The following is a 54,305-nucleotide window of genomic DNA, read 5'->3' as shown; positions in this document are numbered from 1 at the left end:
GTTCCGGCTGGAGGGCGACATGGCCCACGTGCCGCCCTGGCGGCCCGATGTGCTGGGCGAGGCCGATCTGGTGGAAGAGGTCGCGCGCGTTGCCTCTCTGACCAAGCTTGAAGGCAAACGCATGCCGCGCGTCCATGTGGGCGTGCCCACCGGCATCCTGACGCACATGCAAAAGCGCGAGGCCGCCGCGCGCCGCACCTGCGCGGCGCTGGGCTACAACGAATGCGTCACCTACTCTTTCATCGATCAGGCCAGCGCCGCGCTGTTCGGCGGGGGCGATGACGCGGCGGCGCTGGAAAACCCCATTTCCAGCGAGATGAGCCATATGCGCCCCGCGTTGTTGCCGGGCCTCTTGCAGGCCGCGGCGCGCAACCAGGCACGCGGGTTCATGGACCTGGCGCTTTTCGAGGTCGGTCCCGCCTTCCACGGGGCCGAGCCCGAAGAGCAGCACCTGCTGGCCTCGGGCCTTCTGGTCGGCCAGTCGGCCCCGCGCGACCCCTATGGCTCGCGCAGGCCAGTGGACCTTTACGACGTCAAGGCCGATTGCGAGGCGGTGCTGGCCGCCATCGGCGCGCCCGCCAAGGCGCAGATCCTGCGCGGCGCGCGCGAATGGTGGCATCCGGGCCGGCACGGCATGGTCTGCCTCGGGCCCAAGAAAGTGATGGCCGTCTTCGGCGAGCTGCACCCCAAGGTGCTGGCCAGGATGGACGTGAAGGGCCCCGCCATGGCCTTTACCGTATGGCTGGAAGAGCCGCCCTTGCCGCGCAGGAAGGCCGCCACGCGGCCCGCGCTGGGCGCGTCGGATTTCCAGCCGGTCGAGCGCGACTTTGCCTTCGTGCTGGATGCCCAGGTCGAGGCCGCCAACGTGGTCAACGCCGCCGCCGGCGCCGACAAGGCGCTGATCGAAGAGGTGCGCGTGTTCGACGAGTTCATCGGCGGCAGCCTCGGGGAGGGCAAGAAATCGCTGGCCATCACCGTGCGGATGCAGCCCGTCGACAAGACCCTGACCGAGGAAGAGATCGAGGCCGTGGGCAGGAAGATCGTCGAGAAGGTACAAAAGGCCACCGGCGGCACGCTGCGCGGCTGACAGGGGTGGTCCTGGCGGCGAGGCTGGGGGGCTCTGCCCCCCAGACCCCCCGGGATATTTCCGGCCAGAAGAAGCGGCCGCGGGGCGCAAGGGGGACGGCGGCCGGGGCTTGGCCCCGCGCCGGGGCGGCGGCATACTCTGCCCCGCGACGGGAAGACGGGAGACAGCGCGATGTTCGACAACCGCGAGGCCGCCGGGCGGCTGCTGGCTGAAAAGGTCGCCGCCGCCGAGCCGGAAAACCCGCTGGTGCTGGCCCTGCCCCGCGGCGGCGTGCCCGTCGCGCTGCCGGTGGCCAAGGCGCTGGGCGCGCCGCTGGACCTGGCGCTGGTGCGCAAGATCGGCATGCCCGGCAACCCCGAACTTGCCGCCGGCGCCGTGGTCGATGGCGGTGCCCGCGAGGTCGTTTTCAACGACGAGGTGCTGGGCTACGCGGGTCTGACGCAGGCCGATTTCGCCGGGGCCGTCGAGGAAAAGCTGAAAGAGATCGAGGCGCGGCGCGAAAGATACCTCGGCGGCCGCAGGCCCGAAAAGATCGCCGGGCGCACCGCCATCGTGGTGGATGACGGCATCGCCACCGGCGCCACCGTGCGGGCCGTTTTGCAGGCGTTGCGCAAGCGCGGCCCGCTGGAGATATGGCTGGCCGTGCCGGTCGGCCCGCAAGAGGTGATCTGGCAGATTCGGGGAATGACGGACCGGCTGATCTTCCTGTCTGCGCCGCGCGATTTCTACGCGGTCGGCGCCCATTACCGCGAATTCGGCCAGGTCAGTGACGAAGAAGTCGTGCAGATGATGCGCAGCTACCGAAACAGTGAAGGGAGCGAGACATGACGCTGAAGGTTTACCTTTCGGGCGAGATCCATACCGATTGGCGCGAGCAGATCGTCGAGGGCGCCACGGGGCTGGACGTGGCCTTCGACAGCCCCGTCACCGACCACGCCGCCAGCGACGATTGCGGCGTGGCGATCCTGGGCGCCGAAGACAACAAGTACTGGCACGACCACAAGGGCGCGATGGTCAACGCGATCCGCACCCGCAAGGGGATTGCAGATGCCGATGTCGTGGTGGTGCGCTTCGGCGAGAAATACAAGCAGTGGAACGCGGCCTTCGACGCGGGCTATGCGGCCGCGCTGGGCAAGTCGCTGATCGTGCTGCACGGGCCCGACCATGCCCACGCGCTGAAAGAGGTCGATGCCGCCGCGCTGGCCGTCGCCGAAGAGCCGCGCCAGGTGGTCGAGATCCTGCGCTACGTGCTGACCGGCGAACTGCCAGGCTAGGCCGGCCGCGGCGCGGCGGCCCGGCGCAGCCGGTCGTTGATCGCGCGCCCCAGCCCGTGATCGGGCACCGGGGCCACCGCGATGGCCTGGCCCGGCGCGGCGCGGGCGTCAAGCGCGCGCAGGTGGTGAAACAGGTTCGCCGCCGCCTCGACCAGATCGCCCGTGGCGGAAAGGTTCAGCGCGGCGCCCGCGCAGTCGGGGCCGAAGCCCAGCCAGAGCGCCCCCTCGGGATTTTCCGTCGCGTTCAGCCGCACGGCTGCGCCCGGCGCGTAATGCGAGGTCAGCTGACCCGGCGCGCTGGGCCGCTCATTGGCCGGCGGTGCCTCCAGCGGGCCGCCGAGGCAGGCCTCCAGCGCCTCGGCGGGCAGGCCCCCCGGGCGCAACAGCACCGGCTCGGGCTGAAATCCCACGATGGTCGATTCCACCCCTACCGGGCAGGCGCCCCCGTCCAGCACCGCCGCGATCAACCCCTCCAACCCGGCCAGCACATGCTCGGCGCGGGTCGGGCTGACCTGTCCCGACTGGTTGGCCGAGGGCGCGGCGACCGCCCCGCCGAACTCGGTCAGCAGGGCACGGGCGACCGGGTGGTCGGGCAGGCGCAGCGCCACGGTCGGCAGCTCTGCGGTGACCAGCGGCGAGACCGCCGCGCCCGCGCGAAGCGGCAGCACCAGCGTCAGCGCGCCGGGCCAGAAGGCGTCGGCCAGCCGCTCGGCCTCGGGCGGGAATTCGGCGATCGTGCGCGCGGTCTTCAGGTCGGGCACATGCACGATCAGCGGGTTGAAGCGCGGCCGTCCCTTGGCCTCGAAGATACGCGCAACCGCGGCATCGTTGGCCGCGTCGGCGCCCAGGCCGTAGACCGTCTCGGTCGGAAAGGCCACCAGCCGCCCCTCTCGCAGCAACTGCGCGGCCCGGACGAGGCCCGCGCCGTCGGGGATCAGGGTCTCGGTCTGCATGGCTGGGCTCCGCATGACGTGGCGTTTTGGCTTGAAGGGGCGTCGTGCTGGGTTAGGGTCTCGGCACGCTGTCTGGTGACATAGCCGCGCGGGGCCCCCGGCTCAAGACGCGGCCGAGTGGGAGGGAAACCATGTCGTATCGCGCTCAGGTAGGCGAGTTTGCCTTTCTGCTCGAAAATGTGGTGGGGCTCTCCGAGGTGACCGCCACCCCGCGCTTTGCCGAGGCCACGCCCGACATCGCCAACGCAATCCTGACCGAGGCCGGCCGGCTCTGCGAAGAGGTACTGGCCCCCTTGCAGCGGCCCGGCGACACCCATCCCGCGCGCCTGGAAAACGGCGTGGTTCGCACCAGCCCCGGCTTTGCCGACGGCTATCGGGCGATCGCCGAGGGCGGCTGGATCGGCATGGCCGCGCCCGCCGATTACGGCGGCATGGGCCTGCCCCAGACACTGGCCTCGGCGGTCGACGACATGATGAGCGGCGCCTGCCTGTCGCTGCAGCTCAGCCCTCTGCTGACCAAGGGCCAGATCGAGGCGCTGGAACACCATGCCAGCGACGAAATCAGGGCGCTCTACCTGCCCAAGCTGATCTCGGGCGAATGGTCGGGCACGATGAACCTGACCGAGCCGCAGGCGGGCAGCGACGTGGGCGCCCTGACCAGCACCGCCCGGCCCAACGGCGACGGCACCTACGCGGTGACGGGGCAGAAGATCTATATCAGCTGGGGCGATGCCGATTTCATCGAAAACATCTGCCACCTGGTGCTGGCACGCCTGCCCGACGCGCCGCCGGGCACCAAGGGGATCAGCCTGTTCCTGGTGCCTCGCAACATCCCCGATGCCGATGGCCGGCCCGGCGTCGCCAACAGCCTGCGGGTGGTCAGCCTCGAGCACAAGACCGGCCTGCACGGCAGCCCGACGGCGGTGATGGACTATGACGCCGCCACCGGCTGGCTGATCGGCGAGCCGCACAAGGGCATGGCCGCGATGTTCACGATGATGAACAATGCCCGCCTCGGCGTCGGGATACAGGGCATCGGCGTGGCCGAGGCCGCCTATCAGCAGGCGCTGGCCTACGCGACCGAGCGCCGGCAGGGCCGCACCCCGCTGGGCGACGGACGCGGGCCGATCGCCGATCATGCGGATGTACGGCGGATGCTGACCGCGATGAAGGCAGAGATATTTGGCGCCCGCGCCATCGCGCTGTCCTGCGCCGCGGCCATCGACATGGCCCGCGCCACCGGCACGGCCGATTGGGCGGCGCGCGCCGCGCTGCTGACGCCGATTGCCAAGGCCCACGGCACCGATGTCGGCATCGCCGTGGCCTCGGCCGGTATCCAGGTGCATGGCGGCATGGGCTACATCGAAGAGACCGGCGCCGCGCAATACCTGCGCGATGTACGCGTGACCGCGATCTACGAGGGCACCAACGGCATCCAGGCGATGGATCTGGTCGGGCGCAAGATGATGGACGGGGGCGAGGCCGCCGCAAGACTTCTCGACGAGATCGAGGATGCGGCCGAGACGGCGCGGGGCACGCTGCCCGATCTGGCCAACGCGGTCTGGGCCGCCGCCGAAAGCCTGCGCGAGGCCACCGAATGGATGGTGGCGCAGGAGGCGACGGACCGTTTCGCGGGCGCGGTGCCGTTTCTCGGCGCCTGGGCCCGGGTGCTTGGCGGCCATTATCATCTCAAGGCCGCGCTGGCCGAGGGCGGCGCGGGCCGGCGCACGGCGCTGGCGCGGGTTTTCGTCACCCGCCTGCTGCCCGAGCATCTCGCGCTGATCGCGCAGGCCAGGGCGGGGGCCCAGGCGCTCTATGCGCTCAGCGCCGAAGACCTGGTCGCTTGATGGACGGCAGCCGCGGTACCATCCACTACCCGTGGACCGTTGCGCCCGCGCCGGACAGCGCGGTGGAGGTGGCCGAGGGTGTTTTCTGGCTGCGCCTGCCGCTGCCGATGGCGCTGGACCATGTCAATGTCTACGCGCTCGACGACGGCGACGGCTGGACGCTGGTCGATACCGGCATCGCCTCGCGCCGGTCGCGGGCGCTTTGGCAGGCGCTCTTGGACGGGCCGCTTTCGGGCAAGCCCGTCACCCGGGTGATCGTCACCCATCACCACCCCGACCACATGGGGCTGGCCGGCTGGTTCCAGTCCGCGTACCGGGCCGAATTGTGGACCACCCGCACCGCCTGGCTTCTCGCCCGGATGCTGCAACTCGACGAGCAGGATCGCCCGACCGACGAGGCGATCGCCTTCTGGCGGGGGGCGGGAATGGACCCCGCGATGCTGGCCCGGCGCGTGTCTGAACGCCCGTTCAACTTTGCCGACACCGTGGCGCCAATGCCGCTCGGCTTTACCCGGATCGTCGAGGGCGACACGCTCCGCGCGGCGGGCCGCGACTGGGATGTCCGCCTCGGCCACGGCCACGCGCCCGACCATGTCACGCTGTGGAGCCGCGACTGCAACCTGGTGCTGGGGGGCGACCAGTTGTTGCCGTCGATCTCTCCCAACCTGGGCGTCTACCCGACCGAGCCAGAGGCCGACCCGGTGGCCGACTGGATGGAAAGCTGCGCGCGACTCGCCGACCATGCGCGCGAGGATCACCTCGTCCTGCCCGGCCACAAGCTGCCCTTTACCGGGCTGCCCACGCGCCTGCGCCAGTTGATCGACAACCATCACGGCGCGCTGGCCCGGCTGGAGGAACATCTGCGCGAGCCCCGCACCGCCTGCGACTGCTTCGTGCCGCTTTTCAAGCGCGAGATCGGTGAGGGCGAATACGGGCTGGCGCTGGTCGAGGCCGTGGGCCATGTCAACCACCTGACCCGCACAGGCCGCGCCCGGCGCTGGCGCCGCGACGACGGCGCCTGGCTCTTCCAGACCGAGGGCGCATAGCATGTCAAGGACGGACCCGCCCGCCGCCCGCGCCGTGCATATCGACCCGCAGGCGTCGGCCACGCCAGAGCAACAGCCGTTGCCCGACGCCGTCGCCCGCACCCCGGTCGACAACAAGAGCCCCGCCCGCTGGGCCTACGAGCGGCTGATCCTTTACATCCGCAATTTCGAAGAGCGGCTGGACAATGCCCACGAGGTGGCCGTGGGCTTTACCGGCGGCGATGCCGGCGTGCTGCGGATCGAGGGGATAGGCTATTTCGACCCGGACATCGTTACCTTCTATGGCAGCGATACGGGCGGCGCGCGCAGTCAGCTTGTCCAGCATGTCAGCCAGCTCAACGTGCTGTTGCGCGCGGTGCCCAAGCAGAGCGCGACCGACGCGCCCCGCCGCATCGGCTTTCGCCTGGCCGCCGAACTGGAAGAGGCGCCGGGCCCGGAAACCTGAACCGGCCGGTCGTGTCGGATCGACACGCCAGCGGCCCGGCCCACGCAATCCCGGCGTGACAGGCACGGCGAACTTGGCTAATTATTTGGGGCGAACAGCGAGAGGAAACCAGCCATGGCTGAACACCGCAGCGGATCTATGGATACCGACGATCACGAACGGACCTTTGCGGCTTTCGTGCGCTTCGTGGTGCGCGCGGTCGTCCTGATCATCGGAATTCTCATCTTCATGGCCATCGTCAACGGTTAACCCCGGTCGGCGCATCGCGCCTGCACCCCCAAGCAAGAGCCTCCGATGCGTCGAACTCTCCTGTGCCTCGCGCTGCCCGTCCTTCTGGCTGCCTGTGGCGGGGCGGAACCCGTCTGGGCCCCCGACGAGGCCGTTGAGCGGGCCGTCTATTCCCATGACGAACCGCCCTCGATCACCTTGTTCACGATGATCAACAACCGCTCCGGCGCGGGCGGGCATTCGGCGATGATGGTCAATGCCAGCCAGAGGGTGATTTTCGACCCGGCCGGCACCTGGTGGCACGGCAACGCGCCCGAACGTAACGACGTGCATCACGGCATCACGCCCCTGCGCCTGAAATTCTACAAGGACTACCATGCGCGTGAGACCTTTCACGTCGTGATGCAGACCAAGCAGGTTTCGCCCGATGTGGCCGAGCGGGCGTTGATGCTGGTGCAGAATTACGGCGCGGTGCCCAAGGCGATGTGCGGCCGCGCGACCAGCACGGTTCTGGCCGAGTTGCCGGGGTTCGAGACGGTGCCGAGCAGCATGTACCCCAAGCGTATCATGGCCGGCTTTGCAAAGTTGCCGGGTGTGACCACCGAAACGATCTTCGACGACGATTCGGACAACAACACCGCGGTTCTGGCGGCCCAGCAGATGCAAACGGGCGCGCCCCGGGGCGATGCGCCCCTAACCCAATAGCCAGAGCCCCGCGTAAAGCGTCGCCGCGCCCGAGCCGATGGCGAAGATCACGTTCTTCGTCACCCATCCCACGCCCAGCGTGACCAGCGCCGCCGCCATCCGGGCGGGGTCGGGCGCGCCGCCCGTGGCCGGCGGCCAGATCACCTGCGGCGCGATCAGCCCCGGCAGCACCGCCACCGGCGTGTAGCGCAGATAGCGCAGCGCCCAAGCGGGCAGGGGCCGCCGCCCGACCAGCCCGAGAAACGAAAACCGGATCAGAAAGGTGCCGAGCCCCAGCACCAGGATGATCAGCCAGATCTCTGCATGGCCCTGGGTCATGTGCGACGCCTCTCCTGCCATTTCTCGACCTGCGCGCCCGCCGTCATGGCCGCCGCCGCCGCGACCAGCAGCCCGCTGTTGGACGGCAGGCCCGACAGCGCGAGCGCGACGACGACCGACACCGCCGCGGCGGCGACATGGGCCAGCGTCCTCAGCGCCGGGGCGATCAAAGCGAGAAAAGTGATCGGCACGGCGAAGTCGAGCGCGAATTCCGGCGGGATCGACCGGCCCATCAGCGCGCCGGCCAGCGTGATCGCGTACCAGGCCGGGGCGATCAGTGCCATGGTCCCCATAAAATAGGCGACCTTCTCGCCGAGCGTCATGTCGGGATGCGTCTCGAACCGGGCGACGCTGATCGCGTAACTCTGGTCGACGGTCGCATAGGCCATGACCGCCCGTTGCCACAGCGGCGCGCCGCCCAGATGCGGCGTCAGCGCGGCCGAATACATCGCCATGCGCAGGTTGACCGCCAGCGCCGCGAGCAGCACCATCACCGTGGGCGCCTGGTCCAGCATCATCTGCACCGCGGTAAACTGTGCCGCCCCCGCGATGACCAGCACCGAAAAGCCCATCACCTCGGCCACGTTCAGCCCGGCCTCGGTGGCCACCACCCCGAAAAGCAAAGCGAAGGGCGCAACGACCAGAAGGAACGGCGCGCCGTGGCGCATGCCCGACCAAAACGCCGATTTCGCGGTAGAGGATGTCATTGCTCGACCCTGGACTGACGATTGCCCCCGCCTAGTGCGATGCGCGGGCGGATGCAATCGGCAAGAGAACGGCATGGCGGACGAGTGCGTTTGGCAAATGCGGGCGCTGGCCGGCCGCGCTGTTCGACACGGCGCGTGGTCTGCGCGTCGTCGACGAGGGCTGGAGTGCGGGCGCCGATCGCGGCGATGCGATGTGCCGAAGGCTTAGTCGAACATTCCCGTGACCCGGCCGAGCAGCATGAAGGCCCGCGCGGTGCGGGTTTCGGCCAGATGGCTGATGTCCTGGTCCGAGGCAGTCTTTTCGAACTCGGCAAAGCTGCGGTCGAACTGGCGCAGGAAATGGTGCGCGGCATCTCGAAAGATCGGATCCTGCCGCATGCGGCCCGCCGACAGCGCCAGGCACGAGCGGTCGCGCACACCGCCCAGCGCCGCGATGGCCGGCCCCCGCTCGCCCGCGGCGAACTTGCGCCAGATCTCGGGCCGGGCGCGGTCGGGCGCGAGATCGTCCATGTAGATGCCATCTTCGGATAGCAGCGTCAGCACGTCCTGCGCGGCCCGCACCAGCTTGGCGGTACGGTGATCCTGCAGCGCCAGCCGCAGCACGCGAAACCCCTCGGCGTCCTCCGCCGTTTCGGGAAAGTTCAGCGCGCGCACGAAGTCGGCCACCGACATCGCCGGGCCCAGCTCTTCGGCGGGGGTGCCGAGGGCGAGCGAGGGCTGGTCCTCTCGGCCATTGGCGGGATGCGCCGGGCGCAGCGGCGCGGCAGCCGGCGGCCGGGTTGTCGCAAAGGTGGCCATCGCGCTTTCGGCCTGTTTCTGCGCCGCCATCAGCTCGTCCAGCTTTTCCTCGACCGAGGGTTTCATGCCGGCCGACGCGGCGTGCTGTTGTTGCTGCTGGATATAGGCCTGGCGCATCGCGTCGATCGACGCCTGCAGCCTGGCGGATTCCTCGCGCATGATCTTTGCGCTTTTCGCCGCCGATGCGCCGATCCAGATCAACGCCACCGGCATCGCGACGGCCAAGAGCGTCATCACGAAGGTCAGCGGATCGAAGCTGAGCCCGCCGCCGAAGCGGGCAAAGGCGAAGAAGAGCCCCGAGGCGGCAAGCCACATCAGGCTGAGAACCAGCGCGATAATATCGGCCGGGCTGATCCCCTCCGCTGTCTGCTTGCGGCTGAAGATACCCAGCGCGATCGGATCGTCCTGCTTGTTCTCAGCCATGGCGTGCCCTGCCTAACGCCTCAGACATAGCGGATGGTCAGCACCTCGTAGCTGCGCTCTCCGCCCGGTGTCTTGACCTCGACGCTGTCGCCCTCGTCCTTGCCGATCAACGCGCGGGCCAGCGGGGATTTGACGTTCAAAAGGCCATTTTCGATATCTGCCTCGGCTTCCCCGACGATCTGGAACACCTTTTCCTCGTCGGTATCCTCGTCCACCAGGGTGACCGTCGCGCCGAACTTGATCGGCCCCGACAGCCGTGTCGGGTCGATCACGTCGGCCCGCGAAAGAAGGCTTTCGATTTCCTTGATCCGGCCCTCGATGAAGCTCTGCTTTTCGCGTGCGGCGTGGTACTCGGCGTTCTCGGACAGATCGCCGTGCTCGCGCGCCTCGGCGATCGCCTTGATCACCGCGGGCCGCTCTTCGGACTTGAGCTTCTTCAATTCTGTATCGAGCGCGGCATGGCCCGCGCGGGTCATCGGTATCTTTTCCATCGGTCTCTTCGGACAGTTTGCTGGGCGCCGCCCTGACCGGCCGCGCCTTCTTTGGTATCGCGGTTCACCTCACCCGAGGCGCGCGCGATTTGCAAGGGGGCATCGCGTGGCGCGAGCAGGGCCCCGCCGAGTGCTGCACAGCAGCGAAATGATGATGTGTCACGATTGACGCTGAGTGAAACGCTGCGATAACGGTTTGCAGAAATTTGGCAGCCAAGGCGGCCCCGGGGCCGTGCGAGGAAGGACAGCACATGGCCGAGATCGAACGGGAATCGATGGAATACGACGTGGTGATCGTTGGCGCGGGCCCGGCGGGCCTGTCGGCGGCGATCCGTCTGAAGGAACTCGATCCCGATCTTACGGTCGTGGTGCTTGAAAAGGGCTCTGAGGTGGGCGCGCATATCCTGTCGGGCGCGGTGCTGGACCCGGTCGGCCTGAACCAGCTCTTCCCCGACTGGAAAGAGCGCGGCGCGCCGGTCACCGTGCCGGTCAAGCGCGACAATTTCCTGTTTCTCGGGGCGTCGGGCCATCTGCGCTTTCCCACCTGGCTGATGCCGCCGCTGATGAGCAATCACGGCAAGTACATCGTGTCGATGGGCAATGTCTGCCGCTGGCTGGCCGAGCAGGCCGAGGCGCTGGAGGTGGAAATATTCCCCGGCATGGCGTGTTCCGAGGTCGTGTGGGCCGAGGACGGGTCGGTCAAGGGCGTGGTCGCGGGCGAATTCGGCCGGGCCCCCGACGGCACACCGGGCCCCAACTACGAGCCGGGGATGGAACTGCACGGCAAGTACGTCTTTTTCGCCGAGGGCGTGCGCGGGTCGCTGTCCAAACAGGTGATCGAGAAATTCGACCTCTCCGCCGGCCGCGATCCGCAGAAATACGGCCTCGGCATGAAAGAGGTGTGGGAGATCGACCCCAAGAACCACGAGGAGGGCACGGTCACCCACACGATGGGCTGGCCGCTGGGCAACAATGCCGGCGGCGGCTCGTTCATCTACCACGCCGAGAACAACCAGATCTTCATCGGCTTCGTGGTGCACCTGAACTACGAAAACCCGCATCTCTACCCCTACATGGAATTCCAGCGTTTCAAGCACCACCCGGAGGTCTCCAAGCTGCTGGAGGGCGGCAAGCGCGTCGCCTACGGCGCGCGGGCGATCTCGGAGGGCGGGTATCAGTCGATCCCCAAGGCGGCCTTTCCGGGCGGAGTATTGCTGGGCTGTTCGGCGGGTCTGGTGAACGTGCCGCGCATCAAGGGCAACCACAATGCGATGATGTCGGGCATCGAGGCCGCCAAGGCGGCGGTCGCCGCGATCAAGGAGGGCCGCTCGGGCGACGAGCTGGAGGCCTATGACGAGGCGCTGCATGCCGGCAAGATCGCCGAGGACCTCAAGCGCGTGAAGAACGTCAAACCGCTCTGGTCGAAATACGGCGCGGCGCTGGCCACCGCACTGGGCGGGTTCGACATGTGGATGGCCGATCTCTTCGGCTGGCATCCGCTTGGCACGCTGCACCATTCCAAGACCGATGCCGCGGGCACCGGCAAGGCTGCGGATTTCCCCAAGATCGACTATCCCAAACCCGACGGGGTGCTCAGCTTCGACCGGCTGACCAATGTCAGTTTCTCGATGACCAACCACGAGGAAAGCCAGCCCTGTCACCTGCAACTGGCCGACCCCGACATCCCCGTATCGGTCAACCTCCCCGACTATGCCGAGCCGGCGCAGCGTTACTGCCCGGCGGGCGTCTACGAGGTGGTCGAGGAAGACGGCAAGGCCCCGCGCTTCGTCATCAACTTCCAGAACTGCGTGCATTGCAAGACCTGCGATATCAAGGATCCCAGCCAGAACATCAACTGGGTGACGCCGCAGGGGGGCGACGGGCCGAACTACCCCAACATGTAACATCCGCGCGACGGCAAGGCGGTTTGCGGCCCGCGGGGCCGGGCGCGCATTGCCATGCCATGTTCGGGGCTCTACCTTCCCCGCAGATCATCCGGAGTTGCCTCTTGCCCGCCTTCCGACGACCGCGCCCCCTTGCCGCCCTTGCCCTGACCGCCGCCCTCGCGGCGGCGCTGCCGGTGAAGGCACAAGAGGCGGGGCTGGCCGGCGCCTATCTCGCCGCGCGCCAGGCCAGCATGACGAGCGATTACCGCGAGGCGGCCACCTACTACGCCCGCGCCCTTGCGGCCGATCCCGCCAACCCGCGGCTGATGGAGAACGCGCTGACCGCCTTTGTCGGGCTCGGCGATGTCGCGTCGGCCATCCCGGTGGCGCGGCGGCTGCAATCGGCGGGGCAGGACAACCAGATCGCGCATATGGTGCTGTTGGCCGACCAGGTCGAGCGCGGCGCCTTCGCCCAGGCGATCGACGATATCGAGGCCGGGCGCAGTGCCGGCCCGCTGCTCGACGGTCTGATGCTGGCCTGGGGCCATCTCGGCCTGGGGCGCATGTCCGAGGCGCTCGAGGCGTTCGACGCGGCGGCCGAGACAGACTGGCTGAAATCTTTCGGCCTCTACCACAAGGCGCTGGCACTTGCGATGGTCGGCGATTTCGAGGGCGCCGACGCGATTTTTTCGGGCGAGGCCGGCGGGCAGGTGCAGGCCACGCGGCGCGGCGTGATCGCCCATGCCGCCATCCTCAGCCAGCTTGAACGCAACGAGGACGCCATCGCCGCCATCGACGCGGTGTTCGGCCCCGATGCCGACCCCGGCATCGTCGATCTGCGCCGCCGGCTGGCCGAGGGCGAGACCCTGCGCTTCGACATGATCGAAACCCCGCGCGAGGGCGCGGCCGAGGTGTTCTATACGCTTGCCAGCGCGCTCAGCGGCGACGCGGTGGACAGCTACACGCTGATCTATTCGCGCCTGGCCGAGTACCTTGCGCCGGACAACACGGATGCGATGCTGATGTCGGCGGCGTTGCTGGAATCGCAGCGCCAGTACGTGCTGGCCTCCGAAACCTACAGCCGTGTGCCCGAGGACGACCCGGCCTATTACGCCGCTGTCCTGGGCCAGGCCGAGGCGCTGCGAGAATCCGGCGATGCCGACGCCGCCATCGAGGTCTTGCGCGCGCTTGCCGAGACTCACCCCGACATTGCTGTCGTACACGTGACCCTCGGCGACACCCTGCGCCGGCTCGAGCGGTTCGAAGAAGCGCGCCAGGCCTATGACAATGCCATCGCCCTGTTGGGCGAGCCCGAGCGGCGGCAATGGATCGTCTACTACGCCCGCGGCATCGTGAACGAACGGATCGACCGCTGGGAGGCAGCCGAGGCCGATTTCCGCAAGGCGCTCGAGCTTGAGCCCGACCAGCCGCAGGTGCTGAACTATCTCGGCTATTCCTATGTCGAGATGCAGACCAACCTCGACGAGGCGCTAGACATGATCGAACGCGCCGTCGAGGCCCGGCCCAACGACGGTTACATCACCGACAGTCTCGGCTGGGTCCTCTACCGGCTCGGCCGTTACCGCGAGGCCGTGCCCCAGATGGAACGCGCCGCCGAGCTGGAACCGGTGGACCCGATCGTCAACGACCATCTGGGCGATGTCTACTGGGCCGTCGGGCGCCAACTCGAGGCGCGGTTCCAGTGGCGGCGGGCGCTGTCGTTCGACCCCGAAAAGGACGAGGCCGAGCGCATCCGCCGCAAGTTGGAGGTCGGGCTCGACGCCGTTCTGGAAGAAGAGGGGGCCCCGCCCCTGGAGCCGCTCAATGACGGTTGAGGCGTTTGCCCCGGCCAAGGTCAACCTCACCCTGCATGTGACCGGCCAGCGGCCCGACGGGTATCACACGCTCGACAGCCTGGTGATCTTCGTCGATGCCGGCGACCGGTTGTCGTTCGATGCGGCCGAGACGTTGTCGCTGACCGTTACCGGCCCCCGCGCCGACGGCGTGCCTGGGGACGCGCGCAACCTGGTGTGGAAGGCGGCCGATCTGCTGGGCCCCGGGCGCGGCGCGGCGATTGTCCTGGAAAAACACCTGCCCGCGGCGGCGGGCATCGGCGGCGGTTCGTCCGACGCGGCCGCCGCGCTGCGCGGGCTGGCGCGGCTCTGGGAGGTCGATCTGCCCGAGGCCGCGGAGCTGCTGGCGCTGGGCGCCGACGTGCCGGCCTGCCTGAAGCCCCGCCCGCTGCGGATGCAGGGGGTCGGAGAAACCATCCTGCCCGGACCGGAGATGCCGGCGATGGCGCTGGTTCTGATCAACCCAGGGGTAGAAGTTTCCACGCCCGCCGTGTTCAAGGCGCTCGACCGCAAGGACAACCCGGCGATGCCCACCCCGCCGGGCTGGGCCAGTGCCGCGGTCATGGCCCACTGGCTGGGCCGACAGCGCAACGACCTGGAGCCGCCCGCGCTGGCCCAGGCACCGGTGATCGGCGCGGTCCTGGCCGCGCTGGACGACACGCCGGGCTGCCTGTTGGCGCGGATGTCGGGCTCGGGGGCTACCTGTTTCGGGATCTACGAAACGAACGAAGACGCCACGGCGGCCACCGATGCCCTGCGGCGCGCCCGCCCCGACTGGTGGGTGCAGGCGGCAGTGCCGGTCAGCATGTAATGCTTTGGCGGCACCGGCGCGCACGAACGCTCTGCCTCAGTTGATCCGTGCCACCACGTAATCGGCCAGATCGCGCAGCATGTCGCGGATCTCGTGCTCGGGCAGGTGGGTCAGTGCCTCTTTCGCCGTCTCCGCCCAGCCCAGCGCATCGGCGCGCGTGTCGCTCAGCGCCGCGTGCTTGTCCATCAGCGCAAGTGCCTGTTCCAGGTCGCCCTCGCGCTGATCGCCCTTCTCGATGGTCCGGGCCCAGAACGCGCGTTCTTCCGCGTCGGCCTTGGCCACCGCCTTGATCAGCGGCAGCGTCAGCTTGCGCTCGCGGAAGTCGTCGCCCACGTTCTTGCCGGTCGACGCGCTGTCGCCCTCGAAATCCAGAAGGTCGTCGACGATCTGAAAACTGATGCCCAGCGCGTCGCCATAGGTGTAAAGCGCGCGCACCGCGTCTTCGCCCATGCCCGCGATCACGCCGCCCACCTCGGTCGCCGCCGAGAACAGGGCCGCGGTCTTGCCGCGCACGACCTTGAGGTAAATCGCTTCGTCGGTACGCAGGTCGCGCGCCGCGGTCAGTTGCAGCACCTCGCCCTCGGCGATCGTCGCCGCGGCGTTCGACAGGATGTCCAGCACCCTCAGGCTGCCGGTCTCGACCATCAACTGGAACGACCGCGCGAACAGGTAATCGCCCACAAGCACGCTGGATTTGTTGTCCCAGAGCAGGTTCGCCGTGGGCCGCCCGCGGCGTTGGCCGCTTTCGTCAACCACATCATCATGCAAGAGCGTGGCGGTATGGATGAACTCCACCGTCGCGGCCAGGTGCACGTGATAGGGCCCCTCGTAGCCGCACATGCGCGCGGCGGCCAGGGTCAGCATGGGCCTGAGCCGCTTGCCCCCCGCCTCGATCAGGTGGGCCGAGACCTCGGGAATGCGCGGGGCGTGTTCCGAGGCCATCCGCTCGCGGATCAGCGCGTTGACTGCCGCCATCTCGTCGGCCAGAAGGGCGCCCAACCGTTCGTGGGGTTTGCTCGCAGGGTGGTCCAGGCCCATCACGTCCTCGTCGCGTTGCTCGACAAAGGGCGTGCGCTGCCCTTATGTCGCTGTCATGAAAGAACTGATCCGCACCAACGACCCGACGCTCATCGCCTATGTCTCGGCGCTTCTACAGGGCGAGGGGATAGACTGCTTTCAGATGGATGTCCACATGAGCGTCCTGGAGGGTTCGATAGGCGTATTGCCGCGCAGGATGATGGTGCGCGAGGCCGACCACTTCCGCGCCCGCGCCATCCTTCGCGACAACGGCATCTCCCTGCCGGAGGATGACGGGGCGCGATGACCGCGCTGACCGAGGACGCGTTTCTCGGCGGCCGGCTGTGCGTGGCCCAGCCCGCCCGCGGCTACCGCGCCGGGGCCGACCCGGTGCTGCTGGCCGCCGCCGTGCCCGCCCGCCCCGGCGAGACGGTGCTGGAGCTGGGCTGCGGCACCGGCGTGGCCAGCCTGTGCCTGGGCGCGCGGGTGCCGGGGCTGCACCTGACGGGGGTCGAGCGTCAGCCCGCCTATGCGGCGCTGGCCCGGCAGAATGCCGCACGCAACGCCATCGCGCTCTCGGTGGTCGAGGCCGACCTCGCGGCGCTGCCCGCCGATCTGCGGGCCCAAAGCTTCGACCACGTCCTGGCCAACCCGCCCTATTACCTGCGCACGGGCGGCACCCCGGCCGCCGACGCGGGCCGCGAGGCGGCGCTGGGCGAGGAGACGCCGCTGGCACTCTGGCTCGACAGCGCGACCCGGCGCCTGGCCCCCGGCGGCTGGCTGACGCTGATCCAGCGCGCCGAACGCCTTCCTGCGCTGGTTTCTGCGCTCGACAGCCGTTTGGGCAACGCTGCGATCCTGCCGCTGGCGCCCCGCGCCGGGCGCCCGGCCAAGCTGATCCTCCTGCGCGCACGCAAGGGCGGACGCGGCGCTTTTCGCCTGCTGCCACCCCTCGTGCTGCACGCCGGCGACCGGCACCGCAGCGACAAAGACGACTATGCCCCGGAGGTCGCCGCGGTGCTGCGTCAGGGGGCCGCACTGGTCTGGCCAGAGGGCTGACGGGGGCCTAGTCACGATTTCCGCGCGTTCAAGGGCGTGACACGACTCGGGTTTCGTGCTGCACTGTGAATACCAAATGTCAGTCACAGAGGGAGCGACGGCCATGAATCTGGGATCGCATCTGCAGGAGCTTCGCAGAAAACACCAAAACCTCTCGGAACAGGTGGAACAGGCACAGCGCAGCCCCGGCATCGACGATTTGCAGGTGGCCGAACTCAAGAAACGCAAACTGCGGCTGAAGGAAGAGATCGAGCGGCTGTCTCAGGTCTGAACGGCCCGGCGCGCGCTGGCCCTGGCGGCCAGCGCCGCGCCCCCCGTGATCAGCATTGCGGCGGTCAACAGCGTCGGTGTCGGCGCAGCAATGCCCGTGGCGACCAGGACCACCGTCGACAGCAGCGGCGCGGCATAGCTCGCCACGCCCAATAGCTGTATATCGCCGCGCTTGACGCCGACATCCCAGACGTAAAAGGCCAGTCCGACCGGCCCCAGCCCGAGCCCCAGCACCGACAACCAGCCAAGCAGCCCGACAGGCCAGGCGGTTTCTTCCAGCGCCAGGTGGAGCGGCAGCGACAGCAGCGAAGTGGCCAGGCAAAAGACTGCCACGCTGGCCGTCGGCACTGTGCCCAGCCGCCGCGACAGCACCGAATAGCTCGACCACGTGAGCGCGCACAAAAGCGCGATCCCATAGCCCGGCAGTGCCGTTCCGTCGAAGCCGGTGGCGCCGCGCGCCACGATCAGCGCAGCGCCGGCAAAGCCCGCCAATGCCCCCAGTACATGCCCAGACCTCAGCCTCTCGCCGGGCAAAAGCCCGGAAAAGAGCACGATCAACAGCGGCCAGAGATAGGCGATCAGCCCCGCCTCGGCCGCCGGCGCCAGCCTCAGCGCCGAGAAATAGAGCGCATGATAGCCAAACAGCCCCGCCGTGCCGAAAGCGTAGACCTTCAACGGCACCGCCTTCAAAAGCGCCGCCTCGCCCGTGGTGACGACCCAGACCAGGCCGATCGCGCCGCCGATGCCAAAGCTCATCGCGTTAAGCTGCAGCGGCGGTACCGGCGCCGAACCGACGGTGAACAGCGCCAACAGCGCCCAGAGCAGGACGGCGAGAAAACCGATGGCGGTGGCGCGGGGGCGGGTCATGGGCGCTTTCTAGCCCTGCCGCCCGGCCCCTGCCAGAGCCGATCGCCCGCGGCCGGCGTCGCGCCCATGGGTATTTGGACCAAGAAGAATGGAACGCGGCGCGCCTGTCTTCTTCTTGGCCGAAATACCCATGCGCGCAGCGCGCCCGCGGCACGCGGGCACGAAAAAGGGCGGCCGCGCGGGCCGCCCAGTTCAGCCGCGATGGTGCGCGCTCAGACGAAGAACTGCCCGCCATTGGCCGAGATCGTCGAGCCGTTGATGAACTCGGCATCGTCGGCGGCGAGAAAGACCACGCAGCGCGCGATTTCCTCGGGTTCGCCCAGCCGGCCGGTTGGGATCTGGCCGATGATCGCCTCGCGCACTTTTTCAGGCACTGCCATCACCATCTCGGTGGCGATGTAGCCCGGGCAGATCGCGTTGGCGGTGATGCCGAAGCGCGCGCCCTCTTGCGCCAGCGATTTGACGATGCCCAGATCGCCGGCCTTGGTGGCGGCGTAGTTCACCTGGGCGAACTGGCCCTTTTGACCATTGATCGAAGAGATCACGATGACACGGCCGAACTTGCGCTCGCGCATCCCCGGCCAGATCGGGTGGACGGTGTTGAACACGCCGGTGAGGTTGGTGTCGATCACCTCTTGCCACTGTTCGGGCGTCATCTTGTGGAACGGCGCGTCGCGGGTAATGCCGGCATTGGCGACGACCACGTCGATGGGGCCGAGATCGGCCTCGACCTGGGCGATGCCGGCCTTCGACGCCTCGTAGTCGGCAGCGTTCCATTTGTAGGTCTTGATGCCGGTTTCGGCGGTGAAGGCGGCGGCCTTTTCGTCGTTACCGGCATAGGTGGCGGCGACGTCGTAGCCGGCCTCTTTCAGCGCTTTCGAGATGGCCGCGCCGATGCCGCGGCTACCGCCGGTGACGAGTGCAACTCTTGCCATGGTTCCTCCGGGTGGTCGTGGTTTGCGTCAGCAATGCTGTTACGCAAGAAATGCCGGGCGCGCAACAATATTGCGCGCCCGTAGCGTGATTACGGGCGCTCCAGGCACATGGCGACGCCCATGCCGCCGCCGATGCAGAGCGTGGCGAGGCCCTTTTGGGCGCCGCGCCGCTTCATCTCGAACAACAGCGTGTTGAGGATGCGCGCGCCCGAGGCGCCGATCGGGTGGCCGATGGCGATGGCGCCGCCGTTGACGTTGACCACGGCCGGGTCCCAGCCCATGTCCTTGTTGACCGCGCAGGCCTGGGCCGCGAAGGCCTCGTTGGCCTCGACGAGGTCGAGATCCTCGGCCTTCCAGCCGGCCTTTTCCAGAGCCTTGCGCGAGGCGGGGATGGGACCCGTGCCCATGATCGAGGGGTCGAGGCCGGCGGTCGCGTAAGAGACGATGCGCGCCAGCGGTTCAAGCCCGCGCTTTTCGGCCTCTTCGGCGCTCATCACCAGAACGCCGGCGGCGCCGTCGTTGATGCCCGACGCGTTGCCCGCGGTGACCGATCCGTCCTTGGCAAACGCCGGGCGCAGTTTCTGCATGCTTTCGATCGTGGCGCCGTGGCGGATGTATTCGTCATCCTCGACGACGGTCTCGCCCTTGCGGTGGGTCACGGTCACCGGCACGATCTCGTCCTTGAACTTGCCGGCCTTCTGGGCGGCCTCGGCCTTGTTCTGGCTGGCCAGCGCGAATTCGTCCTGTTGGTCGCGGCCAATCTGCCACTGCTCGGCCACGTTTTCGGCGGTCTGGCCCATGTGGTAGCCGTTGAACGCGTCCCAAAGACCGTCCTTGATCATCGAGTCGATGAACTTGACGTCGCCCATCTTGTGGCCCGCGCGCAGGTGCGCGACATGGGTGCTGAGCGACATGTTCTCTTGACCGCCCGCGGCGACGATGGAGGCATCGCCGAGCTGGATGTGCTGGGCGGCCAGGGCCACCGCGCGCAGCCCCGAGCCGCAGACCTGGTTGATGCCCCAGGCGGCCGATTCGGTGGGCAGACCGGCGTTGATATGGGCCTGGCGCGCCGGGTTCTGGCCCTGGCCTCCGGTCAGAACCTGGCCGAGGATGGTTTCCGACACGTCCGATTTGTCGATGCCCGCGCGCGCGACCAGCTCTTCCAGCACGACCTTGCCGAGGTCGTGGGCGGGAACGGTTGCGAATGAGCCATTGAAACTGCCGACCGGCGTGCGCGCGGCCGAAACGATAACGACATTGGTCATGGGTCTGTCCTTTTGCCCGGGTTGTCGGCGCGGACTATAGTTGATGCATATGCGGAAATGCACCCCTGTCCGCGGGCCGAATTGCGGCCGCCCGGGTCAGGCGCTGCGGCGCTCGGTGCGTGTCTGCCAGGGCGGTACCAGCGTGGGCGCGGCAAAGGCATAGCCCTGCATGCAGTCGACCCCAAGCTCGGTCAGGAACACCGCGTCGGCGGCGGTTTCAACGTTCTCGGCCACGGTCAGCATATCGAAATGGCGCGCGATCGAGATCAGTGCCGCGGTCAGCACCTGGTTGTCGGCATTGGCGTGGATGCCGCGGATGAACTGGCCGTCGATCTTGAGGATGTCGAAATAGAACTCGCGCAGGTAGCGGAAGGCGGTGTAGCCCGCGCCGAAATCGTCGAGCGCGAAGGAGATGCCGCGCTTTTGCAGGTCGCGCATGAAGACGGTCACGAGGTCGGGCACGGTCATCGCCGAGCTTTCGGTGATTTCCAGGATCAGCCGTTCGGCGATGGTCGGGTCGACGGCAAGCCCGCGTTCCAGCGTCTGCATCCAGCGCGGATAACCGACCGAGCGGGCCGACATGTTGACCGAGAGCCGCAGGTCATCGGCCCGGGCCAACGCGACGAGGCCCATCTCGAGCGCGAAGCAGTCGATCAGGCGCCCCGTTTCGGTGGTTTCCACCGCGTCCATGAAATCGCGCGCGGGAATGGTGCGCCCGCCCTCGTCGAAGATCCGAATCAGGCCTTCGTAGAAGGCCGGGCGGGAGGTGTTGCCGGTGGTGACGACGGGCTGAAAGGCCAGCGCCGTGTCGCCGCGCGCGATCGCGCGCCGCACCAGGGTGAGCGTGTCGTCCTCGCGGCCTGCAACAGCAGCCGACAGCGGGCTGTCCTCGCGCGGGTCGCACGCGGATAGCGCGCTGTCCTTGCCGGGTTCCATATGAGCCTCCGTTCCAACCGTGACCCAGATGGACGAAGAAACCCTAAGAAAGCCTCAAATGGCGGATTTTACGTAAAGTTTCATGCCCTAATAGGCAAACAGGGTGGCCAGCGAGACGTCGGCCTCGTGGTCGCGTCCGTAGGCGGCGATGCCGATGCTCAGCACGTCCTGCGGTCGCAGGGCGGCCGGCAGGCCGGCGCCCGAGGGCACGAAATCCGCAAAGGGCAGGCGGGTCTCGGCCCAGTCCGGCCCGCTGTCGAAACCGGCCTGATAGTAAAGCCACGGCCGCCCCGCGCCCTCGACACGCAGATGCACGAAATAGCGCGCGCCGTTGCCGCGCACCTGCACGACCAGCCCGCCTGCACCTGGCGGCAGCGGCGCGTCGAGCGCGCGGCGCATCTGGATGAAGCCACCGTTATTGGCGGTGCTGACATGGCCCGTCAGCCGTAGAAAGCCCGTATCGCCCTCGCGGCCAAAGCGCATCTTCCCGCTGGAAACCCCGCCCATTACCCGGTCGCCGAGATAGCCCCATTCGGCGGCCGTCGCCTCGGTGATCGGGTCGATAAGCTGCACCGGCTCAGCCGCCGCCCATCAGCGCGGCGACGATCGCCTTGGCGCTGTCGCTGTCCCACTCCGCGTCGCCGGTCATCCGGGCGATTTCCTGCCCCTCGGGGTTGAGGATGACAGTCACCGGCAGGCCCATGACGCCCATGTTGCGCGCCAGCGCCGAGCTTGGATCCTGTAGTTTGGGCAAGCGGGTCACGCCGGTCTCTTCGAACAGCTTGTCGATGCCGCGGGGCGAGTTGCGCCCGGTGGCCACGGTAACCACGGCGAAGCCGGGCCCGCCCATCTCACCCTGCAGCCGGTCGAGTGCGGGCATTTCCACGCGGCAGGGCGCGCACCAGGTCGCCCAGAAGTTCAGCACCACCCATTTGCCCTGGTAATCGCTCAGCCTGACCTCGCCGCCGTCGCGGGCCGTGACGGCGATGTCCGGCACCGCGCGCGGATCGTCGTGGAACATCAGCTTTTTCAGGCTGCCCTCGCGCAGTGCCTCGACCGAGGCCATATCGGCAGCCAGCGCGCCGTTTGCACCGGCCGCAATGGCCGTGTAGAGGACGATCAACCGTAGAATGCGCATATATCCCTCCAGGGGCAATCCGATGACCAAGGACCAATCCAACGCCATGTGGGGCGGGCGCTTCGCCGCCGGGCCGGACGCGATCATGGAGGCGATCAACGCCTCGATCGGGTTCGACCGCCGCCTTGCGAGGCAAGACATCGAAGGCTCCCGCGCCCATGCCGCCATGCTGGCCGAGACAGGCATTCTCAGCAGTAAGGACGCCGAGGCCATACGGGAAGGGCTTCTCACGGTCTTGTCAGAGATCGAAGGCGGCACTTTCGCATTTTCCACGGCGCTGGAAGACATCCACATGAACGTCGAGGCGCGGCTGAAAGAGATCATCGGCGAGCCCGCCGGCCGGCTGCACACGGGCCGCTCGCGCAACGACCAGGTGGCGACCGATTTCAAGCTGTGGGTGCGCGACCAGATCGACGCCGCCGTGGCCGGGCTGGAGGCATTGATCCGCGCGCTGCTGGCGCAGGCCGAGGCGGGCGCCGAGTGGGTGATGCCCGGTTTCACCCACCTGCAAACCGCCCAGCCGGTGACCTGGGGCCACCATATGATGGCCTATGTCGAGATGTTCGGCCGCGACATGTCCCGCTTTGCCGACGCCCGGGCGCGGATGAACGAATGCCCCCTGGGCGCGGCGGCGCTGGCGGGCACGTCCTTTCCCATCGACCGGCACGCCACGGCGCAGGCGCTGGGCTTCGACCGGCCGGCGGCCAATTCGCTGGACGCGGTCAGCGACCGCGATTTCGCGCTGGAATTCCTCTCCGCCGCCTCGATCTGCGCCATGCACCTATCGCGCTTTGCCGAAGAGCTGGTGATCTGGTCGTCCGCGCAGTTCCGCTTTGTCACGCTGTCCGACCGCTTCTCGACCGGCTCGTCGATCATGCCGCAGAAAAAGAACCCCGACGCGGCAGAGCTGATCCGCGCCAAGATCGGGCGCATCTTCGGCGCCAACGTCGCGCTGATGACGGTGATGAAGGGGCTTCCTCTCGCCTATTCCAAGGACATGCAGGAAGACAAGGAACAGGTCTTCGACGCCGCCGACAACCTGATGCTGGCGCTGGCCGCGATGGAGGGCATGGTGCGTGACATGACCGCCAACCGCGCGGCGCTGGAGGCCGCCGCCGCCAGCGGATTTTCCACCGCGACCGATCTGGCGGACTGGCTGGTGCGCGCTCTCGGCCTACCCTTCCGCGAGGCCCATCACGTGACCGGCGCGCTGGTGGCGCTGGCCGAGCAGAAAGGGTGCGACCTGCCCGGGCTTTCGCTCAGCGAGATGCAGCAGGTGCATTCGGATATTCGGGAGGATGTCTTCAGCGTGCTCGGCGTGCATAATTCGGTGGCGAGCCGCGTCAGCTATGGTGGCACCGCGCCCACGCAGGTGCGCGCGCAGATCGGGCGATGGAAGGACAGACTGGGATGAGACACCTGGCACTATCGGCCCTTCTGCTGCTGGCGGCCTGCGGCGCCGACGGGCCGCCCGAACGCCCCGCCACAGAACCTGGGGTACACGTTTCGGGCACCGTCGAATTCGGCGTGACCGGCGGAAACAGGAGAGAGTGATGTCTTTGCTGCGCAAGATCTACCTTGGCCTCGCCATCTGGGGCGCGATCCACCCGATGTATTACTTCATCTCCTGGCTGATGAAGAACGACTGGGATTGGGGCGGCATGATCGACGCCTGGTACGTCAACGAAAGCTCCACCGGCCTGACATGGGATCTGACGATCGCGGCAATCACGCTGACGATCTGGATCGTCGCCGAAACCTGGGCGCGCAAGAACTGGCTGGCGCTGGTCGCCATTCCGGCGACCTTCGGCATCGGCCTTTCGTGCGGTTTGCCGCTTTACCTGTTCCTGCGTTCGCGGCCCGTGACCTGAATGGATCATTTCCTGTATCGCGGCGGCCGGCTTTATGCCGAGGACGTGCCGCTGGCCGAGATCGCGGCCGAGGTGGGCACGCCGTTCTACTGCTATTCGGTGGCGACGCTGACCCGCCATTTCCGCCTGTTCGACGAGGCGCTGGCAGGCACCGACCACCTTGTCTGCTACGCGATGAAGGCCAATTCCAACCTCGCCGTGCTCAAGCTGATGGGCGATCTGGGCGCAGGCGTCGACGTCGTCTCGGGCGGCGAGTACCGCAAGGCCCGCGCGGCGGGCATCCCCGGCGAGCGGATCGTGTTTTCCGGCGTCGGCAAGACGCGTGAAGAGATGCACCTGGCGCTGACCGGCGGCATCCGCCAGTTCAACGTCGAATCAGAGCCCGAAATGGCGGCCCTGAACGAGGTGGCGCTGTCTCTGGGCGCCGTCGCGCCAATCACGGTGCGGGTAAACCCCGATGTCGACGCGCAAACGCACGAAAAGATCGCCACCGGCAAGTCCGAGAACAAGTTCGGCATCCCCATCGCCAGGGCGCGCGAGGTTTACGCCCATGCCGCCACCCTGCCGGGGCTCAAGGTGGTCGGCATCGATGTGCATATCGGCAGCCAGCTCACTTCGTTAGAGCCGTTCGAGCTGGCCTACCAGAAGGTGGCAGAACTGACCCGCACCCTGCGCGCCGACGGTCACGACATCGTCCGCCTCGACCTCGGGGGCGGCCTGGGAATTCCCTATCACCGCTCGAACCTCGCCCCGCCCCTGCCGGTGGAATACGGCGAAATGGTCAAGCGCACCCTGGGCGATCTGGGCTGCGAGATCGAGATCGAGCCGGGGCGGCTGATCGCCGGCAACGCCGGCGTATTGGTGGCGCGCGTGATCTATATGAAAGAGGGCGAGGGGCGCGATTTCCTGATCCTCGACGCGGCGATGAACGATCTGGTCCGTCCGGCCATGTACGGCGCCCATCACGATATCGACCCCCTGGCAGAGCCCGCGCCGGGGGTTGAGCGCGCGCCCGTCGACATCGTCGGGCCGGTCTGCGAATCGGGCGATACCTTTGCCAAGCAACGCATGATGCCCCCGCTTGCGCCCGGCGATCTGGTCGCGTTCCGCTCGGCAGGCGCCTATGGCGCGGTCATGGCCTCGGAATACAACACACGGGCCCTTGTGCCCGAGGTGCTGGTCAGCGGGGATCACTTCGCTGTCATCCGCGCCCGGCCATCCTTTGACGAGATCATAAACCGAGATACCATTCCAGTGTGGCTCTAGCGGCAGTCCCGCCGCCACGCCGCGGAAAGGGAGCATGACCGAGCGCGACGCAAGCCCCCGCACGGCCTTGGACGGCCTCAGCGGCCGGGTCCGCCTGACGCAGGCGGGCATGGTAGCCGAACGCATCACCCGTCAGTTCTGGCCGGTCTGGAGCATTCTCTTGGCCGTGGCAGCCGCCTTGGCGCTGGGCGCGCACGAGGCGCTGCCCTTCTATGCGGTCGCGGGCGGGCTTGCCCTGGCCGGCCTCGTCGTGCTCGCCAGCCTGATCTACGGCGCGCGGCGCTTTCGCTGGCCCGGCCGCGCCGAGGCGCGCGAGCGGCTGGACCGCACCCTGCCGGGCCGGCCCATCGCCGCGCTGACCGACAGCCAGGCCATCGGCGCGGGCGATGCCGCGTCCGAGGCCGTCTGGCGCGCGCATGTCGCCCGCATGGCCGAACGCGCCGCCGGCGCGCGCGCCGTCGCGCCTGACCTGCGCGTCGCCGACCGCGACCCGCTGGCGCTGCGCTATGTCGCGCTGACCGCCTTTGTCGTGGCGGTGGTGTTCGGGTCGCTCTGGCGCGCGGCCAGCGTGGGCGATATGGCCGCGGGACCCGGCGCAGCACTGGCCACCGGCCCCGCATGGGAGGGCTGGGTCGAGCCGCCCGCCTATACCGCCAAGCCCGCGCTCTACCTCAACGACATCACAGGCGAGAGCTTCGCGGTGCCCAAGGGCAGCCGCCTGACCCTGCGCCTTTACGGCGAGGTCGGCGCGCTCGACATCCGCGAGACGGTGTCGGGGCGCGCGGCCCCCGCCGACGCGCCCGAGGCGCTGGCCGGCATGGCGCAGAGCTTTGACATCGTGCAGCCCGGCGCACTGGAAATCGACGGCCCCAACGGGCGCAGCTGGCAGATCGCCATAACGCCGGACAGCGCGCCAACCATCGCCGCGGATGGCGCGGTGGAGGTGGCCGCCAATGGCGAGATGCGCCAGCCCTTCGCCGCGACCGACGATTACGGCGTGGTCGCGGGCGAGGCGCGGATCACGCTGAACCTCGACTCGGTCGAGCGCCGCTATGGCCTGACGGCCGCCCCCGACCCGCGCGAGGCCCTGGTGCTGGATCTTCCGATGTCGATCACCGGCGACCGGCGCGATTTCGCAGAGACCCTGGTCGAAAACCTGTCGCAGCACCCGTGGGCGGGGCTGCCCGTGACGATGACGCTGACGGCCGAGGATGCGCTGGGCCAGACCGGCCGCTCTGCCCCGCTCGAGATGAGCCTGCCGGGCCGGCGGTTTTTCGATCCGCTGGCGCGGGCGGTCGTCGAACAGCGGCGCGACCTCTTGTGGACGCGCGACAACGGTGCGCGGGTCGCGCAAATCCTGCGGGCGGTCAGCTACCTGCCCGACGACGTGTTCCGCGATGGCTCGACCTACCTGCAATTCCGGGTGGCGCTGCGCCGGCTTGAGGCCGCCGTCAAGGCCGGGATGACCGCCGAGACGCAGGACGAGATCGCCCAGGCGCTGTGGGATATCGCCGTGCTGATCGAAGACGGCGACCTTGGCGACGCGCTGGAGCGGTTGCAGCGGGCGCAAGACCGGCTGTCCGAGGCGATGCGAAACGGCGCCAGCGACGAGGAAATCGCCGAGCTGATGCAGGAGCTGCGCGAGGCGATGCAGGACTACATGCGCCAGCTTGCCCAGCAAAACCAGCAGGACGGTCAGCAGCAGGCGCAAAACCAGGAAAACATGCAGACCATCACCGGCGACCAGCTGCAGCAAATGCTGGAGCGGCTGGAGCAGCTGATGCAGGAAGGCCGCATGGCCGAGGCCGAGCAATTGCTGGAACAGCTGCGTCAGATGATGGAAAACATGCAGGTCACGCAGGGCCAGAGCGGCCAGAGCCCGGGCCAGCAGGCCATGGAAGGCCTGGCCGAAACCCTGCGCAACCAGCAGGGGCTGAACGACGACTCGTTCCAAGAGCTTCAGGACCAGTTCAACCCCGGCCAGGGCCAACAAGGTCAGCAGGGCCAGCAAGGTCAGGGCCAGCAAGGTCAACAGGGCCAACAAGGTCAGGGCCAGCAGGGTCAGGGCCAGCAGGGGCAACAGCAGGGCCAGGGCCAGGGGTCCGGCCAGCAGCCGGGCATGAACGGCCAGCCGGGTGACATGGGCCAGTCGCTTGCCGACCGCCAGCGTTCGCTGCGCAGGGAACTGGATCGCCAGCAGCAGGCCTTGCCGGGGCTTGGCGGCTCGCCCGAGGGCGAGGCGGCGCGCGACGCGCTGGACCGGGCCGGTCGCGCGATGGGCGACGCGGAAGAGGCGCTCAGGGGCGACGATCTGGCCGGCGCGCTCGACAGCCAGGCCGAGGCGATGGAGGCGCTCCGCGAGGGTATGCGCAACCTCGGCGAGGCGATGGCGCAGAACCAGCAGAACCAGGGCCAGCAAGGCGAAGCGAACGGTCAGGCCGATGCGACAGGCCAGCGCGATCCGCTGGGCCGTGCGCCGGGCACGCAGGGCCGTGTTGGCACCGACGAGCAGCTCTTGCAGGGCGAGGACGTGTATCGCCGCGCGCGCGAATTGCTGGACGAGATCCGCCGCCGTTCGGGCGAACAGGAACGCCCGGATATCGAGCTGGAGTATCTGAAACGGCTGCTCGACCGGTTCTGACGGTCAGCCCCCGCCGCCCGACAGCTTGGCCGTGACAGCCCGGATGGCGCCCCTGAGAGACGCGTTCAGCTTGGCGCGTCCGGCATCGACGACCTGCGTGTAGCTGCTCAGGGCCGGTGCGGCGGCGGGCACCATCGCGGCGATCCGGGCGGAATAGAGGTAAACGCCCGTGGCCAGCGCGAAGATCGCCAGCACCGTGACAAACCCGCGCCGGAATCCGCTGTCGTCCTCGTCGCCGGGGTCTTGCGCGGGGATGATCCCGTCGTCGTGCCGTTCGGACGCGGCCCGGAGGGTCGAGTTGATCTCCTCCACATCGGGCAAAAGTTCGCTGCGCGGTATGGTTCCGTCTTCGCGCGCCTCGGCCTCGTCGGAGTCGATGCCGCGCAGGCGGGCCATCCTCTCGCGCATCGCGCCGGCCTCTCCGGCCACTTCTTCTAGGCCGAGATTGGGCTGGCTTTCGAAGGTTTCGTTGCCGCGCTCGGCAGCGCGGGCACGGCGTTCGTGTTCGGCCTCTTCGCGCAAGACATCCAGAACCGACGGGTCGAGCGCGCCGCGCGCCTCGGGTTTGTCCGGCTCGTCCGCCTTGGGCTCGGGTTCGGGCTCGGGTTCGGGGTCGGGCGCGTCGAGCATCGCGTCTGCCGCGTCGTCTGCTTCCGATTCCTTTTCCGCCTCGGGCGCGGCGATCTCGTCGGTCTCTTCGTCGGGGCCGGCCTGAAACCAGGTATGGCCGCAACTGGAGCATTGCACATCGCGTCCCCCCTCGGGGATGACGCCGTCATCCACCTCGTACTGCGCGTCGCAATTCGGGCACACCAGTCTCATCCCGCCCCCTTTTCGCAACCCATGTCTGCGACCCTGCTTGTGTTTGCCGCATGTTGTATCAATCGCAGCGGAAATTCAAAGAGTTTGCGAATCGCCGAGATTGAATCCCGCGGGCGCCTCGGGCAGAACGGCGCAGAACCCCTGGGAGGATGCCGTGATCGAGCTCGATAGCGTGAGCCACAGCTATGGCGGGAGCGAGCTCTTGGGCGGGCTCGCGCTTAGATTGCCGCCGGGTTCTTTCCATTTCCTGACCGGGCCATCGGGCGCCGGCAAAACGACCTTCCTCAGGCTCTGTTATGCCGAACTTGCCCCCACCGCGGGGCGTGTCCGGATTTTTGGTAAGGATGTCAGAGCGATGAGCCGCGATGACGTGGCCCATACACGGCGCCGCATCGGGGTGGTTCACCAGGACTGCCAGTTTCTCGACCATCTTTCGGTGGCCGAGAACGTGGCCTTGCCGCTGTCCGTCGCCGGGCGCAACGCAGCCGATCATGCGGGCGACCTCGCCGATCTGCTGGGCTGGGTCGGCCTCGACACCCGTGCCGAGGCCTTGCCGCCGGAACTTTCGGGTGGAGAGCGTCAGCGCGCCGCACTGGCCCGCGCGGTGATCATGGGCCCTGAGCTGATACTCGCCGACGAGCCCACGGGAAACGTCGATTGGGAGATGTCGCTGCGCATCCTGCACCTGCTGATCGAGCTCAACCGGATGGGCAAGGCGATCGTGATCGCCACCCACGACCTCAACCTGATCCGTGCGGCCAAGGCCAATGTCTCGGCCCGGGTGCTGCGCATTAAGGACCGGCGGGTGCAGCTTGCGGGGGCCGATCTGTGAGCATGCCGGCGTTGCGTCCCGACCGCTCCGACCGTGTGGTGCCGCCCGCCGGCATGCCGGTGCGGCTGACCCAGCTGACCAGCGCGGCGATGGCCTTTCTGGCGGTCTTCGCGCTGGCGCTGTCGCTGGCCGCGGGTCGGCTGGCCGACCGCTGGTCGGACGCGCTGGCCCGCACCGCCACTGTCCGCATCTCGGCGCCGCAGGGCCAGATGACCACCCAGACCGAGGCGGTCCTCGACGTATTGCGCACCACGCCCGGCGTCGCCTCGGCCCGCGCGCTCAGCGCGGATGAACAGCGCGCCCTGCTTGAGCCCTGGTTCGGGCCCGACCTGCCGGTCGACCGCCTGCCGCTGCCCCGGCTGGTCGAACTCGTCGAGGGCCCCGAGGGGCTGGACGCCGAGGCGCTGCGCCTGAGGCTGGCCGGCGAGGCGCCCGGCGCGGTGCTGGACGACCACACGCGCTGGCGCCGGCCGCTGGTGGCCGCCGCCGACCGGCTGCGCCTGTTCGGCTGGGTCGCGTTGGGGCTGATCGGGGCCGCCGTGGCGTCGATGATCACGCTGGCGGCCAACGCGGCGCTGGCGGCCAATGCGCGGGTGATTGAGGTGCTGCGCCTGGTGGGCGCGCGCGACGTGTTCATTGCGCGCGCTTTCGTGCGCCGCTTTACCCGCCGCGCGCTGGAAGGCGCCGCGGGGGGCACCGCGCTGGGCATGCTGGCCATGGCGCTGATGCCCGAGACCGGCGAGGCCGGCGGCTTTCTGACCGGATTGGGATTTCGCGGCTGGCACTGGCTCTGGCCGCTCGCGGTGCCGCCGCTGGCCGCGCTGGTCGCCTTCGCGGCCACGCGCGCCGCGGCACTGCGCATGCTGAGGGGGCTGACCTGATGACCTATGCCTGGCAATGGCTGTGCTCGGCGCTGTTCGTGGGCCAGATGTACCTGGCGATGCCATTCTTCGCGCTGATCTATGCGCCTGCCGCGCTGGCCTCGCGCACCTGGGCCTTTCGCGCGATTCACGCCTACTGCCGCTGGGTGCGCTGGACCGCGCGCTGGATGATCGGCCTGCGGTCGGAAATCCGCGGTACGCCGCCCGAGGGCGCGGCTCTGATCGCGGCCAAGCACCAGTCTTTCTTCGATATCATCCTGATCGTCAGCGCCTGCCGCCGGCCCCGCTTCATCATGAAGCGGTCGCTGAAATGGGCGCCTGCCCTGGGCTGGTACGCGATGCGCATCGGCTGCGTGCCGGTCGACCGGGGCAAGCGGGGGCAGGCAATCGCCGGCATGGTCGCGCAGGTCTTGAAAGAACGCGACGATCCGGGCCAGCTGATCATCTATCCGCAAGGCACGCGCGTCGCGCCGGGGGCCACGCGCCCCTACAAGATCGGCACTGGCGTGCTTTATCGTGAGCTGGGCCGCCCCTGCGTACCCGCGGCCACCAATGTCGGCGTGTTCTGGCCGCGCACCGGCATCTATCGCAAGCCGGGGCTTGCCGTGGTCGAGTTCCTGGCGCCGGTCGCGCCGGGCCTGCCGGTCGACGATTTCATGGCCGATCTGGAAACGTCGGTGGAAGGCGTGTCCAACCGTCTGATGCAAGAGGCGGGATTCAGCCACAAGGGCTGAACGCTCAGCCCGAGCCCGTGCCCTTGCCCACGGCTTTCAGCGTCGGGGTCTCGGCCAGCCGGGCGGTGCGCACGAAATGCGGCACCTCCTTGCGCGACGCCATCTGCGGTTGCGTCGGGGCGGGCGCAGATTTCGTCGGCGCCTTTTTCGCGGTCTCGGTCTCGGCCTCGGCACACTCGCGCCGGAAAATCATCAGGCACCGCTCTTCCACCGGCGCCCGGAACGACCAGAAGCCGTGTCTGAGAGGCAGGCTCTCGACACGGACGAAATCCCAGCCCTCGGCCCCGAGGTCGTTGAGTAGCACCTGGAGCGTCTCACAAAACGAATCGCGTCGACGGGGGCTTTCCACCATGGGTTGCACCCGATCGGGTGCGGGGACGACCTTAAACTCGTAGTGCGCCATGTTTCCTCGCTTGCCGTACAACCAGAGAAACCGATTGGGGCCTCCCCCAGCAAGCACAATTCCAGCCAATTCCAGCAAAACTCTGTCCATGATTGGGCAACACCGTGCCCAATCCCGGTGCCGGCGCCCGGCGGCGCGCCGGACCGGCGCGTTTGACAAGGGGCAGATCGCCCGGGCTCAGGCCGCGAGGCCTTTGGCGCCCATGTTGAGGAATTTCTGCCGTCGGTCGGCGATCAGACGGTCGCGTCCGCGCGACGCAAGCTGTTTCAGCATCACCCGCAGCGCAAGGCCCACCGCCTCGATTGTGTCGTCCGGCGCGCGCTGGGCACCGCCCAGAGGTTCTTGGATGATGCGGTCTATGACGCCGAGCTTCTTGAGATCCTGCGCGGTCAGGCGCAGCGCCTCGGCGGCCTCGCGCATCTTCTCGGCGTCCTTCCACAGGATCGAGGCGCAACCCTCGGGCGAGATCACCGAATAGACGGAATGTTCCAGCATCGCCACGCGGTTGGCCGTGGCAAAGGCAACTGCGCCGCCCGACCCGCCCTCGCCGATGATCACCGACACCAGCGGCACGCCGATCTGCAGGCATTTTTCGGTCGACCGCGCGATCGCCTCGGACTGGCCGCGTTCCTCGGCGCCCTTGCCGGGATAGGCGCCGGGCGTGTCGACAAGGGTGATCACAGGCAGGCCGAACCGGTCGGCCATGTCCATCAGGCGCACCGCCTTGCGATAGCCCTCGGGCCGGGCCATGCCGAAATTGTGCTCCAGCCGGGTCTTGGTGTCGGCGCCTTTTTCCTGGCCGATCACCATAATCGGCTGATCGTCGAGCCGCGCCAGTCCGCCCATCACCGCGTGGTCGTCGGCAAAGTTCCGGTCGCCGGCCAGCGGCGTGTATTCGGTAAACAGCGCCTGGATATAGTCGGTACAGCGGGGCCGGTCGGGGTGGCGCGCCACCTGGCATTTGCGCCACGGCGTCAGGGATTTGTAAAGGTCGCGCAACATGTCCGCGGCCTTGCGGTCGAGCGCGGCGGCCTCCTGCTCGACATCCATCTCCTCGTTGGCGCGCGCCAGGGCGCGCAGCTCTTCGGCCTTGCCTTCGATCTCTGCCAGCGGTTTTTCGAATTCGAGATAGTTCATGCGCCACAGCTCCAGATGGGTGGCGCGTATATGAACGCCACCGCCCGGTTTTGCAATAACGGGGCGATCGGAAGCGGCGCTCTGACAGGTGGCCTGCCGCGGCGATCCCGCCACCGCGACGTCCGTCGATATGCGCCGCCCTGGGCGCCGCACCGGCTGGGTGCGGCGCGGCCTCAGGGCATCCGGTAGCCCGGCGTGGAGTCCGCGATCGCGCGCTCTTCTTCGTCCATCTCGGCGTCGATCGCCTGGAAGAGCGGGGCCGAAAGATAGCGCTCGCCGGTGTCGGGCAGCATCGCCAGGATCACCGTGCCCGGCTCGGCCCGCTCGGCGATGGCCAGCGCCACCGCGAAGGTCGCCCCGCCCGAGACGCCGGTCAGGATGCCCTCCTTGCGGGCGAGGTCCCGTGCGCAGTCTTGCGACTCCTGCCCGGCGACCGGGATCAACTCGTCATAGAACCCTTTGTCGATCGCTTCCTGCAACACCAGCGGGATGAAATCGGGCGTCCAGCCCTGGATCGGGTGCGGCTTGAAGGCCGGGTGGCTTTCGTCGGGCTCGCCCGCTGCGTTGCGCTTTTGCGTGTGGCCGCTTGCGATCAGCGGCGCGTCGGTCGGTTCGCTGAGGATGACCTTCGTCTCCGGACGGTCCCGCCGCAGCGCGCGCGCAACCCCGGTGACGGTGCCCCCCGTGCCATAGCCGGTGACGAAATAGTCCAGCCGCTGGCCGTTGAAATCGGCCAGGATCTCGCGCGCCGTCGTCGCCTCGTGGATATCGGCATTGGCCTCGGTTTCGAACTGGTGGGCGAGGAACCAGCCGTTCTTTTCCGCCAGCTCCTGGGCCTTCTTCACCATGCCGGTGCCCTTTTCCTCTTTCGGGGTCAGGATCACCTTGGCGCCCAGCATCCGCATCAGCTTGCGCCGTTCGACCGAGAAGGTTTCGACCATGGTGATCACCAGCGGATAGCCCTTTTGCGCGCAGACCATCGCCAGCCCGATACCGGTATTGCCGCTGGTCGCCTCGACCACGGTTTGGCCGGGTTTCAGCCGGCCCTCGCGCTCGGCCGCCTCGATGATGCTCACCGCCAGCCTGTCCTTGACCGAGGCAGCCGGGTTGAACGCCTCGGCCTTGACGTAGATCGTCACGCCTTCGGGGCCGAGATTGTTGACGCGGATCGCGGGCGTGTCGCCGATCGTGTCGAGCACGCTGTCATAGACGCGCCCGCGCCCGTTGGTGGTTCTGATCGTGCCGCTCTTGGTCATGGCCCTCTCCATCTCCTTGTGGTCGCGCGTGACCATAGCACATGGCCTTAACGGCGCACGGGGGCGCGGCGCGAATAGGGACGGTGTCGGCGCGCGCCGCCGCGCTGGCGAACGCGCGTTTCGCACAAGCACCCAGAAAAGGAAAACGGGGCCTGTTCGGCCCCGTTTCGCGGTAGATCTGCCCGGATGCGCCTGGTCTCAGCGCCCGGCGATCATCTCGGCCTGCTGCACGATCACCTCGGCCTGCTTGATCGACGCGATATCGACCAGCCGGCCCTTGTAAACGGTCGCGCCCGCGCCCTCGGCCTTGGCCTTTTCCATGGCGGCAAGGATTTCGCGGGCCTCGGCCACGGCCTCGTCGGAGGGGGTGAAGACCTCGTTGGCCAGCGCCACCTGCTTGGGGTGGATCGCCCATTTGCCGACCATGCCCAGCGTGGCCGAGCGCCGCGCCTGGGCGCGGAACCCTTCGTCGTCGGAGAAATCGCCGAAGGGCCCGTCGACGGGCAGCACCCCGTGGGTGCGGCAGGCGGCAACAATGGCGGCCTGCGCCCAGTGCCACGGGTCGGACCAGTACCTCTCGCCCTCGCGGTGCATGTAATAGTTTTCCTGCGTGCCGCCGATACCGGTGGTCGCCATCCCCATCGAGGCCGCGAAATCCGCGGCGCCCAGGCTCATCGCCTGCATCCGCGGGCTGGCGGCGGCGATTTCCTCGACATGGGCGATGCCGGCGGCCGATTCGATGATGACCTCGAAGCCGATGGGCTTGGTCCGGCCTTTGGCGCGTTCGACCGCGGTGACCAGCGCGTCGACCGCGTAGATATCGGCGCCGCAGCCCGCCTTGGGGATCATGATCTGGTCCAGCCGGTCGGACGCGTTTTCCAGCAACTCGACGACGTCGCGGTACCAGTAGGGCGTGTCCAGCCCGTTGATCCGAACGCTCAAATGCTTCTTGCCCCAGTCGATGTCGCCGATCGCCTCGATCACGTTCCGGCGCGCGCTGTCCTTGTCATCGGGGGCAACCGAATCCTCAAGGTCGAGGTTGATCACGTCCGCCTCGCTCGCCGCCATCTTTTCGAAGATCTGCGGCCGCGAGCCCGGGCCGAACAGCTGGCACCGGTTGGGGCGGGAGACGGGCGTGGGCTGGATGCGGAATGACATGTGTCGCGCCTCTTGGTAAGGATGTGTCGTTTGGCTCGGCCTGCGTGATAAAAACTTGCGCATGCAGGCGCAAGCCATTTCGCTGCGCCGCGGCAAGACGCGGATCGGGCACGGGCTGCATGATTCTTCACCCACCCTGCCTGCATTTCGAACGATCTTGCCGAAACCGGGCTTTCGGCCCCCGCCTTCGGCAAGACATCCCTGCGCCGGCCGCTAGTCTCGACCCCGACCAAAAAGGAGGGCCCGCAATGATCGAGACCCCGTATCTGCTGTTTCTGGGCGACGCGCCCGACCCGCTGGCGGCCAAGGTGGCCCAGGGCATCAAGGACTGGCGGCCGGACAATGCCGTCGGCCAGTTCCGCATGGAGGGCTGCAAGGCCGATCTGCGCCTGCCCGACATGACCCTGGCCGAGGCCAAGGCCGCCGGCGCCAAGACCCTGGTGATCGGTGTCGCCAACCGGGGCGGCGTGATCTCGCAGGCGTGGAAAAAGGTCCTGGTGGCCGCGCTGGAGGAAGGCTTCGACCTGGCCAGCGGCCTGCACAACCTGCTGCGCGACGAGCCCGACCTGGTCGCGGTGGCCGAGGCGACCGGCACCGCGCTGCACGACGTGCGGGTGCCCGAACGGGACTATCCCATCGCCAACGGCAAGAAACGGTCCGGCAAACGCTGCCTCGCGGTGGGCACCGATTGTTCGGTCGGCAAGATGTATACCTCCCTTGCGATGGACCGCGAGATGAAGGCGCGCGGGCTGAATTCCAGCTTTCGCGCCACCGGCCAGACGGGCATTCTGATCACCGGCGACGGCGTGCCGCTGGACGCCGTGGTGGCCGATTTCATGGCCGGCGCGGTCGAGTGGCTGAGCCCCGACAACGATGACGACCACTGGGACATGATCGAGGGGCAGGGCAGCCTGTTCCACGTCTCCTATTCCGGCGTCACCATGGCGCTGATCCACGGCGGCCAGCCCGACGCGCTGATCCTCAGCCACGAACCCACCCGGACGCACATGCGCGGCCTGCCCGACTACGCCCTGCCCTCGCTGGAAGAGCTGCGCGATCTGTCGCTGACGGTGGCCCGCGCGGCCAACCCCGGCGTTCAGGCGGTCGGCATCTCGGTCAACACAGCCGCCATGGCAGCGGACGAGGCAGAGGCCTACCTGTCCGAGGTCGAGGCGCGGATGGGCCTGCCCACGGTCGATCCGTTCCGGCAGGGCGCGGGGCGTCTGGTGGACGCGCTGGCGGCGCTGTAGGTTGCGGCCATGAAAATCGTCGTCACCCCCGAAAGCTTTCGCCTGGCCCAGGCCTTCACCATCGCGCGCGGCAGCCGCACCGAGGCCCAGGTGCTGACTGTGCGCATCCTCGCCAACGGCGCGGCGGTGTGGGGCGAATGCGTGCCCTATGCCCGCTACGGCGAATCGCTCGACAGCGTCACCGCCCAGATCGAGGGTCTGCCCGGGCGCGTGACCCGCGCCGACCTGCCCGATCTGCTGCCTGCCGGGGCCGCACGCAACGCCGTCGACTGCGCGCTGTGGGATCTCGCGGCCAAGCGCGCGGACAAGCGGGTCTGGCAACTGGCCGGTCTGCCCAAGCCAAAGCCGGTCGTCACCGCCTACACGCTGTCGCTCGACACGCCCGAGAACATGCGCGCGGCGGCGGCGAAACATGCCGGGCGCCCGCTCTTGAAAATCAAGCTGGGCACCGAGGACGACATGCCCCGGCTCGAGGCCGTCCGCGAGGGCGCCCCCAAGGCGCGCATCATCGTGGACGCCAACGAGGGCTGGACGGCCGACGCCTATGCCGCGCTTGCGCCGCACCTCGTGCGCCTCGGCGTCGAGATGGTCGAACAGCCCCTGCCCGCGGGCGAGGACGACATGCTGGCCGAGATCGAGCGCCCGGTGCCCGTCTGCGCCGACGAGAGCTGCCACGACCGTGCCTCGCTGCCCGCGCTGAAGGGCAAGTACGACATGGTCAACATCAAGCTAGACAAGACCGGCGGGCTGACCGAGGCGTTGGCGCTGTGCAAGGCCGCCATGGCCGAGGGCTACGGCATCATGGTCGGCTGCATGGTTGGCTCCAGCCTGGCCATGGCGCCAGCGGTGGTGGTGGCCCAGGGCGCGGCGGTGACCGATCTTGACGCTCCGCTTCTGTTGGCCGAAGACCGGCCCCACCCGCTGCGCTACGAGGGGTCGACCGTCTACCCGCCCGACGCGCTGCTCTGGGGGTGACGCGCGTCAGCGGCGACGGGGCAACGCCCCGGGGCCGCCATGTTGAGGAAAGGATCGCCGCGATGAGCCGGACAGTCTACGTGAACGGGGCCTTCGTGCCCGAGGATGAGGCCAAGGTCTCGATCTTCGACCGCGGCTTTCTCTTCGCTGATGGCGTCTACGAGGTGACCAGCGTTCTGGACGGCAAGCTCGTCGACTTCGCGGGCCACATGAAGCGGCTGGAACGCTCGCTGACCGAGCTTGACATGCCGAGCCCGGCCAGCACCGAAGAGCTGCTGCAGATCCACCGCGAACTGGTGACGCGCAATGGCCTTGGCGAGGGGCTGATCTACCTGCAGATCACCCGCGGCGCGCCCGCGGACCGCGACTTCGTCTTCCCCGACCCCGAGGAAACCGCGCCGACGCTGGTGTTGTTTACCCAGACCAAGGGCATCGTCGATAGCCCCGGCGCGGCGACGGGCATCACCGTCATCACGATCGACGACCTGCGGTGGGGGCGGCGCGACATCAAGACGGTGCAGCTGCTCTACCCCTCGATGGGCAAGATGATGGCCAAGGCCGCGGGCGCCGGCGACGCCTGGATGGTCGAGGATGGCGAGGTGACCGAGGGCACCTCGAACAACGCCTACATCGTCACCGGCGGCAAGATCGTCACCCGGCATCTGGGCAACGAGATCCTGCACGGCATCACCCGCGCCGCGGTGCTGCGCTTTGCCCGCGAGGCGCAGATGGAGGTCGACGAACGCCCCTTCACCGTCGAAGAGGCCAAGGCGGCCGACGAGGCCTTCGTCACCTCGGCCTCGGCCTTCGTGACGCCGGTGGTGGCGATCGACGGGGTCAGCCTCGGCGACGGAACGCCGGGGCCGGTGGCCCGCCGGCTGCGCGAAATCTATGTCGACGAGATGAAGAAGGCGGCGGTCTAGGGCGCGCCCGCGGCCACGGGCGGCAAGAGCCGCGCCAATCACACCCCTTTGCCGGGCCGAACGTCCGCCCGCGCCCGCGCGGCCTGCATGTCTGCCGCGGTGGCCGCGGCGGCGGGCAGACCCGCGGCCTTCAGCATGTCCATGTGCTGCGGCCGGGGTGCGGCCAGCGTCACCGCCATGCCCTGGCCCAGCGCCTTTCGGACGAACCCGGCCAGGCTGTGCGCCCCGGTCACATCCAGAAGCGGCACGTCGGCAAGATCGAGGATCAGGTGGCGCGGCCTTGCGGCGATGCGGTCCAGTACGCTTTCGATCACCGGGGCCGAGCCGAAGAAATAGGCGCCCGTCAGCCGCAGCACCACGGTTTGCCGCCCCTCGCCGCGGTCTTCGGGGCGCGAGTCGGTGTCGGCCTCGTCCAGCATCGCGTCGACACCGCTCATCTGTGCCATACGGTGCATGAACACCAGCGCGCCCAGCGCAAGGCCGGTGACGATGGCCTCGGTCAGGTCGCGCAGCACGGTCATCGCCAGCGTGGCCAGCAGCACCACCAGTTCGGCCCGCGCGGTGCGCGCGAGCGTCCGGATCGCGCCGAGATCGATCATGTGAAGCGCGACCGAAACCAGCACCCCCGCCAGCGCCGCCAGCGGGATGGCACTGGCCAGCGGCGCCAGCAGCAAGACGACCGCCAGCAACGCCAGTGCATGGATCATGCCCGCCACCGGCCCATGCGCCCCGGCGCGCACATTGGTGGCGGTCCGCGCGATGGTGCCGGTCACGCAGAACCCGCCGAAACAGGCCGAGGCCATGTTGGCCACGCCCTGCCCGATCAGCTCGGCGTTCGAGCGGTGGCGCCGGCCGGTCATCGAATCCGCCACCACGGCGGAAAGCAGCGACTCGATGGCGCCGAGCAGGGTAAAGGCCAGCGCATCGGGCAGCACCGCCTGCACCTTGGCCCACGAGACATCCGGCAGCGACGGCGCCGGCAGCCCCGCGGCGATGCCGCCATAGGCGCTGCCGATGGTGGGCACCGGCAGGTCCAGCGCCCAGACCGTCAGGCCCGCCAGCGCGATTGCCGCCAGCATCCCCGGCAGGCGCGGCGCCAGACGCCGCTGCACCGCGATAAACCCGAACGCGCCCAGCCCCAGCGCCAGGTTCAGCGGGCTGAGCGTCGGCAGCGCGGCCCACAGCACCGGCAGCTTTTCCACGAACGGCCCCGGCTCGGGCCCGTCCAGGGTGAGACCCAGAAAGGGGCGCATCTGGCTGATCAGGATGATCAGCCCGATCCCGGCGGTGAAGCCCACGGTCACAGGGTAGGGGATGAACTTGACGAACCCGCCCAGCCGCAGCGCCCCGGCCGCGGCCAGCATGATCCCGGACAGGAAGGTGGCCAGCGCCAGCCCGTCCAGCCCGTGGCGCTGCACCGTGGCCGCCACCAGAACGATGAATGCCCCCGCCGGCCCGCCGATCTGGAACCGGCTGCCGCCCAGCAGCGAGACGAGAAACCCGCCCACGATGGCGGTAATCAGCCCCCGGTCGGGCGGCACGCCCGAGGCGATGGCAATGGCCAGCGACAGCGGCAGCGCCACCACCGCAACGGTCAGCCCGGCCACCAGATCGGCCCGCAGCGCCCTGGGGCCGTAGCCTTCGGCCAGGACCGAGACGATCTTGGGCGTGAACTGGGTCAACGGCGGGGCGGGCGCTTTCATGGCGCTCCTTTCCTTGGTCGCGGGTGCGAATGTCCTCCCCTCGGGCCCCGGCATAGCGTGGCGCGGGCGCGCTGTCTCTGGTGCATCCTGTCGCCGGGGGAAGGGCAGCGGTGAGCCCAACCTGCTCCTTCGTCAAATCGCAGCGAACGGCTGCTCATCCATCCGGGCGCAAACGTTCCAAAACGTCGAGGGTTTTGCCTAGGGGTTCTGTCCACGCTATCTTGCTTGGGATCGAGGTGGATGCTGAGCGGGACAGAAACGACCGTTTTTGACCGGGAGGTTTTGTCCAGGGGTTATTGGCATCCATGTGCCGCAACGCCGCTATACGATCCGGCATGACGCATGTCACCAATTCTCAACGACGTAAGGCGTTGAGTGGACTGTCGGCTCAATTGGCGTGCCGTCATTCTCGGTGGCATGACGGTCAAAAATCTTGAAACCCGGCGGCAAAATCGTCCCGGGACGCGCCTCTGACGCGAAGATATGTTTGCTGTTTTCTTTGGTTGGTTCAATCGACACCGGATCGTCCAGGGTGCCGACGTAGATTCCAATTCGGTCCGGCCAACGCTCGAAGGTCAATGCAAGCTTAGTGCCGCATTTTTCGCAGAAATGGACATTGATGTCTTTGCCGCTCCCGTCTGATGGCAAGGTGTAAACCGTGGGAGCGCCGCCTTTGAAGGCAAAGGAGTCCCGTTCGAAAATCGGCTCGATCATTCGATCCGATCCCGTGGCGCGCTGGCAGAACCGGCAGTAGCAGACCGTTACCCAAAGGGGATCTTTACCCGTATCGTAGCTAACATTTCCGCAAAGACAGCGGCCTGTGTGCCCAGATGACATATCCGCATCCTTTTCCGAAGCATTTCGCAGGAAGATAGCCGGTTTCCCGCAATCGGCCAAATCTGGGCTCCCTTGAAAGACGGCTTTCGGAAAGGCATGCGAAAGAAATCAGCAGACAATGACAAAACTCATACGTTTCTGTCACAGGCGAAAACGACCGTTTTTGGCCCGTTCCGAAACCTGCCGTTGAATTTATGGCAGCTCTGTCCCGCAAAGCCGCCGTCAAACGCCCTGCGCGCTGGCTCAGCCCCGGTCCTTGCCCACGTTCTCGGCAAAGGCCTTTTCGAAGGCGGCCTGTTTCTCGGGGCTCGCCTCGGTCTGGTTCTGCGCCTTCCAGTCGTCATAGGGCATGCCGTAAAAGGCTTCGCGCGCGGCCTCTTTCGACAGCTCGACGCCGCGCTCGGCGGCGGCCTCTTCCATCCAGCGGCTCAGGCAGTTGCGGCAGAACCCGGCCAGGTTCATCAGGTCGATGTTCTGCACGTCGGGCCGGTCCTCCATGAGGTGCTGTTGCAGGCGGCGGAAGGCGGCGGCCTCGATCTCGGTGCGGGTCTTGTCGTCCATCTCTTCTCCTTTCATAGCCCGGTCTCGGCCAGCACCTCTTCGAGGATGGGGGCCAGCCGGTCGGCCCAGGCGATCTGGTCTTCTTCGGTGACGATCACGTCGTTACGTAGCTCGATCAGCACGTTGGGCAGGCCGTTGGCAATCGCGTGCCGGTCGACGGAATCGCCGGGCAGGTGCCCGCCATAGGGTTCGTTCTCGCCGATACAAAGGTCGGGCTCGGCCCGCAGGCGGTCGATCAGCGGCCCGGCGAGGCGGGCGTCGGCGGCGTGCAGTATGCCGATCTGCCAGGGCCGGTCGCCACGCCCGTTCAGCCGCGGGGTAAAGCTGTGCACGGCGAGGTAGACTGTATCGGGGCGCCGCGCCGCGAGCCGGGCCACCGCGTCGTGATAGGGCCGGTAAAAGGCGCCGAGACGCCGCTCTCGCTCGGCGGTGTCCACGCCGCGATTGGCCGGGATCACCGTGCCGTCGTAAAGCCGCATCAAGAGCGTGGGGTCGTCCTCCCCCCGGTTGGGGTCGATCACCAGGCGCGAGAAATTCGACAGCACGACCGGCGCGTCCAAAAGCTCGCCCAGCCGGCGCGACACGCCCGCAGCGCCCGGATCATAGGCGATATGGCGGGACATGTCCTCGGGCGGCAGGCCCAGGTCGCCGCCGTTGACACAGGGCGGAACGGTGTTGGCGGCATGGTCGCAAGTCACCAGCCAGCGTGACATGCGGCCCGCGTCTATCGTCTGGTAGGGGTGAAAGGTCATTGGGCTGTCATCTTTTCGGTTCACATCCATTTACGTCAGCCGCGACGCAAGCGCCAGTTGTCAGCTGGCGCCGTTTCGGCCTAGAGAAGGTGCATACCGGCGCATACCATGCGCGGGACCGAATTACAGATGGGGCAGGATGAGACGTTTACGCAATCTGAAAGTCGTGGCCACCCTGGGGCCTTCCTCGGATGACTACGAGATGATCCGCGCCCTGTTCGAGGCCGGGGCCGACGTGTTCCGCCTGAACATGAGCCACGGCACGCATGACGAGATCGCCCGGCGCCATGCCCTCATCCGCAAGATCGAGAAAGACACCGGCCGGCCGATCGCCATCCTGGCCGACCTGCAGGGGCCCAAGCTGCGCTGCGGCGCCTTCGCCAACGGTGCGGTAGAGATCGACGAGGGGCAGCCCTTCCGCTTCGATCTCGACGATGTGCCGGGCGACAGCAAACGGGTGCAACTGCCCCACCGCGAGATCTTTGCCGCGCTCGAACCCGGGGCCACGCTTCTGGTCAATGACGGCAAGCTCAGGCTCAAGGTCCGTTCCTGCGGGCCCGATTTCGCCGATTGCGAGGTGATCGTGGGCGGCACGATTTCCAACCGCAAGGGCGTCAACGTGCCCGACGTGGTGCTGCCCCTGGCGGCGCTGTCCGACAAGGACCGGCGCGATCTCGATTTCGTGCTCACGCTCGGGGTGGACTGGATCGCGCTCAGCTTCGTGCAGCGCCCTGACGACGTGACCGAGGCGCGCGCCATCGTCGGCGACCAGGCCGCGATCCTGTCGAAGATCGAGAAACCCTCGGCGGTGCGCTGCTTTGAAGAGATCCTGGCGGTTTCCGACGGAATCATGGTCGCCCGGGGCGATCTGGGGGTCGAACTGCCGGTGCAGAACGTGCCGCCGATTCAAAAGCGCCTGGTACGCCAGTGCCGCGCCGCGGCCAAGCCGGTGATCGTGGCCACGCAGATGCTGGAAAGCATGATCGAAAGCCCGATGCCCACCCGGGCCGAGGTCTCGGACGTCGCCACCGCGATCTACGAGGGCGCCGACGCGGTGATGCTGTCGGCCGAATCCGCCGCCGGGCAATACCCGATCGAGGCAGTGACCACGATGAACAACGTGGCCATCGAGGTGGAAAGCGACCCGGTCTACCGCGACATCATCGAGGCCAGCCGCCACGCCCACCGCTCGACCGTGGCCGACGGCATCGTCGCCGCAGCGCGCGAGATCGCCGAGACGGCGGATATCAAGGTGATCTGCTGCTTTACCGAATCCGGCACCACCGCGCTGAAAACCGCGCGCGAGCGGCCGCGCGTGCCGATCATCGCGCTGACCCCCTCGGCCGCGACCGGCCGGCGGCTGTCGCTGAGCTGGGGCATCAACTGCTTTTTCAACGAGAAGGTCGAACGCTTCAAGATGGCGGTGGTCAGCGCCGCACGCGCCGTGCGCGAGGGCGGCTATGGCGAGGGCGACGACCAGATCATCGTGATCGCCGGCCTGCCCTTCAACATCCCCGGCTCGACCAACATCCTGCGCGTGGCGCCCTGCGAGGAACGGCTGATCTTCAACGTCGAGCCCGAGTGACGCGGCCCTGACAGCCCGTCGCCGCACGTCGCGGCGCGCCCGGCGCCGCCCGATTTCCACTTGTCAGCGTGCGGCCCCGGTTTTATACGGGCGCCTTCTACCCGGTGCGGCCGGCCGATGTGGCATGCCGAGTCGCGCCATAACCGCTCGAAGAGGAGACGGAAATGCCCAAGATGAAGACCAAGTCGAGCGCCAAGAAGCGCTTCAAGGTGACGGCGAACGGCCGCGTGAAATGCGGACAGGCCGGCAAGCGCCACGGCATGATCAAGCGGACGAAGAAATTCATCCGCAATGCCCGCGGGACCGATGTTCTCTCCACGCCGGATGAGAAACTCGCCAAGTCCTACATGCCGTATTCGCGCTAAGGAGGCCTGAGAAATGTCCCGAGTCAAAGGCGGAACCACCACCCACGCCCGTCACAAGAAGGTCATCAAGGCCGCGAAAGGCTATTATGGCCGCCGCAAGAACGCCTTCAAGACCGCCACACAGGCCGTCGACAAGGCCAACCAGTACGCCACGCGCGACCGCAAGAACCGCAAGCGGAGCTTCCGCGCGCTGTGGATTCAGCGGATCAACGCCGCCGTGCGCAGCCATGACGAGGCGCTGACCTATTCGCGTTTCATCAACGGGCTGAACAGCGCCGGTATCGAGGTCGACCGCAAGGTGCTGGCCGACCTGGCCGTGAACGAGCCCGAGGCGTTCGGCGCCATCGTGGAAAAGGCCAAGGCCGCGCTGGCCTGAGGCCCGCGTCACCCGGTAATTTCGCGCCCGTCCGGCCGACCGCCGGGCGGGCGCGTTGCGTTGAAGGGCCCCGGGCCGAATGCCGCGCCCCTTCACAAGAGGCCGGCCCATCGCCCCCAGCCCCTCGCGCCGGCGGATCGCGCAGCGAATTCCGCCGCGAGCGCCGACCGGTTCTGCGAGCGCTGTACCGGCCAGTGTGATAGAGTGGTTCTAAACCAGCGCAAGCCTTTCATTAGCCCTGGGCTGAACAAGCTGCCGTGAGGCGCGTCTCTGCAAGCTACCTCGATCAGTGGCCAACCGGTCCGCCGGTGACCGCAACTCAATGGGGGGTAGTTCTATGCCTTCACCGAAATACATGATGATAACCGTCGCATCCTGCTCGGTTTCCTTCGTGGGCGAAGCTCTGAAGCTTTTGGGCACGCTTTGCGGCGAGCTCAAACAACAGGCCGGGGCGGCGACCACGCGCTACGGCTTGATCATGACGGGGGAACAAACGGGCCAATTGATCCTGTTCCAGACCTACGAGGAATTGAACGGGGTCGACGCGGCCTTTGGCGTCTACCAGTCGTCCTCTACCTACAAGGCGATCACTTCGAGTGGCCACATCGCCGTGACCCTTCGCAATATCATGAAGATCGAGGATCTGGCCTTGAAAAACCCCTCGACCGATACGCCGGCCTACGGCGTTGTCACGCGATGGGGCTGTCCCGACCTCAAGCTCGACAAAATGCGGGTCGAGGTCCCCCATTTCGAGGATAACGGCGCCATGATCCTGCGCTATTGCACGATCATGACCGGGCCCGCCGCGGGGCGGCGCCTGTTCATCGTCGGGTATCCCTCGATGGACGCCATCGAGAAGACCTACGACGCGCTGGGGCAGAGCGCCGGCTACAGGGCCCTGATCTCTGACTTCGACATGGATTGGCGCAATATCTTGCGGGTTGCCGGCTGATCCGGCGATGGTGGCGCATCGAGGCACCGGATATCCACCTGGCCGCGGCATCTGCTGAGGCCCGGACCGAAAGACGCCGGAAATGCGCCACCCGCATCGCGTGGCCGCCGCCCGGATCGGCCGTTCAGGCGGTTTGGTCCGGGTCGCGCTCGGCCTGACCGTAGCCGGCCGAAAACTGCGCCACGGCCTCGGCAAGTTGCTGGTCGGACAATACCGGCGGGTCGCCGATCAGCAGCGCGCCGTGATACTGGCGCGCCAGCGCCTCGACCTCGACGGCCAGCCACATCGCCTTGTCCAGGCTCGCCTCGGCGGCAAGCATCCCGTGATGGGCCATCAGGCACGCCTTGCGGCCCTCCAGCGCCTCAAGCACCTTGTCCGACAGCTCTTGGGTGCCGAAGGTGGCGTAGGGTGCGCAGCGGATGTCGCCGCCGCCCGCCGCGGCGACCATGTAATGCACCGCCGGGATGTCCATGTGCATGATCGCCAGCGTCGTGCAGTAGGGCGCATGGGCGTGGACCACGGCGCCCAGGTCGGCCCGCGCGCGCAGGATGTCACGGTGAAAGCGCCACTCGCTCGACGGCTTGCGGTTGCCGCGCACGGTGCCGTCGAGGCCGAGAAACACGATGTCGTCGGGCACCAGCGCCTCGTAGGGGATCGAACTGGGGGTAATCAGCAGCCCCTCGGCGTGGCGCACGCTGATATTGCCGGCGTTGCCGGTGTTCAGCCCTACCGCGTTCATCTTCAGGCAGGCGTCGATGATGGCGGCGCGTTTGGGCGCCTCGTCGAGGTCGGTCATGGCACTCTCCTTCGTCGGTCTCTTGCCATGGCAAGGGCGCGGCGGCAAAGCCCGCGCTGTCGCGCCCGGTCAGACGGGCAGGGCGGTGGTCTTGAACACGGTCCTGAGCGCAAAGGACGACTGCATCTGCGCAACGCCGGGCAGACGGGTCAGGTGCTGGCGATGGATGCGGGCGAAATCCTCGCTGTCGCGCGCCACGACCGTGAGCAGGTAATCGGCGCTGCCCGCCATCAGGTGGCATTCCAGCACGTCCGGAATGCGCGCCACCTCGCGTTCGAACGCGTCGAGAATGTCGTCGGCCTGGCCCGACAGCGTGATCTCGACGAAAACGGTGGTGGGCCGCTCGACACGCCGCGCATCCAGCAACGCGACATAGCCGCGGATGACGCCCGCCGCCTCCAGCCGCGCAACGCGGCGGTGGCAGGCCGAGGGCGAGAGGTTGACCCGCTCGGACAGCTCGGCATTGGAAATGCGCCCATGCTTTTGCAGGACGGCCAGAATGCGCCTGTCGGTGGTGTCGATTTCGCCGTTCACGCAGGATCCTTCGATGTTTGCGGCCATGCTTGCACGATTTGACCGCCAGTCAACCGGAGCGGCGGCGGATTTTCAAAGCATTTGCCCGCGTCCCGATTAATGCTGGTATCGGGACAAGAGGGAGGAACGACATGCTGATCGGGTGCCCGAAAGAGATCAAGGCGCAGGAATACCGCGTCGGGCTGACGCCCAACGCCGCGCGCGAGGCCGTGGCCCATGGCCACGAGGTGCTGATCGAGGCCGGCGCCGGGGTCGGCGCGGGCTTTCCCGACGAGGATTACCGCGCCATCGGCGCCGGCGTCGTGGACGGGCCGGAAGAGATTTTCGCCAGTGCCGACCTGGTGGTGAAGGTGAAAGAGCCGCAGGCGAAAGAGCGCGCGATGCTGCGCGAGGGGCAGGTGCTGTTCACCTATCTCCACCTCGCCCCCGACCCCGCGCAAACGCGCGAATTGATGGCCAGCGGCGTGACCGCCATCGCCTATGAGACCGTGACCGATTCCGAGGGCGGCCTGCCGCTCCTGGCGCCGATGTCAGAGGTCGCCGGGCGGCTGGCCGCGCAGATGGGCGCCTGGGCGCTGCAAAAGGCCAATGGCGGGCGCGGCACGCTGATGGGCGGTGTGCCCGGGGTGGGTCCCGCCAATGTGGTGGTGATCGGCGGCGGCGTGGTCGGCACCAACGCCGCGCGCATCGCCTCGGGGATGGGCGCCCATGTCACCGTGCTGGACAGGTCGCTTTCGCGCATGCGCTATCTCGACGACGTCTTCGGCGGGCAGTTCGGCACGCGCTATTCCTCGGCCGGCGCGCTGGCCGAGTTGCTGGGCGATGCCGATCTGGTGGTGGGCGCGGTGCTGATCCCCGGGGCCGAGGCGCCCAAGCTGGTGCGCCGCGACGACCTTGCGGTGATGAAACCCGGCGCGGTTCTGCTCGACGTGGCGATCGACCAGGGGGGGTGTTTCGAAACCTCGCGCCCCACCACCCATGACGACCCGATCTACGAGGTCGACGGGATCATCCACTATTGCGTGGCCAACATGCCCGGCGCTGTTGCGCGCACCGCGACCATCGCGCTGGGCAACGCGACGATGCCCTACATGCTGGCGCTTGCCGACAAGGGCTGGCAGGCCGCCTGCGAGGACGACCCGCACCTTCTGGAGGGGCTCAACGTCCACGGTGGGCACCTGACCTACTACGCCGTGGGCCGCGCCCAGGGCATAGACGTGCTGTCGCCGCATCTCGCGCTCAAGGCGTGATGCGGCAAGGCGCCCGTCGCGCCTTGGCTGCGCATTGTGCTGGACGGGTATCAGGCGCGCGCGATCCTCGGCGGGGATGATTTCCGCAACCTGCCCGCCTATCTCGCACGGTTTCTCGAATGCGAGGCCGTTCAGTGCGGTCTGGTGCAGCCGCCGCGGGACGAGGCCGGGCTCAGGCCCGCCCGGCGGCCGCCGACAGCACCAGGGGGTCGATCCCTAGGGTGGCCAGCGCGCGTTCCCACTTGCGCCCGTCCTCGGTGCCAAAGACGATATCGGGCGCGGCCTCGCAGGTCAGCCAGCCGTTTTCGCGGATTTCGCCCTCCAGTTGACCGGGCCCCCAGCCGGCATAGCCCAGCGCCAATAGCGAGGCCTGCGGCCCGTGCCCCTGGGCGATATCCTCAAGAATATCCAGCGTGCCGGTCATGCCAAAGCGCGAATCGACCCGCAGCGTCGAGGCGCTGTTCGAGCGGTAATCGCCCGAATGCAGCACAAAGCCCCGGCCATGCTCGACCGGTCCGCCGAAATGCACCCGTATGTCGCGCGTGCGGTCGGTCTTGGGGATTTCGAGCTGCGCCAGCAGGTCGCCAAAACTAAGCTCGTCCATGGGCTTATTGACGATCAGGCCCAGCGCGCCGTCGTCGGAATGGGCACACATGAACACCACGCTTTTGTCAAAGCGCGGGTCGCCCATGCCCGGCATGGCGATCAGCAGCTTGCCGCCAAGCTGCATCGGATGCGACGTCGATGCCATGCCCCAAGGATGAAGCCGCGCCCCCGCCCGTGCAAGGCAGCGCGACAAAATTCACGTGGCCGTCGCCCGAATGTGATTTCGTCTCGGCGCGCCGCTGCCTATTTTGGCGGGATGATGGATCGCATGCTCAAAGCTGTGGCGGCCCCGGCCGTTCTTGTCGCCCTCTTCTCGGTTCCCGCTCAGGGGGGCAATCCCGGCGACGGGGTAATCACGGCCGAGCTCTTGCCCGGTTGGCAGACCGAGACCGGCACCCACATGGCCGGGCTGCGGCTGAAAATGGCGCCGGGGTGGAAGACCTACTGGCGCGCGCCGGGCGATGCCGGCATTCCGCCGCGCTTTGATTGGCGCGGGTCCGACAACATGCGCGCGGCGCGGATCTACTGGCCGCGGCCGGACGTATTCGACAGCAACGGGATGCGAACCATCGGCTATCACGGCCAGGTAGTGCTGCCGGTCGAACTGACGCCGCGCGATCCCGACCAGCCGCTTGGGCTGGCCCTGTCGGTGGATCTGGGCGTGTGCCAGGACATCTGCATGCCCATGACGCTGGACGTTTCGGCCAGCCTTCCCGGCGCAGGAGAGACCGCGCCGATTCGCGCCGCGCTGGCCGCGCAGCCCGAAACCGCCACCCAGGCCAAGCTGGGCGATGTGCATTGCGACATCGACCCGATTTCGGACGGCCTGCGCCTGACCGCCGAGATCGACGTGCCCTCGCTCGGCCGCGGCGAGGCGGTGGTGTTCGAGTTGCCCGACCCCTCGATCTGGGTGTCCGAGGCTGATCTTCGGCGCGAGGGCGGCCGGCTGATCGCCAGCAGCGACCTCGTGCCCGTCACCGGCACGCCCTTTGCGCTGGACCGCTCCAGCGTGCGCATCACCCTGTTGGGCAGCGCACGGGCGATCGACATACGCGGCTGCACGGGGCGCTAGCACCGCCGCGGCTGGCGGGAACACTCTGTCACAGGTTGTCATGCTTGCGGCCCGCGCCGTGCCTTGCCGCCGTTATCAGGCGTCTTACCCGGTTTCGGCGGTCGCCGAGGTGGATCTGGACGCGCCGCGCCGGCGCAGCCCGATTGCCAGCGCCGCCAGGAAATAGACCACCGTCAGCGCCAGCGCCACCGCCGCCAGGAACAGCCCCAGCGCGGCGAGCATCGCCGGCGCCGCGGCCAGAGGCGGCAACGCGCCGGTCAGCGCCGCGGGCAGGGCGCCCGTGACGAGGGTGTGGCCCAGCGTTGCCGCGAAGATCAGCCCCACCAGCGCCGCCGCGCTGCCGGCCAGCAGCGCCAGCCCGCGCACCCGGCGCGGCGCGCGCAGCGCCTTGCGGTAGGCGCGCACCTGCTTGCCCACGTCCTGCTGCATCGCCAGCAGCGCCGGCACCACCAGCAGCACCAGCACCATTCCGAAGCCCAGCCCGTAGACCAGCGTGATGACGGTGGGTTTCAGGAATTGCGCCTGCTGCGACTGCTCGTAAAGCAGCGGCGACAGGCCCAGCACCGTGGTCAGCGTCGTCAGCAGAACCGGTCGTAGACGGTCGCAGGCCGCGTCGATTATCGCGGGCGTCAGCCCGCGGGTTTCGGCGTATTCGTCCACCGTCGTCACCAGCACGATGGAATCGTTGATGATGATCCCGGCCATGCCGATCAGCCCCACGACCGAGAACATCGACAAGGGCACGTCCCAAAGGTTGTGGCCGTAGATCGTGCCCACCAGGCCGAAGGGGATGATCGCCATAACCACCGCCGGCCGCGTCCAGCTGGAAAAGATCCAGGCCAGCGTCAGGTAGATGCCCAGCATGGTCAGCACGAACCCGGTGCGGGCATCGCGCAGGAACTCGTTCTCCTGCTCGGCAAGGCCCGACATCTGCCAGGCGACGCCGTGCTCGGTCTCGATCTCGGGCAGGATCGTCTCTTCCAGCGCCTTCATGATCTCGGCGGCGCGCGCCGGGTCGTCCTCGGAGATATCGCCGGTGACCGAGACCACCCTCAGCCCGTTTTCGCGCCGGACGGTGGAAAACCCCGTGCTCCGTTCGACGGTGACGATATCGGACAGCAGCACATAGGCACCCGAGGGCGCGCGCAGCTGCATCCGGTCGAGGAAATCGGCGGTCAGCTCGCCCTCGGGCAGCTCGACCCGGATCTCGGCCGAGCGCGGCCCGTCGGGATAGGTCGCCGCCTCGATCCCGTTCAGCCGGTGCCGCAGAACGCGGCCGAGTTCGTCCATGGAAAACCCGAGTGCCGAGCCCTGGGGCGTCAGGTCGAGCACCAGCTCTTCCTTGTCATAGGCCATGCTGTCCTCGACCGCCGAGACCTCGGGGTATTGCGCCACGGCGCTCTTCAGCGCCTCGGCGGCGGATTTCAGGGTGTCGGACCCGGCGCCGTAGAACTCGACGTCCAGCGCATCGCCCCCGGGCCCCGAGCGCCAGCCGCGAAAGCTGACGGTCTCGGCCATGGGATGCTGGCGCACCTCGTCCTGCAGCGCGCCGACGAATTCGAACGACGAATAGGGGCGCAGGTCGGCGTCGATCAGCTCGATCGCGATCGAGCCCAGCAGATCGGCCTCCTTTGTGTCGGCGCCCGATAGCCCGCGGCCGGTATTTCCCCCCACCTCGGCGATCACGTAGTCCAGCGGGTTGCGCCCGTGTTCCTCTTCATAGCTGTCGGCAACGGCCTCGGCGGCGCGCTGCATCTCTGCCATCATCGCCATCGTGTCGGCACGGCTGGCGCCGGGCAGCATTGCGAAATTGCCCGAGACCGAACTTTGCTCGGGCGCGTTGAAAAACCGCCAGGTGACGTCGCCCCGCAAAAACACGGTGATCTGGCTGGCCAGCACCAGAACGGTCAGCGCCAGCACCGGGTAACGCGCCCAGATAACACCCGCCATAAGCCGCCGGAAGATCACCCGGCGAAACCACGTGAAGCCCCGGTTCACAAAGCGCGAGGGCCAGTCGTACCAGTGTTGCTTGGCCGAATGGGTCAGCGCGTGGGCCATGTGGTTGGGCAGGATCAGAAAGCATTCCACCAGCGAGGCCAGCAGAACGGCGATCACCGTGAACGGGATGTCGGCGATCATGTTGCCCATGCGCCCGCCGATGGCCACCAGCCCGAAAAAGGCGATCACAGTGGTGATGGTGGCGGAAAACACCGGCGCGGCCATGCGGCGGGCGGCGTTCTCGGCGGCCTCGACCGGCCCTTCGCCCAGCCGCCGGGCACGGAAATCGGCGTGTTCGCCCACCACGATTGCATCGTCCACCACGATGCCCAGCGTGATGATCAGTGCGAAAAGCGAGATCATGTTCAGCGTGATCCCTGCCGCGTACATCAGCGCGATCGTGGCCAGCATCGCCACCGGAATGCCCGCCGCCACCCAGAAGGCGGTGCGCGCGTTGAGGAACAGAAACAGCAGGGTGACGACCAGCACCAACCCGGTCAGCCCGTTGTCGAGCAGGATATCCAGACGGCCCGAGATGTATTCGGCACGCGTTCGGATCAGATCGACGCTGACATCGGCGGGCAGGGTGGCGGTGAACGCGGCGGCGACGTCTTCGACCTGGTGCTGGATCGAGATCGCGTCGCCCTTGTCCGACCGGTCGATCCGTACCGAGATCGCCGGGTTGTCGCCGACGAAATAGGCACGCTCTCGGTCCACTCCCTCGACGCGGACATGGGCCACATCGCCGATGGTCAGCGCCGATCCGTCCTCGTTCGAGCGCAGGACAATGGCTGCGATCTCGTCGGCGCCGCGCTTGGCCACGCCGGTGCGCACCCGCGCGTTGGCCCCGGTCACGTCGCCCGCTGGCGCGGTGTCGGCCTCGGCCTCGATGGCCGCGGCGATCTCGGCCATGGTCACGTCGTTTCGGATCAACTCGGACGAGGGCACCTCGACGATGGTCTCGGGCGCGGCAAGGCCGCGGATCGTGGTGCGCGTCACGCCCTCGGCGAACAGCCGCGCGACGAACTCGTCGGCAAATCGGCCCAGTTGGTCGGGGCCCACGGGCCCGGTGATCACGACGTCGGTCACGCGGTCGCGCCAGGCGCCCCGGCGCACCTCGGGCTCGTCGGCCTCGTCGGGCAGGGTGGTGACGGAATCCACGGCCGCCTGAACGTCGTCCGCGGCGCGGGACATGTCCCAGCCCGGCTCGAATTCCAGCGAGATGCTGGCGCTGCCTTCTCTGGACCGGGCCGAGCTTTCCTCGACCCCCTCGACGGCCATAAGCGTGGGTTCCAGCACCTGCACGATGCCGGCATCCACGTCCTCGGCGCCGGCCCCCTCCCAGGCGACCGAGACCGAGACACTGTCGATGATCACGTCGGGGAAGAACTGGGCGCGCATTCGGGGCGCCGCCGACAGGCCCAGCGCGATCAGGACCACCAGCACCAGGTTGGCGGCGGTGCGGTGACGGGTGAAATAGGACAGGACCCCGCCTGCGCCTTCGGCGATGCGTCGGGCCATCGCCTAGCCCCCCATCCGGCTTTCGATCCGTTCGACCATGCGCGCGGGCACGCGGTCTTGCGAAAGCTGCGCCTTGACGCGGGCCTTGGCCTCCTGCGGCATGCGCGCGTTCGACTCGACCAGGTCGATCAGCCGGGCCCGGCGCTCGGGGGTGAGTTCCACCATCGCCGGGCTCGCCGCCTCTGCCGTCTCGGCGGCGGCCCCCGGGCGGATCGGGCGGATCTTGATGCCTTCGCCCAAGAGCGGCGAGCGTTCGGTCACCACCTCGCGGCCGTAGACCGCGGGCGCACGGACGATCACGTCATCGCCCTCGCGGCGCAGCAGCGCGACCTCGGCCACCTCCAGCCGGTCGTCCTCGCCCAGCACCAGCACGGTGCCCGCGGCATCCACCGCCGTGGCCGGCAGCCGTGCCACGCCGTCGAGCGCGGGTTCCTCGATCCGCACGGTCACGAAATCGCCGGGGCGAAAGCCCGGCGCCGCGTCGAGCCGCGCAAACAACAGCCGCCCGGTCTGTCCCTCTGCCACCGCGCCGCTCTCGCGCGAGATCGTGCCCCGCGCCGTCAGATCGGCCCCGAACACGTCGAGCGTGACGGCCACCTCGACCGGCAGCAGCCGCCCGGCCTGGTCGATCAGCCGCGAATATTGCGACGTCGAGACCCGGAAAGAGACCTCCAGCGCGTCGGCGTCGATCAGGTCGGCCACCCTTTCATTATTGGCGACCAGCCCGCCCTCGACCAGGGTCACGTCGCTGAGCGTACCGGCGAACCCGGCGTAAAGCTCGGTATCGGCAAGGCTGCGTTCGGCCTCCGACAGGTTGATGCGCGCGCGCTCGACACGGGTCGTGGCGGTGTCGATGCCTGTCTCTGACTGGGCCACCGATTGCCGGCCC

Annotated in this window: 57 protein-coding genes (2 of these 57 running past the window's edge); 31 read left to right on the top strand and 26 right to left on the bottom strand. The window is 68.0% G+C overall.

What is annotated here, in order from left to right:
• From pheT to Ga0609869_RS06230, 3 genes are all read left to right on the top strand, one after another.
• Positions 1–1,087 carry the final stretch of a phenylalanine--tRNA ligase subunit beta gene (gene pheT, locus Ga0609869_RS06240; protein ID WP_125405467.1) on the top strand. 1,316 nt of this gene lie to the left of the window's left edge, so 1,087 of the gene's 2,403 nt are visible here — the last part of the coding sequence; its start codon lies off the left edge, out of view; the stop codon is at positions 1,085–1,087.
• Positions 1,088–1,258: 171 nt separating this feature from the next.
• Complete coding sequence (locus tag Ga0609869_RS06235; RefSeq protein ID WP_125405469.1) at positions 1,259–1,915, top strand: phosphoribosyltransferase; 657 nt, start codon at positions 1,259–1,261, stop codon at positions 1,913–1,915.
• Positions 1,912–2,361 (top strand): YtoQ family protein, encoded by a 450-nt coding sequence (locus tag Ga0609869_RS06230; RefSeq protein ID WP_125405472.1) that lies wholly within the window; start codon positions 1,912–1,914, stop codon positions 2,359–2,361. The genes Ga0609869_RS06235 and Ga0609869_RS06230 overlap by 4 nt, the downstream gene beginning before the upstream one ends.
• Here Ga0609869_RS06230 and Ga0609869_RS06225 read toward each other — a convergent pair.
• On the bottom strand, positions 2,358–3,314 hold the full coding sequence (locus Ga0609869_RS06225) for an L-threonylcarbamoyladenylate synthase (RefSeq protein WP_125405475.1): 957 nt from the start codon (positions 3,312–3,314) through the stop codon (positions 2,358–2,360). The two genes, Ga0609869_RS06230 and Ga0609869_RS06225, sit on opposite strands and share 4 nt — an antisense overlap.
• A 131-nt stretch (positions 3,315–3,445) precedes the next feature.
• On the opposite strand from Ga0609869_RS06225, the gene Ga0609869_RS06220 reads away from it, so the two are divergent.
• The 5 genes from Ga0609869_RS06220 (at position 3,446) to Ga0609869_RS06200 (ending at position 7,585) form a co-directional block, all read left to right on the top strand.
• Positions 3,446–5,161: an acyl-CoA dehydrogenase gene (locus Ga0609869_RS06220; RefSeq protein ID WP_125405478.1), complete on the top strand. Its 1,716-nt coding sequence runs from the start codon at positions 3,446–3,448 to the stop codon at positions 5,159–5,161.
• Positions 5,161–6,207, top strand: a complete 1,047-nt coding sequence (locus Ga0609869_RS06215) for an MBL fold metallo-hydrolase (protein ID WP_125405479.1) — start codon at positions 5,161–5,163, stop codon at positions 6,205–6,207. The genes Ga0609869_RS06220 and Ga0609869_RS06215 overlap by 1 nt, the downstream gene beginning before the upstream one ends.
• Position 6,208: 1 nt before the next feature.
• Positions 6,209–6,652 (top strand): DUF6173 family protein, encoded by a 444-nt coding sequence (locus Ga0609869_RS06210; protein ID WP_125405482.1) that lies wholly within the window; start codon positions 6,209–6,211, stop codon positions 6,650–6,652.
• Positions 6,653–6,766: 114 nt separating this feature from the next.
• On the top strand, positions 6,767–6,901 hold the full coding sequence (locus Ga0609869_RS06205) for an aa3-type cytochrome c oxidase subunit IV (protein ID WP_125405485.1): 135 nt from the start codon (positions 6,767–6,769) through the stop codon (positions 6,899–6,901).
• A gap of 45 nt (positions 6,902–6,946) precedes the next feature.
• Complete coding sequence (locus tag Ga0609869_RS06200; protein ID WP_125405488.1) at positions 6,947–7,585, top strand: hypothetical protein; 639 nt, start codon at positions 6,947–6,949, stop codon at positions 7,583–7,585.
• Here Ga0609869_RS06200 and Ga0609869_RS06195 read toward each other — a convergent pair.
• From Ga0609869_RS06195 to greA, 4 genes are all read right to left on the bottom strand, one after another.
• Positions 7,574–7,903 (bottom strand): AzlD domain-containing protein, encoded by a 330-nt coding sequence (locus tag Ga0609869_RS06195; protein WP_125405491.1) that lies wholly within the window; start codon positions 7,901–7,903, stop codon positions 7,574–7,576. The genes Ga0609869_RS06200 and Ga0609869_RS06195 overlap by 12 nt on opposite strands.
• Positions 7,900–8,610: an AzlC family ABC transporter permease gene (locus tag Ga0609869_RS06190; protein ID WP_125405493.1), complete on the bottom strand. Its 711-nt coding sequence runs from the start codon at positions 8,608–8,610 to the stop codon at positions 7,900–7,902. Before Ga0609869_RS06190 ends, Ga0609869_RS06195 begins: the two co-directional genes overlap by 4 nt.
• A 204-nt stretch (positions 8,611–8,814) precedes the next feature.
• A complete protein-coding gene (locus tag Ga0609869_RS06185) occupies positions 8,815–9,831 on the bottom strand; it encodes a hypothetical protein (RefSeq protein WP_125405496.1) in 1,017 nt (338 codons plus the stop codon).
• Positions 9,832–9,851: 20 nt separating this feature from the next.
• Positions 9,852–10,322 carry a transcription elongation factor GreA gene (greA, locus tag Ga0609869_RS06180; RefSeq protein ID WP_125405499.1) on the bottom strand — a complete coding sequence of 157 codons (471 nt, stop codon included), beginning with the start codon at positions 10,320–10,322 and terminating at the stop codon, positions 9,852–9,854.
• A gap of 251 nt (positions 10,323–10,573) precedes the next feature.
• Between greA and Ga0609869_RS06175 the strand changes: the two genes are divergently transcribed.
• From Ga0609869_RS06175 to Ga0609869_RS06165, 3 genes are read left to right on the top strand one after another with little or no spacing between them, the layout of a single operon-like run.
• Positions 10,574–12,226 (top strand): electron transfer flavoprotein-ubiquinone oxidoreductase, encoded by a 1,653-nt coding sequence (locus Ga0609869_RS06175; RefSeq protein WP_125405502.1) that lies wholly within the window; start codon positions 10,574–10,576, stop codon positions 12,224–12,226.
• A gap of 59 nt (positions 12,227–12,285) precedes the next feature.
• Positions 12,286–14,043 carry a tetratricopeptide repeat protein gene (locus Ga0609869_RS06170; RefSeq protein ID WP_125405504.1) on the top strand — a complete coding sequence of 586 codons (1,758 nt, stop codon included), beginning with the start codon at positions 12,286–12,288 and terminating at the stop codon, positions 14,041–14,043.
• Positions 14,033–14,872, top strand: coding sequence for a 4-(cytidine 5'-diphospho)-2-C-methyl-D-erythritol kinase (locus tag Ga0609869_RS06165; protein WP_125405507.1), 840 nt, complete (start codon positions 14,033–14,035; stop codon positions 14,870–14,872). Before Ga0609869_RS06170 ends, Ga0609869_RS06165 begins: the two co-directional genes overlap by 11 nt.
• A 36-nt stretch (positions 14,873–14,908) precedes the next feature.
• Here the strand turns inward: Ga0609869_RS06165 and Ga0609869_RS06160 are convergent, their stop codons facing one another.
• Complete coding sequence (locus Ga0609869_RS06160; RefSeq protein ID WP_125405510.1) at positions 14,909–15,910, bottom strand: polyprenyl synthetase family protein; 1,002 nt, start codon at positions 15,908–15,910, stop codon at positions 14,909–14,911.
• Between the two features lie 55 nt (positions 15,911–15,965).
• Here Ga0609869_RS06160 and Ga0609869_RS06155 point away from each other — a divergent pair, with 55 nt between their 5' ends.
• The 3 genes from Ga0609869_RS06155 (at position 15,966) to Ga0609869_RS06145 (ending at position 17,219) form a co-directional block, all read left to right on the top strand.
• Positions 15,966–16,196, top strand: coding sequence for a putative signal transducing protein (locus Ga0609869_RS06155; protein ID WP_125405513.1), 231 nt, complete (start codon positions 15,966–15,968; stop codon positions 16,194–16,196).
• Complete coding sequence (locus Ga0609869_RS06150; RefSeq protein WP_125405515.1) at positions 16,193–16,948, top strand: tRNA1(Val) (adenine(37)-N6)-methyltransferase; 756 nt, start codon at positions 16,193–16,195, stop codon at positions 16,946–16,948. The genes Ga0609869_RS06155 and Ga0609869_RS06150 overlap by 4 nt, the downstream gene beginning before the upstream one ends.
• Positions 16,949–17,051: 103 nt before the next feature.
• Entirely contained in the window at positions 17,052–17,219 is a 168-nt protein-coding gene (locus Ga0609869_RS06145) for a YdcH family protein (RefSeq protein WP_125405518.1), read from the top strand.
• Here Ga0609869_RS06145 and yddG read toward each other — a convergent pair.
• The 6 genes from yddG to Ga0609869_RS06115 all read right to left on the bottom strand — a co-directional run bounded on the left by yddG (position 17,210) and on the right by Ga0609869_RS06115 (position 22,359).
• Entirely contained in the window at positions 17,210–18,085 is an 876-nt protein-coding gene (gene yddG, locus Ga0609869_RS06140; RefSeq protein ID WP_125405521.1) for an aromatic amino acid exporter YddG, read from the bottom strand. The two genes, Ga0609869_RS06145 and yddG, sit on opposite strands and share 10 nt — an antisense overlap.
• Positions 18,086–18,297: 212 nt before the next feature.
• Entirely contained in the window at positions 18,298–19,020 is a 723-nt protein-coding gene (gene phbB, locus Ga0609869_RS06135) for an acetoacetyl-CoA reductase (protein WP_125405524.1), read from the bottom strand.
• An 89-nt stretch (positions 19,021–19,109) separates the two neighbouring features.
• Complete coding sequence (locus tag Ga0609869_RS06130) at positions 19,110–20,285, bottom strand: acetyl-CoA C-acetyltransferase (RefSeq protein ID WP_125405527.1); 1,176 nt, start codon at positions 20,283–20,285, stop codon at positions 19,110–19,112.
• A gap of 96 nt (positions 20,286–20,381) precedes the next feature.
• Positions 20,382–21,221 (bottom strand): EAL domain-containing protein, encoded by an 840-nt coding sequence (locus Ga0609869_RS06125; protein WP_125405530.1) that lies wholly within the window; start codon positions 21,219–21,221, stop codon positions 20,382–20,384.
• 87 nt (positions 21,222–21,308) lie between these two features.
• Positions 21,309–21,794 (bottom strand): CIA30 family protein, encoded by a 486-nt coding sequence (locus Ga0609869_RS06120; RefSeq protein ID WP_125405533.1) that lies wholly within the window; start codon positions 21,792–21,794, stop codon positions 21,309–21,311.
• 4 nt (positions 21,795–21,798) lie between these two features.
• Positions 21,799–22,359, bottom strand: coding sequence for a TlpA disulfide reductase family protein (locus Ga0609869_RS06115; protein WP_125405535.1), 561 nt, complete (start codon positions 22,357–22,359; stop codon positions 21,799–21,801).
• A gap of 22 nt (positions 22,360–22,381) precedes the next feature.
• Between Ga0609869_RS06115 and argH the strand changes: the two genes are divergently transcribed.
• The 5 genes from argH to Ga0609869_RS06090 are packed head-to-tail and all read left to right on the top strand — an operon-like array spanning position 22,382 to position 28,137.
• Positions 22,382–23,773, top strand: coding sequence for an argininosuccinate lyase (gene argH / locus Ga0609869_RS06110; protein ID WP_125405538.1), 1,392 nt, complete (start codon positions 22,382–22,384; stop codon positions 23,771–23,773).
• A complete protein-coding gene (locus tag Ga0609869_RS06105) occupies positions 23,770–23,913 on the top strand; it encodes a hypothetical protein (RefSeq protein WP_170168818.1) in 144 nt (47 codons plus the stop codon). The genes argH and Ga0609869_RS06105 overlap by 4 nt, the downstream gene beginning before the upstream one ends.
• Positions 23,913–24,230 (top strand): DUF2834 domain-containing protein, encoded by a 318-nt coding sequence (locus Ga0609869_RS06100; protein ID WP_125405541.1) that lies wholly within the window; start codon positions 23,913–23,915, stop codon positions 24,228–24,230. Before Ga0609869_RS06105 ends, Ga0609869_RS06100 begins: the two co-directional genes overlap by 1 nt.
• On the top strand, positions 24,231–25,496 hold the full coding sequence (gene lysA, locus Ga0609869_RS06095) for a diaminopimelate decarboxylase (protein ID WP_125405544.1): 1,266 nt from the start codon (positions 24,231–24,233) through the stop codon (positions 25,494–25,496).
• Positions 25,497–25,530: 34 nt separating this feature from the next.
• A complete protein-coding gene (locus tag Ga0609869_RS06090; RefSeq protein ID WP_125405548.1) occupies positions 25,531–28,137 on the top strand; it encodes a TIGR02302 family protein in 2,607 nt (868 codons plus the stop codon).
• A gap of 3 nt (positions 28,138–28,140) precedes the next feature.
• On the opposite strand, the gene Ga0609869_RS06085 is transcribed toward Ga0609869_RS06090, so the two are convergent.
• Positions 28,141–28,959, bottom strand: coding sequence for a zinc-ribbon domain-containing protein (locus Ga0609869_RS06085; RefSeq protein ID WP_125405551.1), 819 nt, complete (start codon positions 28,957–28,959; stop codon positions 28,141–28,143).
• A 154-nt stretch (positions 28,960–29,113) separates the two neighbouring features.
• Between Ga0609869_RS06085 and Ga0609869_RS06080 the strand changes: the two genes are divergently transcribed.
• Genes Ga0609869_RS06080 through Ga0609869_RS06070 form a run of 3 tightly spaced genes read left to right on the top strand, consistent with a single transcriptional unit; the run spans position 29,114 to position 31,406 of the window.
• Positions 29,114–29,791 carry a cell division ATP-binding protein FtsE gene (locus Ga0609869_RS06080; protein WP_125405554.1) on the top strand — a complete coding sequence of 226 codons (678 nt, stop codon included), beginning with the start codon at positions 29,114–29,116 and terminating at the stop codon, positions 29,789–29,791.
• A 2-nt stretch (positions 29,792–29,793) separates the two neighbouring features.
• Complete coding sequence (locus Ga0609869_RS06075) at positions 29,794–30,672, top strand: cell division protein FtsX (protein ID WP_125405557.1); 879 nt, start codon at positions 29,794–29,796, stop codon at positions 30,670–30,672.
• A complete protein-coding gene (locus tag Ga0609869_RS06070; protein ID WP_125405560.1) occupies positions 30,672–31,406 on the top strand; it encodes a lysophospholipid acyltransferase family protein in 735 nt (244 codons plus the stop codon). Before Ga0609869_RS06075 ends, Ga0609869_RS06070 begins: the two co-directional genes overlap by 1 nt.
• 4 nt (positions 31,407–31,410) lie before the next feature.
• Here Ga0609869_RS06070 and Ga0609869_RS06065 read toward each other — a convergent pair whose 3' ends face one another.
• The 4 genes from Ga0609869_RS06065 to Ga0609869_RS06050 all read right to left on the bottom strand — a co-directional run bounded on the left by Ga0609869_RS06065 (position 31,411) and on the right by Ga0609869_RS06050 (position 35,360).
• Positions 31,411–31,710, bottom strand: coding sequence for a hypothetical protein (locus Ga0609869_RS06065; protein ID WP_125405563.1), 300 nt, complete (start codon positions 31,708–31,710; stop codon positions 31,411–31,413).
• Positions 31,711–31,986: 276 nt separating this feature from the next.
• Positions 31,987–32,946: an acetyl-CoA carboxylase carboxyltransferase subunit alpha gene (locus Ga0609869_RS06060; protein WP_125405566.1), complete on the bottom strand. Its 960-nt coding sequence runs from the start codon at positions 32,944–32,946 to the stop codon at positions 31,987–31,989.
• Positions 32,947–33,119: 173 nt separating this feature from the next.
• Positions 33,120–34,202, bottom strand: a complete 1,083-nt coding sequence (gene cysK / locus Ga0609869_RS06055; protein WP_125405569.1) for a cysteine synthase A — start codon at positions 34,200–34,202, stop codon at positions 33,120–33,122.
• Between the two features lie 198 nt (positions 34,203–34,400).
• Positions 34,401–35,360, bottom strand: coding sequence for an L-malyl-CoA/beta-methylmalyl-CoA lyase (locus tag Ga0609869_RS06050; protein WP_125405571.1), 960 nt, complete (start codon positions 35,358–35,360; stop codon positions 34,401–34,403).
• A 248-nt stretch (positions 35,361–35,608) separates the two neighbouring features.
• Between Ga0609869_RS06050 and dgcN the strand changes: the two genes are divergently transcribed.
• The 3 genes from dgcN (at position 35,609) to Ga0609869_RS06035 (ending at position 38,508) form a co-directional block, all read left to right on the top strand.
• Entirely contained in the window at positions 35,609–36,610 is a 1,002-nt protein-coding gene (gene dgcN, locus Ga0609869_RS06045) for an N-acetyltransferase DgcN (RefSeq protein WP_125405573.1), read from the top strand.
• A gap of 9 nt (positions 36,611–36,619) precedes the next feature.
• Complete coding sequence (gene dgcA, locus Ga0609869_RS06040; protein WP_125405576.1) at positions 36,620–37,585, top strand: N-acetyl-D-Glu racemase DgcA; 966 nt, start codon at positions 36,620–36,622, stop codon at positions 37,583–37,585.
• A 62-nt stretch (positions 37,586–37,647) separates the two neighbouring features.
• Positions 37,648–38,508 (top strand): D-amino-acid transaminase, encoded by an 861-nt coding sequence (locus tag Ga0609869_RS06035; protein WP_125405579.1) that lies wholly within the window; start codon positions 37,648–37,650, stop codon positions 38,506–38,508.
• A 38-nt stretch (positions 38,509–38,546) separates the two neighbouring features.
• On the opposite strand, the gene Ga0609869_RS06030 is transcribed toward Ga0609869_RS06035, so the two are convergent.
• From Ga0609869_RS06030 to Ga0609869_RS06015, 4 genes are all read right to left on the bottom strand, one after another.
• A complete protein-coding gene (locus tag Ga0609869_RS06030; RefSeq protein WP_125405582.1) occupies positions 38,547–40,211 on the bottom strand; it encodes a SulP family inorganic anion transporter in 1,665 nt (554 codons plus the stop codon).
• 345 nt (positions 40,212–40,556) lie between these two features.
• Positions 40,557–41,048, bottom strand: coding sequence for a GFA family protein (locus Ga0609869_RS06025; RefSeq protein ID WP_125406327.1), 492 nt, complete (start codon positions 41,046–41,048; stop codon positions 40,557–40,559).
• 243 nt (positions 41,049–41,291) lie between these two features.
• Positions 41,292–41,609 (bottom strand): DUF1244 domain-containing protein, encoded by a 318-nt coding sequence (locus Ga0609869_RS06020; RefSeq protein ID WP_125405584.1) that lies wholly within the window; start codon positions 41,607–41,609, stop codon positions 41,292–41,294.
• Positions 41,610–41,620: 11 nt separating this feature from the next.
• Positions 41,621–42,361 carry an N-formylglutamate amidohydrolase gene (locus tag Ga0609869_RS06015; protein ID WP_125405587.1) on the bottom strand — a complete coding sequence of 247 codons (741 nt, stop codon included), beginning with the start codon at positions 42,359–42,361 and terminating at the stop codon, positions 41,621–41,623.
• Between the two features lie 139 nt (positions 42,362–42,500).
• Between Ga0609869_RS06015 and pyk the strand changes: the two genes are divergently transcribed.
• The 4 genes from pyk (at position 42,501) to Ga0609869_RS05995 (ending at position 45,639) form a co-directional block, all read left to right on the top strand.
• Positions 42,501–43,946: a pyruvate kinase gene (gene pyk, locus Ga0609869_RS06010; RefSeq protein ID WP_125405590.1), complete on the top strand. Its 1,446-nt coding sequence runs from the start codon at positions 42,501–42,503 to the stop codon at positions 43,944–43,946.
• Positions 43,947–44,110: 164 nt separating this feature from the next.
• A complete protein-coding gene (gene rpmI / locus Ga0609869_RS06005; protein ID WP_125405593.1) occupies positions 44,111–44,311 on the top strand; it encodes a 50S ribosomal protein L35 in 201 nt (66 codons plus the stop codon).
• A gap of 13 nt (positions 44,312–44,324) precedes the next feature.
• Positions 44,325–44,687 (top strand): 50S ribosomal protein L20, encoded by a 363-nt coding sequence (gene rplT, locus Ga0609869_RS06000; protein WP_125405596.1) that lies wholly within the window; start codon positions 44,325–44,327, stop codon positions 44,685–44,687.
• A gap of 337 nt (positions 44,688–45,024) precedes the next feature.
• Entirely contained in the window at positions 45,025–45,639 is a 615-nt protein-coding gene (locus tag Ga0609869_RS05995) for a DUF6854 domain-containing protein (protein WP_125405599.1), read from the top strand.
• A gap of 124 nt (positions 45,640–45,763) precedes the next feature.
• On the opposite strand, the gene Ga0609869_RS05990 is transcribed toward Ga0609869_RS05995, so the two are convergent.
• Together Ga0609869_RS05990 and Ga0609869_RS05985 are read right to left on the bottom strand one after the other, a co-directional pair.
• A complete protein-coding gene (locus Ga0609869_RS05990) occupies positions 45,764–46,435 on the bottom strand; it encodes a class II aldolase/adducin family protein (RefSeq protein ID WP_125405602.1) in 672 nt (223 codons plus the stop codon).
• A gap of 69 nt (positions 46,436–46,504) precedes the next feature.
• The gene (locus tag Ga0609869_RS05985; protein WP_245972281.1) at positions 46,505–46,969 is read right to left on the bottom strand and encodes an Lrp/AsnC family transcriptional regulator; all 465 of its coding nucleotides are present in this window, start codon (positions 46,967–46,969) and stop codon (positions 46,505–46,507) included.
• A gap of 131 nt (positions 46,970–47,100) precedes the next feature.
• Here Ga0609869_RS05985 and ald point away from each other — a divergent pair, with 131 nt between their 5' ends.
• Positions 47,101–48,219, top strand: a complete 1,119-nt coding sequence (gene ald / locus Ga0609869_RS05980; RefSeq protein ID WP_125405607.1) for an alanine dehydrogenase — start codon at positions 47,101–47,103, stop codon at positions 48,217–48,219.
• A 172-nt stretch (positions 48,220–48,391) separates the two neighbouring features.
• On the opposite strand, the gene Ga0609869_RS05975 is transcribed toward ald, so the two are convergent.
• On the bottom strand, positions 48,392–48,970 hold the full coding sequence (locus Ga0609869_RS05975; protein WP_245972282.1) for a YqgE/AlgH family protein: 579 nt from the start codon (positions 48,968–48,970) through the stop codon (positions 48,392–48,394).
• Between the two features lie 123 nt (positions 48,971–49,093).
• Here Ga0609869_RS05975 and Ga0609869_RS05970 point away from each other — a divergent pair, with 123 nt between their 5' ends.
• Positions 49,094–49,897 (top strand): protein-disulfide reductase DsbD domain-containing protein, encoded by an 804-nt coding sequence (locus Ga0609869_RS05970; RefSeq protein WP_245972284.1) that lies wholly within the window; start codon positions 49,094–49,096, stop codon positions 49,895–49,897.
• 84 nt (positions 49,898–49,981) lie between these two features.
• On the opposite strand, the gene Ga0609869_RS05965 is transcribed toward Ga0609869_RS05970, so the two are convergent.
• Together Ga0609869_RS05965 and Ga0609869_RS05960 are read right to left on the bottom strand one after the other, a co-directional pair.
• Positions 49,982–53,416 carry an efflux RND transporter permease subunit gene (locus Ga0609869_RS05965; RefSeq protein ID WP_125405612.1) on the bottom strand — a complete coding sequence of 1,145 codons (3,435 nt, stop codon included), beginning with the start codon at positions 53,414–53,416 and terminating at the stop codon, positions 49,982–49,984.
• A 3-nt stretch (positions 53,417–53,419) separates the two neighbouring features.
• Positions 53,420–54,305, bottom strand: the 3' portion of a protein-coding gene (locus Ga0609869_RS05960) for an efflux RND transporter periplasmic adaptor subunit (RefSeq protein ID WP_125405615.1). The gene runs 581 nt beyond the window's last position; the window shows 886 of its 1,467 coding nt (coding positions 582–1,467); the start codon falls outside the window, past its right edge; its stop codon occupies positions 53,420–53,422.

This window comes from Rhodovulum iodosum (assembly GCF_041020385.1).
GTDB classification, from domain to species: Bacteria; Pseudomonadota; Alphaproteobacteria; order Rhodobacterales; family Rhodobacteraceae; genus Rhodovulum; species Rhodovulum iodosum.
This window is presented reverse-complemented; position numbering and strand designations above follow the sequence as displayed.

Excerpts from the sequence above, each read along its gene's own strand:
- Ga0609869_RS06100 (WP_125405541.1), top strand. The coding sequence starts at position 23,913 with ATGTCTTTGCTGCGCAAGATCTACCTTGGCCTCGCCATCTGGGGCGCG.
- Ga0609869_RS06215 (WP_125405479.1), top strand. The coding sequence starts at position 5,161 with ATGGACGGCAGCCGCGGTACCATCCACTACCCGTGGACCGTTGCGCCC.
- Ga0609869_RS06230 (WP_125405472.1), top strand. The coding sequence starts at position 1,912 with ATGACGCTGAAGGTTTACCTTTCGGGCGAGATCCATACCGATTGGCGC.
- dgcN (WP_125405573.1), top strand. The coding sequence starts at position 35,609 with ATGATCGAGACCCCGTATCTGCTGTTTCTGGGCGACGCGCCCGACCCG.
- Ga0609869_RS06210 (WP_125405482.1), top strand. The coding sequence starts at position 6,209 with ATGTCAAGGACGGACCCGCCCGCCGCCCGCGCCGTGCATATCGACCCG.
- greA (WP_125405499.1), bottom strand. The coding sequence starts at position 10,322 with ATGGAAAAGATACCGATGACCCGCGCGGGCCATGCCGCGCTCGATACA.
- Ga0609869_RS06155 (WP_125405513.1), top strand. The coding sequence starts at position 15,966 with ATGAAAGAACTGATCCGCACCAACGACCCGACGCTCATCGCCTATGTC.
- rplT (WP_125405596.1), top strand. The coding sequence starts at position 44,325 with ATGTCCCGAGTCAAAGGCGGAACCACCACCCACGCCCGTCACAAGAAG.
- Ga0609869_RS06015 (WP_125405587.1), bottom strand. The coding sequence starts at position 42,361 with ATGACCTTTCACCCCTACCAGACGATAGACGCGGGCCGCATGTCACGC.
- Ga0609869_RS05975 (WP_245972282.1), bottom strand. The coding sequence starts at position 48,970 with ATGGCATCGACGTCGCATCCGATGCAGCTTGGCGGCAAGCTGCTGATC.
- yddG (WP_125405521.1), bottom strand. The coding sequence starts at position 18,085 with ATGACCCGCCCCCGCGCCACCGCCATCGGTTTTCTCGCCGTCCTGCTC.
- Ga0609869_RS06190 (WP_125405493.1), bottom strand. The coding sequence starts at position 8,610 with ATGACATCCTCTACCGCGAAATCGGCGTTTTGGTCGGGCATGCGCCAC.
- Ga0609869_RS06125 (WP_125405530.1), bottom strand. The coding sequence starts at position 21,221 with ATGGAACCCGGCAAGGACAGCGCGCTATCCGCGTGCGACCCGCGCGAG.
- Ga0609869_RS06085 (WP_125405551.1), bottom strand. The coding sequence starts at position 28,959 with ATGAGACTGGTGTGCCCGAATTGCGACGCGCAGTACGAGGTGGATGAC.
- Ga0609869_RS06225 (WP_125405475.1), bottom strand. The coding sequence starts at position 3,314 with ATGCAGACCGAGACCCTGATCCCCGACGGCGCGGGCCTCGTCCGGGCC.
- Ga0609869_RS06030 (WP_125405582.1), bottom strand. The coding sequence starts at position 40,211 with ATGAAAGCGCCCGCCCCGCCGTTGACCCAGTTCACGCCCAAGATCGTC.
- Ga0609869_RS06075 (WP_125405557.1), top strand. The coding sequence starts at position 29,794 with ATGCCGGCGTTGCGTCCCGACCGCTCCGACCGTGTGGTGCCGCCCGCC.
- Ga0609869_RS06035 (WP_125405579.1), top strand. The coding sequence starts at position 37,648 with ATGAGCCGGACAGTCTACGTGAACGGGGCCTTCGTGCCCGAGGATGAG.
- Ga0609869_RS06050 (WP_125405571.1), bottom strand. The coding sequence starts at position 35,360 with ATGTCATTCCGCATCCAGCCCACGCCCGTCTCCCGCCCCAACCGGTGC.
- Ga0609869_RS06185 (WP_125405496.1), bottom strand. The coding sequence starts at position 9,831 with ATGGCTGAGAACAAGCAGGACGATCCGATCGCGCTGGGTATCTTCAGC.
- Ga0609869_RS06090 (WP_125405548.1), top strand. The coding sequence starts at position 25,531 with ATGACCGAGCGCGACGCAAGCCCCCGCACGGCCTTGGACGGCCTCAGC.
- Ga0609869_RS06115 (WP_125405535.1), bottom strand. The coding sequence starts at position 22,359 with ATGCGCATTCTACGGTTGATCGTCCTCTACACGGCCATTGCGGCCGGT.
- argH (WP_125405538.1), top strand. The coding sequence starts at position 22,382 with ATGACCAAGGACCAATCCAACGCCATGTGGGGCGGGCGCTTCGCCGCC.
- lysA (WP_125405544.1), top strand. The coding sequence starts at position 24,231 with ATGGATCATTTCCTGTATCGCGGCGGCCGGCTTTATGCCGAGGACGTG.
- Ga0609869_RS06130 (WP_125405527.1), bottom strand. The coding sequence starts at position 20,285 with ATGACCAATGTCGTTATCGTTTCGGCCGCGCGCACGCCGGTCGGCAGT.
- rpmI (WP_125405593.1), top strand. The coding sequence starts at position 44,111 with ATGCCCAAGATGAAGACCAAGTCGAGCGCCAAGAAGCGCTTCAAGGTG.
- Ga0609869_RS06145 (WP_125405518.1), top strand. The coding sequence starts at position 17,052 with ATGAATCTGGGATCGCATCTGCAGGAGCTTCGCAGAAAACACCAAAAC.
- Ga0609869_RS06070 (WP_125405560.1), top strand. The coding sequence starts at position 30,672 with ATGACCTATGCCTGGCAATGGCTGTGCTCGGCGCTGTTCGTGGGCCAG.
- Ga0609869_RS05970 (WP_245972284.1), top strand. The coding sequence starts at position 49,094 with ATGCTCAAAGCTGTGGCGGCCCCGGCCGTTCTTGTCGCCCTCTTCTCG.
- Ga0609869_RS06220 (WP_125405478.1), top strand. The coding sequence starts at position 3,446 with ATGTCGTATCGCGCTCAGGTAGGCGAGTTTGCCTTTCTGCTCGAAAAT.
- ald (WP_125405607.1), top strand. The coding sequence starts at position 47,101 with ATGCTGATCGGGTGCCCGAAAGAGATCAAGGCGCAGGAATACCGCGTC.
- Ga0609869_RS06165 (WP_125405507.1), top strand. The coding sequence starts at position 14,033 with ATGACGGTTGAGGCGTTTGCCCCGGCCAAGGTCAACCTCACCCTGCAT.
- Ga0609869_RS06200 (WP_125405488.1), top strand. The coding sequence starts at position 6,947 with ATGCGTCGAACTCTCCTGTGCCTCGCGCTGCCCGTCCTTCTGGCTGCC.
- Ga0609869_RS05995 (WP_125405599.1), top strand. The coding sequence starts at position 45,025 with ATGCCTTCACCGAAATACATGATGATAACCGTCGCATCCTGCTCGGTT.
- Ga0609869_RS05965 (WP_125405612.1), bottom strand. The coding sequence starts at position 53,416 with ATGGCCCGACGCATCGCCGAAGGCGCAGGCGGGGTCCTGTCCTATTTC.
- cysK (WP_125405569.1), bottom strand. The coding sequence starts at position 34,202 with ATGACCAAGAGCGGCACGATCAGAACCACCAACGGGCGCGGGCGCGTC.
- Ga0609869_RS06175 (WP_125405502.1), top strand. The coding sequence starts at position 10,574 with ATGGCCGAGATCGAACGGGAATCGATGGAATACGACGTGGTGATCGTT.
- Ga0609869_RS06195 (WP_125405491.1), bottom strand. The coding sequence starts at position 7,903 with ATGACCCAGGGCCATGCAGAGATCTGGCTGATCATCCTGGTGCTGGGG.
- Ga0609869_RS06160 (WP_125405510.1), bottom strand. The coding sequence starts at position 15,910 with ATGGGCCTGGACCACCCTGCGAGCAAACCCCACGAACGGTTGGGCGCC.
- Ga0609869_RS06020 (WP_125405584.1), bottom strand. The coding sequence starts at position 41,609 with ATGGACGACAAGACCCGCACCGAGATCGAGGCCGCCGCCTTCCGCCGC.
- Ga0609869_RS06150 (WP_125405515.1), top strand. The coding sequence starts at position 16,193 with ATGACCGCGCTGACCGAGGACGCGTTTCTCGGCGGCCGGCTGTGCGTG.
- Ga0609869_RS06025 (WP_125406327.1), bottom strand. The coding sequence starts at position 41,048 with ATGTCATCTGGGCACACAGGCCGCTGTCTTTGCGGAAATGTTAGCTAC.
- Ga0609869_RS06235 (WP_125405469.1), top strand. The coding sequence starts at position 1,259 with ATGTTCGACAACCGCGAGGCCGCCGGGCGGCTGCTGGCTGAAAAGGTC.
- Ga0609869_RS06060 (WP_125405566.1), bottom strand. The coding sequence starts at position 32,946 with ATGAACTATCTCGAATTCGAAAAACCGCTGGCAGAGATCGAAGGCAAG.
- Ga0609869_RS06105 (WP_170168818.1), top strand. The coding sequence starts at position 23,770 with ATGAGACACCTGGCACTATCGGCCCTTCTGCTGCTGGCGGCCTGCGGC.
- dgcA (WP_125405576.1), top strand. The coding sequence starts at position 36,620 with ATGAAAATCGTCGTCACCCCCGAAAGCTTTCGCCTGGCCCAGGCCTTC.
- phbB (WP_125405524.1), bottom strand. The coding sequence starts at position 19,020 with ATGGCAAGAGTTGCACTCGTCACCGGCGGTAGCCGCGGCATCGGCGCG.
- Ga0609869_RS06170 (WP_125405504.1), top strand. The coding sequence starts at position 12,286 with ATGTTCGGGGCTCTACCTTCCCCGCAGATCATCCGGAGTTGCCTCTTG.
- Ga0609869_RS06205 (WP_125405485.1), top strand. The coding sequence starts at position 6,767 with ATGGCTGAACACCGCAGCGGATCTATGGATACCGACGATCACGAACGG.
- pyk (WP_125405590.1), top strand. The coding sequence starts at position 42,501 with ATGAGACGTTTACGCAATCTGAAAGTCGTGGCCACCCTGGGGCCTTCC.
- Ga0609869_RS05990 (WP_125405602.1), bottom strand. The coding sequence starts at position 46,435 with ATGACCGACCTCGACGAGGCGCCCAAACGCGCCGCCATCATCGACGCC.